This window comes from Amylibacter marinus, assembly GCF_030160015.1.
Taxonomy (GTDB): domain Bacteria; phylum Pseudomonadota; class Alphaproteobacteria; order Rhodobacterales; family Rhodobacteraceae; genus Amylibacter; species Amylibacter marinus.
The window spans coordinates 1-56,847 of sequence record NZ_BSNN01000004.1 but is presented as its reverse complement, the minus strand read 5'-3'; the positions used below and the strand labels follow the sequence as shown (position 1 = coordinate 56,847).

General features: G+C 52.4%; 58 protein-coding genes, 1 pseudogene and 1 riboswitch (1 of these 60 only partly in view). Of the genes and pseudogenes, 23 read left to right on the top strand and 36 right to left on the bottom strand.

What is annotated here, in order from left to right; translation table 11 throughout:
* Nucleotides 1-745, top strand: partial view of a DMT family transporter gene (locus tag QQL62_RS07480; RefSeq protein WP_284377346.1) — the 3' portion only. The gene continues 218 nt to the left of window position 1, outside the view; only the last 745 of its 963 coding nucleotides appear in the window; its start codon lies off the left edge, out of view; the stop codon is at nt 743-745.
* Between the two features lie 9 nt (nt 746-754).
* On the opposite strand, the gene egtD is transcribed toward QQL62_RS07480, so the two are convergent.
* The 7 genes from egtD to QQL62_RS07445 all read right to left on the bottom strand — a co-directional run bounded on the left by egtD (nt 755) and on the right by QQL62_RS07445 (nt 8,410).
* On the bottom strand, nt 755-1,696 hold the full coding sequence (egtD, locus tag QQL62_RS07475; RefSeq protein WP_284377344.1) for an L-histidine N(alpha)-methyltransferase: 942 nt from the start codon (nt 1,694-1,696) through the stop codon (nt 755-757).
* Nucleotide 1,697: 1 nt separating this feature from the next.
* The gene (gene egtB, locus QQL62_RS07470; RefSeq protein WP_284377342.1) at nt 1,698-2,951 is read right to left on the bottom strand and encodes an ergothioneine biosynthesis protein EgtB; all 1,254 of its coding nucleotides are present in this window, start codon (nt 2,949-2,951) and stop codon (nt 1,698-1,700) included.
* Between the two features lie 133 nt (nt 2,952-3,084).
* On the bottom strand, nt 3,085-4,143 hold the full coding sequence (locus QQL62_RS07465) for a Gfo/Idh/MocA family protein (RefSeq protein ID WP_284377341.1): 1,059 nt from the start codon (nt 4,141-4,143) through the stop codon (nt 3,085-3,087).
* Nucleotides 4,140-5,153: a Gfo/Idh/MocA family protein gene (locus tag QQL62_RS07460; protein WP_284377339.1), complete on the bottom strand. Its 1,014-nt coding sequence runs from the start codon at nt 5,151-5,153 to the stop codon at nt 4,140-4,142. The genes QQL62_RS07465 and QQL62_RS07460 overlap by 4 nt, the downstream gene beginning before the upstream one ends.
* Nucleotides 5,150-6,208, bottom strand: a complete 1,059-nt coding sequence (locus tag QQL62_RS07455) for a Gfo/Idh/MocA family protein (RefSeq protein WP_284377335.1) — start codon at nt 6,206-6,208, stop codon at nt 5,150-5,152. Before QQL62_RS07455 ends, QQL62_RS07460 begins: the two co-directional genes overlap by 4 nt.
* 106 nt (nt 6,209-6,314) lie before the next feature.
* Complete coding sequence (locus QQL62_RS07450) at nt 6,315-7,268, bottom strand: GDP-mannose 4,6-dehydratase (RefSeq protein ID WP_284377333.1); 954 nt, start codon at nt 7,266-7,268, stop codon at nt 6,315-6,317.
* Nucleotides 7,265-8,410 carry a glycosyltransferase family 4 protein gene (locus QQL62_RS07445; RefSeq protein WP_284377331.1) on the bottom strand — a complete coding sequence of 382 codons (1,146 nt, stop codon included), beginning with the start codon at nt 8,408-8,410 and terminating at the stop codon, nt 7,265-7,267. Before QQL62_RS07445 ends, QQL62_RS07450 begins: the two co-directional genes overlap by 4 nt.
* A gap of 141 nt (nt 8,411-8,551) precedes the next feature.
* Here QQL62_RS07445 and QQL62_RS07440 point away from each other — a divergent pair, with 141 nt between their 5' ends.
* Complete coding sequence (locus QQL62_RS07440; protein ID WP_284377329.1) at nt 8,552-9,454, top strand: class I SAM-dependent methyltransferase; 903 nt, start codon at nt 8,552-8,554, stop codon at nt 9,452-9,454.
* A gap of 169 nt (nt 9,455-9,623) precedes the next feature.
* On the opposite strand, the gene QQL62_RS07435 is transcribed toward QQL62_RS07440, so the two are convergent.
* Nucleotides 9,624-10,004, bottom strand: a complete 381-nt coding sequence (locus tag QQL62_RS07435) for a GntR family transcriptional regulator (RefSeq protein ID WP_284377327.1) — start codon at nt 10,002-10,004, stop codon at nt 9,624-9,626.
* 330 nt (nt 10,005-10,334) lie between these two features.
* Here QQL62_RS07435 and QQL62_RS07430 point away from each other — a divergent pair, with 330 nt between their 5' ends.
* Complete coding sequence (locus QQL62_RS07430; protein ID WP_284377325.1) at nt 10,335-11,390, top strand: AbrB family transcriptional regulator; 1,056 nt, start codon at nt 10,335-10,337, stop codon at nt 11,388-11,390.
* Here the strand turns inward: QQL62_RS07430 and QQL62_RS07425 are convergent.
* Nucleotides 11,387-12,586: an aminotransferase-like domain-containing protein gene (locus tag QQL62_RS07425; RefSeq protein WP_284377323.1), complete on the bottom strand. Its 1,200-nt coding sequence runs from the start codon at nt 12,584-12,586 to the stop codon at nt 11,387-11,389. The two genes, QQL62_RS07430 and QQL62_RS07425, sit on opposite strands and share 4 nt — an antisense overlap.
* 123 nt (nt 12,587-12,709) lie before the next feature.
* On the opposite strand from QQL62_RS07425, the gene QQL62_RS07420 reads away from it, so the two are divergent.
* The gene (locus QQL62_RS07420; protein ID WP_284377321.1) at nt 12,710-13,159 is read left to right on the top strand and encodes an Lrp/AsnC family transcriptional regulator; all 450 of its coding nucleotides are present in this window, start codon (nt 12,710-12,712) and stop codon (nt 13,157-13,159) included.
* Nucleotides 13,160-13,163: 4 nt separating this feature from the next.
* On the opposite strand, the gene QQL62_RS07415 is transcribed toward QQL62_RS07420, so the two are convergent.
* The 9 genes from QQL62_RS07415 to QQL62_RS07375 form a co-directional block, all read right to left on the bottom strand.
* Nucleotides 13,164-13,274, bottom strand: a complete 111-nt coding sequence (locus QQL62_RS07415) for a DUF2474 domain-containing protein (protein WP_284377319.1) — start codon at nt 13,272-13,274, stop codon at nt 13,164-13,166.
* Nucleotides 13,274-14,275, bottom strand: a complete 1,002-nt coding sequence (gene cydB, locus QQL62_RS07410) for a cytochrome d ubiquinol oxidase subunit II (protein ID WP_284377317.1) — start codon at nt 14,273-14,275, stop codon at nt 13,274-13,276. The genes QQL62_RS07415 and cydB overlap by 1 nt, the downstream gene beginning before the upstream one ends.
* Nucleotides 14,265-15,671 (bottom strand): cytochrome ubiquinol oxidase subunit I, encoded by a 1,407-nt coding sequence (locus QQL62_RS07405; protein WP_284377315.1) that lies wholly within the window; start codon nt 15,669-15,671, stop codon nt 14,265-14,267. Before QQL62_RS07405 ends, cydB begins: the two co-directional genes overlap by 11 nt.
* 217 nt (nt 15,672-15,888) lie before the next feature.
* On the bottom strand, nt 15,889-16,689 hold the full coding sequence (gene hpaH / locus QQL62_RS07400; RefSeq protein ID WP_284377313.1) for a 2-oxo-hept-4-ene-1,7-dioate hydratase: 801 nt from the start codon (nt 16,687-16,689) through the stop codon (nt 15,889-15,891).
* Nucleotides 16,686-17,540 (bottom strand): fumarylacetoacetate hydrolase family protein, encoded by an 855-nt coding sequence (locus tag QQL62_RS07395; RefSeq protein ID WP_284377311.1) that lies wholly within the window; start codon nt 17,538-17,540, stop codon nt 16,686-16,688. Before QQL62_RS07395 ends, hpaH begins: the two co-directional genes overlap by 4 nt.
* Nucleotides 17,537-18,934: a pyridoxal phosphate-dependent decarboxylase family protein gene (locus QQL62_RS07390; protein WP_284377309.1), complete on the bottom strand. Its 1,398-nt coding sequence runs from the start codon at nt 18,932-18,934 to the stop codon at nt 17,537-17,539. Before QQL62_RS07390 ends, QQL62_RS07395 begins: the two co-directional genes overlap by 4 nt.
* A gap of 95 nt (nt 18,935-19,029) precedes the next feature.
* Nucleotides 19,030-20,013 carry a 3,4-dihydroxyphenylacetate 2,3-dioxygenase gene (hpaD, locus tag QQL62_RS07385; protein WP_284377306.1) on the bottom strand — a complete coding sequence of 328 codons (984 nt, stop codon included), beginning with the start codon at nt 20,011-20,013 and terminating at the stop codon, nt 19,030-19,032.
* On the bottom strand, nt 20,013-21,524 hold the full coding sequence (gene hpaE / locus QQL62_RS07380; protein ID WP_284377304.1) for a 5-carboxymethyl-2-hydroxymuconate semialdehyde dehydrogenase: 1,512 nt from the start codon (nt 21,522-21,524) through the stop codon (nt 20,013-20,015). The genes hpaD and hpaE overlap by 1 nt, the downstream gene beginning before the upstream one ends.
* Entirely contained in the window at nt 21,521-21,910 is a 390-nt protein-coding gene (locus QQL62_RS07375) for a 5-carboxymethyl-2-hydroxymuconate isomerase (protein ID WP_284377302.1), read from the bottom strand. Before QQL62_RS07375 ends, hpaE begins: the two co-directional genes overlap by 4 nt.
* Before the next feature lie 310 nt (nt 21,911-22,220).
* On the opposite strand from QQL62_RS07375, the gene QQL62_RS07370 reads away from it, so the two are divergent.
* Entirely contained in the window at nt 22,221-23,009 is a 789-nt protein-coding gene (locus tag QQL62_RS07370) for an HpcH/HpaI aldolase/citrate lyase family protein (protein WP_284377300.1), read from the top strand.
* Between the two features lie 129 nt (nt 23,010-23,138).
* Here QQL62_RS07370 and QQL62_RS07365 read toward each other — a convergent pair whose 3' ends face one another.
* From QQL62_RS07365 to QQL62_RS07330, 8 genes are all read right to left on the bottom strand, one after another.
* Nucleotides 23,139-23,516: a hypothetical protein gene (locus QQL62_RS07365; RefSeq protein ID WP_284377298.1), complete on the bottom strand. Its 378-nt coding sequence runs from the start codon at nt 23,514-23,516 to the stop codon at nt 23,139-23,141.
* A gap of 83 nt (nt 23,517-23,599) precedes the next feature.
* Nucleotides 23,600-24,604, bottom strand: a complete 1,005-nt coding sequence (locus QQL62_RS07360) for a FecCD family ABC transporter permease (RefSeq protein ID WP_284377296.1) — start codon at nt 24,602-24,604, stop codon at nt 23,600-23,602.
* Nucleotides 24,605-25,555 carry an ABC transporter substrate-binding protein gene (locus QQL62_RS07355; RefSeq protein WP_284377294.1) on the bottom strand — a complete coding sequence of 317 codons (951 nt, stop codon included), beginning with the start codon at nt 25,553-25,555 and terminating at the stop codon, nt 24,605-24,607.
* Nucleotides 25,552-26,355 (bottom strand): ABC transporter ATP-binding protein, encoded by an 804-nt coding sequence (locus tag QQL62_RS07350; protein ID WP_284377291.1) that lies wholly within the window; start codon nt 26,353-26,355, stop codon nt 25,552-25,554. Before QQL62_RS07350 ends, QQL62_RS07355 begins: the two co-directional genes overlap by 4 nt.
* Nucleotides 26,352-26,705, bottom strand: a complete 354-nt coding sequence (locus QQL62_RS07345) for a DUF1636 domain-containing protein (protein ID WP_284377289.1) — start codon at nt 26,703-26,705, stop codon at nt 26,352-26,354. The genes QQL62_RS07350 and QQL62_RS07345 overlap by 4 nt, the downstream gene beginning before the upstream one ends.
* 102 nt (nt 26,706-26,807) lie before the next feature.
* Nucleotides 26,808-27,026: riboswitch (cobalamin riboswitch) on the bottom strand.
* A gap of 96 nt (nt 27,027-27,122) precedes the next feature.
* Nucleotides 27,123-27,980, bottom strand: a complete 858-nt coding sequence (locus QQL62_RS07340; protein WP_284377287.1) for an MBL fold metallo-hydrolase — start codon at nt 27,978-27,980, stop codon at nt 27,123-27,125.
* Nucleotides 27,970-28,134: a hypothetical protein gene (locus QQL62_RS07335; RefSeq protein WP_284377285.1), complete on the bottom strand. Its 165-nt coding sequence runs from the start codon at nt 28,132-28,134 to the stop codon at nt 27,970-27,972. Before QQL62_RS07335 ends, QQL62_RS07340 begins: the two co-directional genes overlap by 11 nt.
* A gap of 175 nt (nt 28,135-28,309) precedes the next feature.
* A complete protein-coding gene (locus tag QQL62_RS07330; RefSeq protein ID WP_431355761.1) occupies nt 28,310-29,980 on the bottom strand; it encodes a GMC family oxidoreductase in 1,671 nt (556 codons plus the stop codon).
* Nucleotides 29,981-30,155: 175 nt separating this feature from the next.
* On the opposite strand from QQL62_RS07330, the gene QQL62_RS07325 reads away from it, so the two are divergent.
* From QQL62_RS07325 to QQL62_RS07300, 6 genes are all read left to right on the top strand, one after another.
* A complete protein-coding gene (locus QQL62_RS07325; protein WP_348520665.1) occupies nt 30,156-30,386 on the top strand; it encodes a helix-turn-helix domain-containing protein in 231 nt (76 codons plus the stop codon).
* Between the two features lie 416 nt (nt 30,387-30,802).
* Nucleotides 30,803-31,423, top strand: a complete 621-nt coding sequence (locus tag QQL62_RS07320; protein WP_284377282.1) for a glutathione S-transferase family protein — start codon at nt 30,803-30,805, stop codon at nt 31,421-31,423.
* Between the two features lie 34 nt (nt 31,424-31,457).
* Entirely contained in the window at nt 31,458-32,126 is a 669-nt protein-coding gene (locus tag QQL62_RS07315; protein ID WP_284377281.1) for a cupin domain-containing protein, read from the top strand.
* Nucleotides 32,126-32,809 (top strand): SDR family NAD(P)-dependent oxidoreductase, encoded by a 684-nt coding sequence (locus QQL62_RS07310; RefSeq protein ID WP_284377280.1) that lies wholly within the window; start codon nt 32,126-32,128, stop codon nt 32,807-32,809. The genes QQL62_RS07315 and QQL62_RS07310 overlap by 1 nt, the downstream gene beginning before the upstream one ends.
* A gap of 3 nt (nt 32,810-32,812) precedes the next feature.
* Nucleotides 32,813-33,859, top strand: coding sequence for a flavin monoamine oxidase family protein (locus QQL62_RS07305; RefSeq protein WP_284377278.1), 1,047 nt, complete (start codon nt 32,813-32,815; stop codon nt 33,857-33,859).
* Between the two features lie 14 nt (nt 33,860-33,873).
* Nucleotides 33,874-34,443, top strand: a complete 570-nt coding sequence (locus QQL62_RS07300; protein ID WP_284377277.1) for a TetR/AcrR family transcriptional regulator — start codon at nt 33,874-33,876, stop codon at nt 34,441-34,443.
* Nucleotides 34,444-34,532: 89 nt separating this feature from the next.
* On the opposite strand, the gene QQL62_RS07295 is transcribed toward QQL62_RS07300, so the two are convergent.
* From QQL62_RS07295 to paaA, 5 genes are read right to left on the bottom strand one after another with little or no spacing between them, the layout of a single operon-like run.
* Nucleotides 34,533-35,606 (bottom strand): 2Fe-2S iron-sulfur cluster-binding protein, encoded by a 1,074-nt coding sequence (locus QQL62_RS07295; protein ID WP_284377276.1) that lies wholly within the window; start codon nt 35,604-35,606, stop codon nt 34,533-34,535.
* A 9-nt stretch (nt 35,607-35,615) separates the two neighbouring features.
* Nucleotides 35,616-36,104, bottom strand: a complete 489-nt coding sequence (gene paaD / locus QQL62_RS07290) for a 1,2-phenylacetyl-CoA epoxidase subunit PaaD (protein WP_284377275.1) — start codon at nt 36,102-36,104, stop codon at nt 35,616-35,618.
* A complete protein-coding gene (gene paaC / locus QQL62_RS07285) occupies nt 36,098-36,853 on the bottom strand; it encodes a 1,2-phenylacetyl-CoA epoxidase subunit PaaC (RefSeq protein WP_284377274.1) in 756 nt (251 codons plus the stop codon). Before paaC ends, paaD begins: the two co-directional genes overlap by 7 nt.
* A complete protein-coding gene (paaB, locus tag QQL62_RS07280) occupies nt 36,853-37,143 on the bottom strand; it encodes a 1,2-phenylacetyl-CoA epoxidase subunit PaaB (RefSeq protein ID WP_284377273.1) in 291 nt (96 codons plus the stop codon). Before paaB ends, paaC begins: the two co-directional genes overlap by 1 nt.
* Before the next feature lie 4 nt (nt 37,144-37,147).
* On the bottom strand, nt 37,148-38,155 hold the full coding sequence (gene paaA, locus QQL62_RS07275; RefSeq protein ID WP_284377272.1) for a 1,2-phenylacetyl-CoA epoxidase subunit PaaA: 1,008 nt from the start codon (nt 38,153-38,155) through the stop codon (nt 37,148-37,150).
* Between the two features lie 87 nt (nt 38,156-38,242).
* Between paaA and QQL62_RS07270 the strand changes: the two genes are divergently transcribed.
* The gene (locus tag QQL62_RS07270; protein ID WP_284377271.1) at nt 38,243-38,677 is read left to right on the top strand and encodes a PaaI family thioesterase; all 435 of its coding nucleotides are present in this window, start codon (nt 38,243-38,245) and stop codon (nt 38,675-38,677) included.
* Between the two features lie 9 nt (nt 38,678-38,686).
* On the opposite strand, the gene QQL62_RS07265 is transcribed toward QQL62_RS07270, so the two are convergent.
* Genes QQL62_RS07265 through QQL62_RS07255 form a run of 3 tightly spaced genes read right to left on the bottom strand, consistent with a single transcriptional unit; the run spans nt 38,687 to nt 43,625 of the window.
* The gene (locus QQL62_RS07265) at nt 38,687-39,514 is read right to left on the bottom strand and encodes a PaaX family transcriptional regulator C-terminal domain-containing protein (RefSeq protein ID WP_284377270.1); all 828 of its coding nucleotides are present in this window, start codon (nt 39,512-39,514) and stop codon (nt 38,687-38,689) included.
* 14 nt (nt 39,515-39,528) lie between these two features.
* Nucleotides 39,529-41,577 (bottom strand): phenylacetic acid degradation bifunctional protein PaaZ, encoded by a 2,049-nt coding sequence (gene paaZ / locus QQL62_RS07260; RefSeq protein ID WP_284377269.1) that lies wholly within the window; start codon nt 41,575-41,577, stop codon nt 39,529-39,531.
* Nucleotides 41,578-41,600: 23 nt separating this feature from the next.
* Nucleotides 41,601-43,625, bottom strand: coding sequence for a 3-hydroxyacyl-CoA dehydrogenase NAD-binding domain-containing protein (locus tag QQL62_RS07255; RefSeq protein WP_284377268.1), 2,025 nt, complete (start codon nt 43,623-43,625; stop codon nt 41,601-41,603).
* 88 nt (nt 43,626-43,713) lie between these two features.
* Between QQL62_RS07255 and paaG the strand changes: the two genes are divergently transcribed.
* Genes paaG through QQL62_RS07215 form a run of 8 tightly spaced genes read left to right on the top strand, consistent with a single transcriptional unit; the run spans nt 43,714 to nt 51,012 of the window.
* Complete coding sequence (paaG, locus tag QQL62_RS07250; RefSeq protein ID WP_284377267.1) at nt 43,714-44,511, top strand: 2-(1,2-epoxy-1,2-dihydrophenyl)acetyl-CoA isomerase PaaG; 798 nt, start codon at nt 43,714-43,716, stop codon at nt 44,509-44,511.
* Entirely contained in the window at nt 44,508-44,942 is a 435-nt protein-coding gene (gene paaI / locus QQL62_RS07245; RefSeq protein ID WP_284377266.1) for a hydroxyphenylacetyl-CoA thioesterase PaaI, read from the top strand. Before paaG ends, paaI begins: the two co-directional genes overlap by 4 nt.
* Nucleotides 44,939-46,141: a 3-oxoadipyl-CoA thiolase gene (pcaF, locus tag QQL62_RS07240; protein WP_284377265.1), complete on the top strand. Its 1,203-nt coding sequence runs from the start codon at nt 44,939-44,941 to the stop codon at nt 46,139-46,141. Before paaI ends, pcaF begins: the two co-directional genes overlap by 4 nt.
* A gap of 9 nt (nt 46,142-46,150) precedes the next feature.
* Complete coding sequence (paaK, locus tag QQL62_RS07235; protein WP_284377264.1) at nt 46,151-47,458, top strand: phenylacetate--CoA ligase PaaK; 1,308 nt, start codon at nt 46,151-46,153, stop codon at nt 47,456-47,458.
* Between the two features lie 2 nt (nt 47,459-47,460).
* A complete protein-coding gene (locus QQL62_RS07230; protein ID WP_284377263.1) occupies nt 47,461-48,078 on the top strand; it encodes a TetR/AcrR family transcriptional regulator in 618 nt (205 codons plus the stop codon).
* Between the two features lie 42 nt (nt 48,079-48,120).
* A complete protein-coding gene (locus QQL62_RS07225; protein ID WP_284377262.1) occupies nt 48,121-49,131 on the top strand; it encodes a TRAP transporter substrate-binding protein in 1,011 nt (336 codons plus the stop codon).
* A gap of 53 nt (nt 49,132-49,184) precedes the next feature.
* The gene (locus tag QQL62_RS07220) at nt 49,185-49,691 is read left to right on the top strand and encodes a TRAP transporter small permease (RefSeq protein WP_284377261.1); all 507 of its coding nucleotides are present in this window, start codon (nt 49,185-49,187) and stop codon (nt 49,689-49,691) included.
* On the top strand, nt 49,684-51,012 hold the full coding sequence (locus tag QQL62_RS07215; RefSeq protein WP_284378688.1) for a TRAP transporter large permease: 1,329 nt from the start codon (nt 49,684-49,686) through the stop codon (nt 51,010-51,012). The genes QQL62_RS07220 and QQL62_RS07215 overlap by 8 nt, the downstream gene beginning before the upstream one ends.
* A gap of 230 nt (nt 51,013-51,242) precedes the next feature.
* Here QQL62_RS07215 and QQL62_RS07210 read toward each other — a convergent pair whose 3' ends face one another.
* On the bottom strand, nt 51,243-51,827 hold the full coding sequence (locus QQL62_RS07210) for a TetR/AcrR family transcriptional regulator (RefSeq protein ID WP_284377260.1): 585 nt from the start codon (nt 51,825-51,827) through the stop codon (nt 51,243-51,245).
* Between the two features lie 103 nt (nt 51,828-51,930).
* Here QQL62_RS07210 and QQL62_RS07205 point away from each other — a divergent pair, with 103 nt between their 5' ends.
* The 3 genes from QQL62_RS07205 (at nt 51,931) to QQL62_RS07195 (ending at nt 56,021) form a co-directional block, all read left to right on the top strand.
* The gene (locus tag QQL62_RS07205; protein WP_284377259.1) at nt 51,931-52,521 is read left to right on the top strand and encodes an NAD(P)H-dependent oxidoreductase; all 591 of its coding nucleotides are present in this window, start codon (nt 51,931-51,933) and stop codon (nt 52,519-52,521) included.
* A 559-nt stretch (nt 52,522-53,080) separates the two neighbouring features.
* Entirely contained in the window at nt 53,081-54,688 is a 1,608-nt protein-coding gene (locus QQL62_RS07200) for a BCCT family transporter (RefSeq protein ID WP_284377258.1), read from the top strand.
* Between the two features lie 298 nt (nt 54,689-54,986).
* A complete protein-coding gene (locus QQL62_RS07195; RefSeq protein WP_284377257.1) occupies nt 54,987-56,021 on the top strand; it encodes a hypothetical protein in 1,035 nt (344 codons plus the stop codon).
* A gap of 87 nt (nt 56,022-56,108) precedes the next feature.
* Here QQL62_RS07195 and QQL62_RS07190 read toward each other — a convergent pair.
* Nucleotides 56,109-56,237, bottom strand: a pseudogene (locus QQL62_RS07190) (transposase); the annotation flags it as partial.
* Between the last annotated feature and the right edge of the window lie 610 nt (nt 56,238-56,847).

Sequence of the window (56,847 nt, the reverse complement as noted above, 5' to 3'; positions counted from 1 at the left end):
CACCGTCTCTGTTTTGATCAGTGGTGTGTGCATTTTTTATGCCTTCTCGGTACTGCCGTTGGCGCAGGTTTATGTGATGCTGTTCTCGATGCCTCTGTTGATCACGCTGTTGTCGGTGCCGATTTTGGGCGAACAGGTTGGGCTGCATCGGGGGGGGGCTGTTTTGGCGGGGCTTGTTGGGGTGCTGATTGTTCTGCAGCCGGGAACAACGGCGCTCACGCTTGCACATTTTAGTGCATTGTTTGGTGCATTTTTTGGGGCCTTGGCCTCGGTGATTGTACGCCGCATTGGCCGAGACGAACGAGATTTGGTTTTGTTGATGTATCCGATGTTGGGCAATTTCGTGGTGATGGGTGCGGTTTTGCCCCTGTACTATGTGCCTATGCCGATACTAGATTTGGGGGCCGTGGCGCTGATGGCTGTACTGGCCGTGGTTGCGATGCGCTTGATGATCGGCGCCTATAAAGCCGGCGATGCTGCCGTAGTTGCGCCAATGCAGTATTCACAAATCCTATGGGCCTCTTTGTATGGGGCATGGTTTTTTAACGAGAGCCTTGAGAAATTCACATGGATCGGGGCGGCGGTGATCGTGGCCAGTGGTCTGTATATTGTAATTCGAGAAAGCGGCCATAACCCCGATGGGAACATGCCTGTTTTGCGCTCGCGTTCGCGGATCGCCGCGGGGGCCTATTTCCGCATTGGCCCCCTGATGCGGAAGGCCCGCATTCGGGCTAGTAAAAAATAACAGCGTGGACTAGGGGGCGGCGCTAAACACCACCACTGAGAACAGGGCCGCCGGATCTTGGATCATTTGTTCAATCTGCCAACCAGAAGATCTGGCCATTTCTGCAAGCGACTCTGTGGTGTATTTATGGCTGTTTTCGGTGTGGATGCTTTCTCCCTTATCAAAGGAGATGACGGCCCCGCCTAACTCTACTTGCTGATCTTTTGTGCTGACAAGATGCATTTCAATACAGGACATATCCGTATCCCAGCGCGCCTCGTGGCGGAATTGCTCTGGTATGAAATTGGCACCTGTTTCGCGGTTTAGGCGCACCAATAGATTGCGATTAAATGCGGCGGTGACACCGCTGGCATCTGCATATGCTGGGATTAAAATATCAGTGGGCTTCACCATATCAGCCCCCAAAATCAGCCCCGAAACATGAGGCAGAGAACGCAACCGCGTTAGCAGATCGATCGCTTCGGCGCGGCTGAGGTTGCCAATCGTTGACCCAGGAAAGAACACAAGCTTGGGGCGCGAAACCAGCGCCTCTGGCAAGGTGATATCGGTCATGAAATCAGCAGTAATGGGCACCACGTTCAGCTGGGGGTACTCTGTGCGCAGTTGCTCGGCATTTTGTTCTAGGAAATCCTTGGAAATATCCAGCGGACAATAGGTTCTCAAGGAGACCATGGCATCCAGCAATATTCGGGTTTTTATGCTAGCACCGCTGCCCAATTCCAGAAAAACCCCATCGGGCGGTAGCTCTGATGCGATTTGATTTGCATGATCACGTAAAATACCAATTTCGGTACGTGTTGGGTAATATTCGGGCAGGGATGTAATCTCTTCGAATAGGGCGCTGCCCTTGGCATCGTAAAAATACTTTGCCTCTAATGTTTTTTGTGTTTGAGATAGGCCCTGTAGGGCATCGTGCAATAGGGTGGTATTGGTAACGATCGGTTTGTCCATGTTAGGCGTCCTTGGCTAGACGTAATCCCAGCATTTGCCAGCGCTGGTGTGGGTAGAAGAAGGTACGATAGCTGGCGCGCATTTGCTCTTTGGGGGTAGCACAGGAACCGCCACGCAGGACGAATTGGTTCACCATGAATTTGCCATTATATTCGCCAATCGCACCCTCGGGCGGGCGAAATCCGGGGTAGGGGGTGAAGGGGGAGGCAGTCCATTCCCAGACATCCCCCCACAGGCCAGGGCCCGCGGTTGGGCACAGCGGGCCATCATCTAGAAAATTACCCTCGATCGGGCTTTGACCAAAGGCCAGCTCATGCTCGGCCTCGGTCGGCAGGCGCGCACCTGCCCAGCGGGCAAAGGCCTCGGCCTCGTAATAGCTAACATGCACTACTGGGGCGTCTAGGTTCACAGGCTGTGCACCGCGCAGGGTATATGTCCACCAAGCATCGTCTTGCTTCCACCAATATAGCGGGTGCGCCCAGTCCTCGCGCTGGGCACAGGCGAACCCATCCATCAACCACAAGGGCGCGGAACCATAGCCACCATCCTCGATGAAGGCGATCCATTCGCCATTGGTCACGGGGCGGTTGGCGATTTTATAGGGGGCCACATATGTTTTATGGCGCGGGCCTTCGCAATCGTAACTGAACCCGTTTCCTGCATAACCGATTTTTTGCAACCCCCCTTCTTGGGGGATGAATTGCAAGTCGGGCGCAGGGGATATGGGTGTTGGCTCTGGTGTGCGATAGGCGGGCATCAAGGGGTTATAAGACAGCCCATGCAATAGGTCGGTTACCAGCAATTCTTGGTGTTGCATTTCGTGATGACAGCCCAGCTCGACAAGATCGGAAATCTGTTGATGATCATCGCGTTCCTGCGCCAGCAAGGCGCTGATGGCATCGCCTACATATGCGCGGTAATCCTGAACTGCGCCGATGTCTGGGCGCGAAATTAGGCCACGTTTATCCCGCGCATGTCGTGGGCCGGCCTGTACATAATAAGAGTTGAACAAAAATGCGAATCGATCGTCTGGGGATTGATAATCTGACAGTCGCTTTCGCAGGATGAATTCTTCGAAAAACCAGGTGGTATGGGCCAAATGCCATTTTACGGGGCTGGCATCTGACATGGATTGTAGCATCATATCTTCTGGATTTAACGGGGCGGTCAGGTCCATGCTGCGCTGTCGTGTGCGCGTGAATAGATCGGGTATAGTCTGCATAGATACCTGCGCCTCGCTTGAATGTACCGTCATGATCTAGCCTCTCGTTGCACCTATGATTGCGCAAATAATCGTTGGTTACTAGGGAAAGATTTCACATAAATTCATTTTTACAAATGTTACATTCGCCTATGTAAATCGCATGCGCGATAATGGAGAGGGTGGCCTATTGCGGCAGCCACCCCTGATATAGCTCGGCTCGCTGATCCAAGGGCAGGGTGACTGATCGCCCGCTGCGGGCGGATTGATAGATGGCTGTGACCAGCTCGATTGATCGACGGCCATCAGCCAGTGAAACGCCTTGGCTCTCGCCCACCAGAAGGGATTGAGCGATGGAATCGAAAAACCCAGCATAGCTGATGTAGGAACTTTCGATTTCTCGTATCGTCTGATCCACCAGTGGTTGATGGGCGGGGTCGCGGGCGATAAAGCGCCACCCAGATACAGCGGGGCGATAGGCGGTGCCGTCGCTTTCTACGGTTAGATCGCTGAACACCATACGCAACCGCGATATTTCCTCGGCACAGCCCAATGTGATCGAGCTGCTGACCAATGCGCCAGATTTCATACGCATTGCGATCACGCCGCAATCTTCGACCTCTATGTCATTTACACGGGTGTCCAGCAGGGCCGTTAGGGTATCGATTTCGCCCATGAAATGGCACAGCAGATCGTGGTTATGTATGGCATGACCCAGCACCGCCCCGCCGCTTTCACCAGCCCATGTGCCCCGCCAGCTGACATCGTAATAATCCGCTGCGCGGTTCCAATGTGTTTCCAGCGTTGCAACCAATGGCGTGCCCGCCAGTCCGCGATCAAGTAGGGCCTGTAGTTGTTTGGCCGCCGTGCCAAAACGATACTGAAACACAGGGAATATCCGTTTGTCGGTGCTGTGGGCTAATGCGATTAGCTGATCACATTGTGCCAAAGAGGCGACCAAGGGTTTTTCACAGATAACATGCTTACCCGCCTGTAGCGCGCGCTGGGTGATCGGGAAATGCAGATGTGGGGGCAGACAGACATCGATCACATCGATTTCATCATCGGCCAAAATGCGATCCAAATCATCAGTGATGATAATCTGCTCATCGGGCACAAGGCAGGCGGCGGCGCGATCTTGATCCAGATCGCACAGGTAGCGGATGTCGAACAAATGCGCCACCTCGCGAAATCCATCTAGGTGCTCGCTGCCGATACCTGCGCCAATGATTGCAACCTTGATCATGTGGCCTGCTCGCGGATATTTTCATCGGCCAATATTTGCGCCTTGATTGCCAGCTCCATCACCTTGAAGCAATGTTTTTGGGGCATCGCGGTTTCGGTACGCTGTGCTACATCTTGGATCAGGTTGCTAAAATACGGCAGACCTGCGTTTGACGCATCGATTTTCTGACAGCTGGTGCCATTCACCAACAGCAACGTATCGGTGCGCTTCTCGCCAGCCTCAAAATATTTGCGCAATTCGATATAGCCCTCGGTTCCCAGAATAGTTAGGCGACCATCCCCCCAAGTGGGCAAAGCATCAGGGGTATACCAATCTACTCGCACAAACCCATGCCCATTGGGGCTTTGGATTGATAGCTCGCCGTAATCTTGCATGTTGGGGGTCTTAGGGTTGGCATAGTTGGCAACTGAGGCGTGCTTAATCTCGGCATCCTGTGAGCCAGTGAAAAACAAAAACTGATCAATTTGATGACTGCCGATATCTGTTAGAATACCGCCAAAGGCCTCGGGCTGATAAAACCATGGGTCGCGCATATGCGGGTTATGGCGATGTGGGCCGATGCCCAGCGTCTGTACCACCCGCCCGATCGCGCCCTCTGCCACCAGCGCCGCCGCCTTGGTCACACAGGGCACTTCGAAACGTTCAGAATAATTTACGCTCCAAATGCGACCGGTGCGCGCCGCCACCTCTTTGATCTGTGCAAGCTCTGCTAGGGTGGTACAACCGGGTTTATCCACCATCACATCTTTGCCTGCCTCCATGGCGCGAATGGCCCATGATGCGCGGTCCTTGGGGATGCAGGCAATCAGGATCATTTCGATATCGGGGTCATTCAATACGTCCCCAGCATGATCTTTGCGGGGGACATCAGGAAACCTCTTTAGAAATCCCGCCAGCGGGTTTGGGGTTCCTTTGCTCCACCAAGAGGTGAATTTCCCGCCAGCATTTATCAGATGCTGGGACATGCCGTAGATATGTAGATGGTCTATGCCGATTGCGCCAAACTTCATTGGGGTACCATTGTCGTTGTGCCTGTCTTTCCAGATGTTTCAATTGCTTGGATCAATTTATGCACCGCCAGGGCGGTTTGGCCAGATACGGTCGCAGGTGTTGATCTGCGAATGGTGTCGGCAAAATCTTCGATCACGGATTGATGCCACGCATGGGTAAAGGCCATGGGATCAGCGCCGCCGCCTGTGCTGGCCACGGCGCCATAGGTCTCAATGCGTCCATCGCGCCAGTTCAGCGTCAGAACCCCTGCCTCTAGATGCAGGCTGGCATTCTCATACTGCAATGTGATCGCCTCGGCCCCACCGGGGAAGGCCGCGGTGCTGGCCGTGATCGCGCCCACCGCACCGTTGGTAAATGTCACGCCGGCCGATACGAAATCCTCTGATTCCATGGTATGAAAACGGGTGGTGGCGGTCATGGCCTGAACGCGCTCTACCGGCCCAGTAAGAGCCAACATCAAATCCATGGTGTGTATGGCCTGCGATATCATGACACCGCCACCATCGCGGGCATATGTCCCACGGCCCAGCGCGTCGTAGTAGCCCTGATCCCGCCAATAGGGCACGTTCACCTGTACCATACCAAGGTGCCCCAATGTGCCCCCAGCCACCAGTTTCAAGGCCTGCTGAGATGCGGCACGAAAGCGGTGCTGAAACACAATCCCCAAGGACACTTCGGCCGCCGCACAGATTTCCACTACTTCCTGAGCCTCGGGCACAGTGCGCGCAATGGGCTTTTCCAACAGGATGTGTTTTCCCGCCTTGGCAAGGGGGGCGATGATTTGTGCGCGGGCATTGGGCGGGGTTACAACAATCGCGATATCCACATCGGGGTCGGTGGCGATTTCGGATAGATCCTCATAGACCTTCGCGTGACTGGCGGCAGGGTGCTGGGCGATTAAATTGGCGGCTTTTGCGCTGTTACGCGCATAAACCCCGCAGAGTTTCACCGACTTCGCGGCATCCAATATCGCCGCCATATGCGTGCCAGCCACCATGCCTGCACCTATCAGTGCAACCCCCAAGGGGCCGCCGTTTGATTGCGTTTTTTCCAAAACCATCCTCCAGATAATACAGTGATATGTACCCATTGGATTTTGGCAAGGGGGAATGATGAATTTCAGCCAATCAACCCAAGTCTGGCAGGGCCTTGCGCTGGCGCTAGGTGCAGGCGGCGGTCATTTTGCGCACCACATCGGGCATCTTGCTTGTGGCCTGCCACCCCAAGGCCGCCTTAATTGCGCTGGGGTTTGCGGCGGAATGGGCGATGTCACTGGGGCGGCTGAAACTGTCTGAGGTTTCCACATAGTCGCGCCAATCCAAATCATGAGCGGCAAACGCCAGTTCCACAAAAGATTGCAAACTATTGGTTTCGCCAGTGGCGATTATGAAATCTTGCGGTGTATCGCATTGCAACATCAGCCACATGGCTTCGACATATTCTGGCGCCCACCCCCAATCTCGCGCGATATCCAGCCGCCCGAGCGTTAGGCGATCCTGCCTCCCCTTGGCAATTGCATGTGCGCCTTGGATGATTTTTTGGGTAACGAAGCGTTGCGGGCGCAGGGGGCTTTCGTGGTTAAACAGAATACCGGAACAGGCAAACAGCCCATAGGCCTCGCGGTAATTCGCCGTTAGCATGGTTGCCGCTGATTTAGATACCGCATAGGGGCTACGTGGATGGGGCAGGGTGGTTTCGGCGGCGGGTTCCGCGCCAACATCGCCAAATGTTTCGCTGGATCCCGCATGGAACACCCGCAAGGATCTGTTTTGAAATCGGATGGCCTCTAGTAAATTCAACATGCCCTGAGAGTTTGACAGCATGGTTTCAGCGGGGGTTTGAAATGACAGGCCGACCGAGGTTTGCCCGGCTAAAAAGTATACCTCTTGGGCGCTGGATTGATCCAAACCTACCAGAACCGAGCGGAAATCCTCGGGGGAAATAGAGATGAGGTTGATCCGGTCCTTGATACCCAAACGATCCAGATTGCCAAATCGCGCACCTTCGGCATCGCGTGAGCTGCCCCAAACTGTATAGCCCTTGGTCAATAAAAACTGGGCTAAATATGCGCCGTCTTGTCCGCTGACGCCAATAATCAATGCTGTTTTCGTCATGCTGGTGCCCTTTGATCTAATATGGCGTCGATGCAGACCTTAAGGCGCTGTTCGAAAATTTGCTCGCTGTAGGTGTCGAATACGAATTGTCGCGCGGTGATGGCGCGCTGGGCGCTTTCGTGGGGATTTTCGATGTTGGCCTGAAATGCGCGTGCGAACTCTGCGGGTGTTTCAGCAAGGGCAAAGTGGGTGTTTGGGATCAGGTCAATGCCCTCTACTGCTTTGGCGCTGGCAACGAGGCAAACCCCTGCGGCCATGGCCTCTAAAACCTTTAGGCGCGTACCACCACCTGATGCGATGGGCATCAGGGTTTGGCCAAAATCGGCAAGGTAGTCCAGAATGCTGGGGACATCGCTGTGGATATCAATACGCGCATTTTCCTGTAGGTTTTTGGGCAATGTATTCGCGTGGCGCCCCACCAGCGATGCGCGGACATCGGGTGCTAGCTTGGGTAGGATACTGTTGCCGATCACCTCTGCGGCGCGGGCGTTTGGCGAATAACTCATCATGCCCACAAACAGAAAACCGCTCTTGCGGTAGCGCTCTGGGGTGATGGGAATATCAAAAGCGCGCTGATCGGGGATGGGGTTTTCCAATACATTGGCTGATTTCCCCGTCAGGTTTTCGAAAATCTTGGCGTCCCGATCAGAGCAAGAAATCAGCATATCGGTGTTGTTGATCGCCGCGATCTCTTGTGCCTTTGCGGCCTCTAACGTTTTGCTATCGCTGACCCCTCGTTCACGCAAAAGCTGAAAATCAACGTTTTGAGAATTCAGAACGGTCTTCGCACCGCCCATGCGCAGCTGATCAATGAATCCAGTTGTGATGGTTTCTTCGAAAAAGATCACATCAGGGGTGAATTCTTCTATGTGGCGGTTGATCCGCGCGATGCTCATGGGTGCCACCACCGGGGCCAAAGGGGTTTGTTGCGACAGAAGCCGCCAAATATAAGAGCCGCAATCTGGACGGATCACCACCTCTTCTATCCCTTTAGGTGTTTCTAGTGGTGTTTCTTGTGACAGGCTTAGAATGCGCACAGGCCCATGTTTCCTTAGTGCCTGGGCGATCAGGCTAGAGCGCAATCGTCCGCCAGAGTTACTGGGCCAGATAGAGGAGGGTGTGATCATCATGAATTTTGGCATGGCCAATCATAACCTTTGGTTGAATTTGTCTGCGGGGCAATGGTGGATTGCTCTGGCTACCCTAAAGGTTTAATTCAATCACATGAAGCCTATCGAAAAGCAAGTTTTCCATCGGCAACCAAAGCACCGCGGGGCGAAAATATGCTAGTAAGTGATCAAATTGTAGAGCAAGACGGGACCGGTCAACATGAGCAGGGTGCGTTCGCGGATGCTGTTTTGGCACGTATAGAGAGAGTTTTGCCAAAGAACTGCGAGAATACCGTTGAAACGGGATGTGGGAAATCTACCATTCTTTTTTCAAATATTGCGCAACACCATACGGTCTTTGCCTTGGATGATCGCGATTCCGGGGCAGGGTCTAGTGTACAGTTTTTTCAAAATACCGCGCTGACCAAGATGGATCGCATCGAGCTGATTTTTGGCCCAACCCAACAGACCCTACCAGCATATAAATCGTTTCGACCCTATGATGTGATTTTGCTGGATGGCCCGCATGGGTTTCCATTTGTACAGATGGAATATTACCATCTCATCCCGCATTTGCGCGCTGGTGGGTTTTTGATCATTGATGATGTGCATATCGCCTCTATTGGCCAAATGGCCGATGTGTTGAAAGAGGATGCCATGTTCGAGGTGCATGCCCTGATCGAAACGACGTTGATACTGCGCCGCACCGATGCAAAGACAGTTGATCCCCTGTCTTGCGGCTGGGAGCAGCAAAACTTTAATCGCCGCAGGTTTAATGCACCTCACTCTATTTGGAGAGAGTTGAGCCTTAAGGATGGCGGACGTATGCGGCCCATGGCCGAGATTATTGCTCAGAAAATACCGATCGAGGGTTTCTTAGAGACCGTACAAGAACGTGACTACCAAGATCGAGAGGGCCGCCGACGTGGCGCGGCTTTGCGCTTTTCCACGAAGGTGCCTTACGCCAATTGGCTTATGGGGGTATATAATTTTCAGATCCGCTTGGGCCTTGGGAAGCGTAATTTTACGCTATCGCTGTCTAATATCGGAAAGAAATTCGCGCGCTTGCTGAAATAGGGCTGATTAGCCAAATCGCTTGGGCCGCGCGCATCCGCCGGTCGTTGCAAAAATTAAACCCGTGAAAGCCCGATGGAGCTAGGGTTTTCGCGGGCGGCTAGAGTGAAGACTAGCACCGCCTGTACTGATGGCGACCAAAGGGATACCGCAGGCACAAAAGTCACCAACATCAAGGCCACGAAGATCGCCAGATTGAAGGGCCAGATCCAGAATTATCCCAAGGATCGACAGCATCAAATTGATCATCCACAAGATCAAGATCGGATTGTCCGAAATCGATCCCTGCAATCAATGATGTAACGGTTACATTGAGCGCCAAATCAGGGCGATATCCGCGCTCTTTCATCATCGGAGCCAACAGCGATCCGAGCGCCAAATGGGTATACGCCTCGCGCACTGGTTGCCGCGAAACGTTAAACTGCTTGGCGATATTTGCTTCTGATATACGCGTGCCAAATAACAGCCGCATAGAGGTGTTCTCGCGATATAGGAAAACGACGATGCGCTCTATGCTACTTGGGGGCGTGGTGACGGTTGGTGTGTTGGTCATGCTGGCTCATTTCCAGCCCACATGAGCCTAAGCGTGTTACTAGATTAGCATAATTTCGCCCTGTGCTAACTTGCATCCAAGAATTTGAGCCAAGCGATTTTCCGGCGGAGACCACCACAAGTGTCGAAGATGTATGGCCGCACTGTATTTCGAACAGGCCACGGGTAGGGTCAGAGGCGAGCAGGCGACCGGGTTCACTCGATCAGCGGAAATATTTTCCTGCCCACCGCAGGCCAGTACAGCTTGTGAGGGAAATTGGGTTGGTGCTATTGATCGTGTATCGCAGTCACTGTGCGCAGAGCCTCCAATAGAGGGCAGATGGGATCTACCATGAGAAATCGCCAGATATCCAACAAGACTATTCAACGGTTCAATACGCTGGGGATTGCGCTGTTCGGCAGCCTAGGGTTTACGCTTTTGGGATTGCCGTTGCCGTTCTTGTTGGGGCCGATGTGCGCCTGCTTGATTGCGGCCCTTGCGGGGGGTGCGCTTAGGGGTACCGATCAGCTGGGCATATTTATGCGTACATTTTTGGGGGTCGCGGTTGGCGCATCGATTACGCCTGATATCGTTTCACAACTTCCCCATATGGCTGGCTCTTTGGCTTTGGTGCCACTGTTTTTGATGGTTATCGCCGTCATCGGCTATCCGCTGTTGCGCTATGGGTTTGGATTTGATCCAGCCACCTCTTGGTACAGTGCGATGCCCGGTGGATTGCAGGATATGTTGGTTTTTGGTGAAGAGGCAGGCGGGGATGCACGGGCTTTGTCCCTGATACATGCAACGCGCGTTTTGATTTTAGTAGTCTGTGCGCCCTTCATGATTCAGTTGGTCTGGGGACTTGATCTTAGCGTCGCACCGGGACTTCCCATTGCCAGCGCCGACCCTGCGCAAATTGTGCTAATGATTGTAATTGGATTTGTGGGTTGGAAGTTTTTTGAACGCATCGGGTTGTTTGGTGCCTCGATTCTGGGCCCGATGATTGTGGCAACTTGCCTGTCATTGACCGGAGTGTTACAGGCGCGCCCTCCCGCCGAAATCATCCAAGCGGCGCAGTTTTTTATCGGTATCGCGGTCGGGGTGAAATATGTTGGCATCACCCGCCATGAATTGCGCATCAGCGTGGTCGCAGGGCTGGTGTATTCGCTGGTATTGGGGGTGGTTTCACTTGGATTTTATGCGGCTATCCTAGCGCTGGAATTGGCACCACCTCTCGAGGCGCTTTTGGCGTTTCTACCGGGTGGGCAGGCAGAGATGGTGGTGATCGCCATTATCGCGGGTGCCGATCTGAGTTACGTGGTGACCCACCACATATTACGCATTGTTCTGGTTGTGCTTCTCGCACCGATCGTCGGGCGGCTTCTTCCGAACAATCGGCGTGATTAGGGTTGCGTGTCGAGAACTGCCCGCGTGGCCGCTGCCAATCTTTGGATACCTTCGGCCAAATCTTGTGCAGTGTTTAAGGTGAAGTTTATGCGAATGGCGCTGTGGTTTAGCCCCAGTGGGTCAAAGGCGGAAGAGGGGCTGATGCATACACCATGCTCAATTGCCACACGAAGCAATCGATCGGTATTCAGTTGCGGATTGCGCGCAGTGGCCCAGACGAACATCCCCCCCTGTGGCACACGCCATTGAAACAGATCTGATAAGTAGGCGTCCATAGCTGCGCATAGAGCATCTCTTCGTGTTTTGTTCAGCTCTAGAATTTTGGGTAGAATGCGCTCTACTAATCCGCTGGTGATCGCGGTGTTGGCGATCACTTGGGTTAGGCCGGCTGTGCACATATCGCCACCTTGTTTTCCTGTGACAAGGGCCGAAATAACCTCGGGCGCGGCAATGACCCAGCCGATGCGCAACCCAGGAGCCAGCTGTTTTGACAGGGTGCCTAGATAGATCACCGGCCCTGTATAGGGTCCCTTATACATGGATGCGGATATCTCGAGCATGGATGGCAGGACATCGCCTTCGTAGTAGAGCGTGCCATAGGGGTCATCCTCTACCAGATAGGTACCTGTTTCATAGGCAGCCTGTACCAGCGCGTGCCGCTGGGCCAGCAGCACTAATCGTCCCGTTGGATTTGAAAAATTTGGTACCGTGTAGGCAAACTTTGCGCCCCCAAGGGCCGGTGCCGGATCAAAATCTTGTGCCTCTAGGTCCAGTGCGCGATATTTGGGCCCGCGCGGGCGCCAAGCATCGATCGCGCCAAGGTAGGCGGGGCTTTGAGCGGCAATAATATCGTCTTGATCCAACAGTACCTTGCCAATCAGGTCTAGCGCCTGCATGCCACCAGACACGATCATAACATTGTCGCGGGTTAGGGTTAGCCCATCTTTGGAAAAGCGCCGAGCAACCGTATCGCGCAGATCAGACAGCCCGGGAATAGGGGAATAGGACAGGGATTTATCAGGATGATCCATCATAGCCGTTGTGGCCAATGACGCCAGTTCCGCCACAGGCCAGACTGAGGGATCAGGCAGGCCGCCCGCCAGATTGATTAGGTTAGGATCCTCGCTGGCGCCCAAAAAGATCTGCGTAACGTCGTTCGTCTGTGATAGCCAATTGGCGAAAATCGGTGCTGTCATTCTTATCTCCCTTGGTGGGAAAATATCATTGATTTATGGCTGTTTCTCGCTAAATATCTGCATTAGTGATAGTTTTTTGGCGAAAAGTCACTATGAAATGGCGATATAATAGAGAGTGTGTGCATGATTGAGGTTGACGCAATAGATCACAAGATACTGGATGTGATACGCGCAGACGGGCGCATATCAATTCTAGAGCTGTCCGATAAGGTTGGCCTCTCTCCTACGCCCTGTGGCCGGCGGGTAAAGCGGTTGGAGAATAGCGGGGTCATCATGGGCTATGGCGCGCGGATCAATCCAAAGGCGCTTGGATTAAATATCAGCGTGCTGATCTCTGTGCGTCTGGCGCGCCAGGGGCCCAATGCCAGCCGGCAATTTTTGGATGCCATCAAGCTGCGCCCAGAGATCACCGAATGCATGCTGATGGCGGGGAACATTGATTATATGTTGCGCATTTGGGTGCGCGATATAGATGCGCTGGCGGTCTTCGTACGTGATGAGTTGCAAAGCATCCCCGCGGTTGCCGAAACCAACACAATGGTGATCCTTAAACAGGATCTACAAACGCCCTAATGCACTAAAAAATCACAGCACGGATCGCAAAGGCTACAACGCCCAGCACCGCCACCCCAGCACCCCACAGGCCAATAAACCATAAGAACCGCCGCGCAGACCCCGAAACCGCCATCAGTGATACCCCTCTGTTGGATCCATTTTGCCGCGAAACACCCAATAGGCATAGGCTGTATACCCCAGAATGATCGGGATCAAAACCAACGCCCCAACAAGTGCAAATGCAAGGCTACTGTGCGGTGCGGCGACATCCCAGATCGTAAGGTGCGGGGGCACCATCATCGGATAAAAGCTGATGCCAATCCCAACAAAGCTAACCACAAAGAACCCCAGCGCCGCCAAGAAGGGCTGCGCATCGCGCGGGCCCTGCAACCCGCGAAAGAAAAACCAGCTGAGCAGCAGCATCAACAGCGGCACAATCATTGTCCATAGGCTTCCCGGCAGGTTGAACCAGCGCTCAAAATAGACCGGATCTTGGAACGGGGTTAGAATACTGATCACCCCGATCAGTGCCAGCGTTGCCGTGCCCAAACGCCCTGCGTACCCGCGCATTTGATTACGTAATGTGCCTTCGGTTTTTAATATCAGCCAACTGGCTCCCAGCAATGCATAGCCAACCACCACCGCCAGCCCAGTCAGGATAGAAAACGGTGTCAGCCAATCAAACCAGCCGCCCACATATGCCCGGGCTTCGACCTCTATGCCCTGTACCAACGCCCCAAGAGCAATCCCCTGACAAAATGCAGCGATAAAGGATCCTGCGAAAAAGGCGAGGTCCCACAAACGCTTATTCTTGACCCTCCAGCGGTATTCAAAAGAGACACCGCGAAAAACCAATGCCAGCAACATCACCGTGATCGGCATATAAAGCGCCGGCATAATCACTGCATAGGCCAAAGGGAAAACCGCAAACAATCCCCCACCCCCCAGCACCAGCCAAGTTTCGTTTCCATCCCACACGGGTGCAACCGAGTTCATCATCAAATCGCGATCTTGCTCGGATCTACCAAGGGGGAATAGTATCCCAAGGCCCAGATCAAACCCATCCAATATCACATAGGTTAAAACCGAAAAGGCAATCAAGCCTGCCCAAATAAATGCAAGATCAAATTCCATTCTCGTGCTCCTGTCTCTGTGTAGCGGCGGGTCGAGAGGCGGTGCGCATTGGCCCATCTGTCAGCCCCAGCTTAGCGGTGGTGGCGGGTTTGTTCATCATGCGTAGAATGTACAACGTACCCGCGCCAAATACCGCAAAGTACACGATCACAAAGGCAATCAACGATGCCGCCACCGCGGGGGCATCTACGGGGGCGATGCTGTCGGATGTGCGTAACACACCATAGACGGTAAAGGGTTGGCGCCCGACCTCTGTTGTGATCCATCCTGCCAGTACGGCGATAAATCCAGTTGGGGCCATTAGGATCGATGCGCGCCATAATGCGGGGGCCTCGAATAGCCGCCGGCGCATACGGGCAAACAGGCTCCATATCCCAAGGCCCAGCATCGCAAAGCCCAGCCCAACCATTACCCGAAAGCTGAAGAACACAATCGCCACCGGCGGCTCGTCTTCTTCTGGGATGGTATCCAATCCGGCCAATGGCGCGTTCAGATCATGCTTTAGGATTAATGAGCTGAGCTTGGGGATTTCCAGCGCATAGTCGATCCGCCGCTCGCTGGGATTTGGGATGCCAAACAGGATCAGGGGCGCACCGTTTGGGTGGCTGTCATAGTGGCCCTCCATGGCCATGACCTTGGCGGGCTGGTATTCTAGCGTATTCAGGCCATGGGCATCCCCTGCCAATATCTGCAATGGGGTGACCAGAACCAGCATCCACATGGCCATGGAAAACATGCGTCGCGCGGATGCATCGGCCCTATCGCGCAACAGATGCAATCCGCCCACGCCGCCTACAACCAGCGCGGTGGTCAAAAATGCTGCCAGTACCATATGCACCAAACGATAGGGGAAGGATGGATTGAAAACGATTTGCCACCAATCCTCGGGATGGAATTGACCGTTGTCGGCAATGAAATACCCAGCAGGCGTCTGCATCCAGCTGTTTACGCTTAGGATCCATGTGGCAGACATCAGCGTGCCGAAGGCTACCATGGCGGTTGCAAACATATGCAGTTTTTCGCCAACGCGGCTACGGCCAAACAGCATGATACCCAGAAATCCAGCCTCTAGGAAAAACGCCGATAACACCTCGTAGGCCATCAATGGCCCGATGACTGGCCCCGCCTTGTCCGAAAAGACCGACCAATTGGTGCCGAATTGATAGGACATAACAATCCCCGACACGACGCCCATGCCAAAGGCCACAGCGAAAATCTTCTTCCAGTAATTGAAAAGCGTCAGATAGGTGGTGTCGCGGCTACGCAACCACCTGGCATTTAAAACCGCCAGAAAGCTGGCTAATCCGATGGAAAACGCCGGAAAGATAATGTGAAAGGATACCGTAAAGGCAAATTGCGCACGTGCCAGAGATTCGGCTGAGAAACTCTCTAACATTGGGTGCCGCCTTGCATATTTCCCCAATTTCTTGGGGTGTTTGCTGCGGGCGCGATGCGGAGATTTAGGGCCATGACGGATAATCCTTGTGACTAGAAACGATCCTGCCAAAAACATATGCCGCATTGAAATGGCCTTCGACGTGACAAAATGAAGCTGATGGATTTACGCAGTATTTCAGACCTCGATGCGGCACCCATGACCAGCTATCAACCGCTTAGGCGAAGGCAATTTCTACAGATCCAAATGCCCCAAAATCGGCCTCGATTTGCGTGCCCGAGGGGCATTCAACTGGTCGAATAAAACTGCCTGATAGGATGATTTGCCCCGGGGTGATGCTTTGGCCATATTGGGCCATGCGCTGCGCCAGCCACACGACGCTTTCAACTGGATCATTTAGAACGCCGGCCCCTAGGCCCGTTTCCTCGACTGTGCCATTGCGCGCCGTGATCGCCCCAACCCAGCGCAGGTCTGATGCATCAACTCTGTGGCGCGCCGCGCCCAGAACAACACCGGCATTGGCCGCATTGTCGCTGATGGTGTCAAAAACGGTGCGGGCCTTGCCTGTCTCTGCATCGATGCGCGCAATGCGGGTGTCCAGAATTTCAATCGAAGGGGCGACATAATCGGTGGCAGCAATTACATCTGCACGCGTTACATTCGCCCCGCCTATGGCGTCTTTCATTACAAAGGCGATTTCTGTCTCTATCCGCGGTTGGATAAAGCGCCCCTTTGGAACCGTAGCGCCATTTTCAAAAACCATATTATCAAACAAAATCCCGCTATCGGGGATGTCGATGTTCAGCGCATATTGCATCGCCTTGGACGTAAGGCCAATTTTCCATCCCACCACCTTGCGGCCCTGATCCAATTTTGCGCGGTAAATGGCCTGTTGAATGGCATAGGCATCATCCATGCCGATTTCGGGATAGCGCTTGCTTAGCAGGCCGATTTGCTGGCCGCTGTTCTCGGCGGCCAACAGGTCTGCGGCGGCTTGGGCATGATCTTGGGGGGTCATACCGCCTCATCCTCGATGGTGTTGCGCAAAGTGCCAATGCCGTTGACTTCGATTTCTACCACGTCACCAGGCTTTAGGTATTGTGGCGGGTCTAGGCGTGCGCCGGATCCCGTGGGGGTGCCGGTTACAATAATGTCGCCGGGCCTAAGCGTCATAAATGTCGAAATATACTCGATCTCGCGACGGATTGGATGCATCATACGTGACAAAACATCGTCCTGCCGGATCTCTCCATTTACGCGGGTAATGATCCGGGCATCATCGATCTGGCTGGCATCCGTAAAGGGCACCAACCATGGGCCAATTGATCCAGATCTATCCCAATTTTTACCCTGTGTTACATTGAATTTTGCATGGCGCACCCAATCGCGGATTGTGCCTTCATTACACAGGGTCAGAGCGGCGATGTGATCATAGGCATCCTCTTGTGAAATTCTGCGCCCTGCCTTGCCGATGACAACAGCAACCTCGCCTTCATAATCCAGCTGTGAGCTTTCTGGTGGGCGGATCAGGGGGCGATTGTGGCCAGTGAACCCAGATGCAAACCGCGGGAACAGCGACATGTACTTAGGTTGATCCGAGCCGTCTTTGTATTCTGCATTCCGATCGGGGAAATTAACGCCAACACATAGGATGCGCTGCGCATTGGGCAAGACCATATCGTATTCAAACACGCTGTGCGATACCGGCAGCTCTTGGGCGGCGCGTTCTAGGGTGTTCAAACCATCTGCCTGTACGGCATCAAACAGGGTTGGCCACTGTGGACAGGCATCGTTCAGGGCGATCATCCCGTCATCGGTCACTGCGCCATAATAGGTGCTGCCCTTGCTGGTGTAGGTCGCGAATTTCATTGTAGTGTCTCCCAGATTTCTTGGACAACCGTTTTAACGGCCATCACATCTTGTTGTGTTGTTTCGAATTGCCCGACTTGAACGCGGATCACCTTGCGCCCCTGGAAAGAGCCCTGTGTTAGATAGATGCGCCCATCGTCATTGATGGCATCTACTAGGCGCTGTTGGGTATCGTCATCCCCCGTACAACGAAAGGAAAAGAGGCTTAGGATAGGCTCGGTGGTGATCTCGAAGCCCTCCAATGCGCGCAATGCTTCGCAAAGCTCTTGGGCCCATTCCACGTGATTGCGAATGCGCGCCCTTAGACCCTCTAGCCCATAGGATCGTACCAGAAACCACAGCTTTAGTGCGCGGAATCTACGGCCCAGCGGGATTGTCCATTCGGAGTAATTGATTATGTCCTCACCAGTGGTTTTCAAATATTCCGGCTCGATCTTCAGGGTGTTTAGTTGCGGGGTCGCATCGCGCAGAAACTGGATCGAGCAATCAAATTGTGCCCCAAGCCATTTGTGCGGGTTGAAAACGATGCTGTCAAAGCCATCAACACCGTTCCAAAACGCATTGTGAAATTCTGGACAAATCATCGCAGATCCGGCCCAAGCGGCATCCAGATGCGTATACAAATCAAATGCCTTGGCCACCTCGATAATAGGCGCAAGCTGATCTGATCCGCCCACGCCGGTGCCACCGGTTATGGCCACAATACCCGCAGGTGTGTGCCCCGCAGCAATATCTGACCTGATAGCGGCATCCAGCGCCTGAGCATCCATGCCGTAACGTGGGCCTGAGGCGGGAATTTTAATCAGGTTTTCCTGTCCGATACCCGCAACCCAACAGGCGCGATCAATGGATGAATGCACCTGATCTGAACAATAAATTCGCAAGGCACCCTTGCCGTTCAAGCCGTCTCGATTTCCCGTATAGCCGGTTGCGCGCTCTCGCATTGTTAGGATCGCGGATAATGTCGCAGAAGAGGCGCTATCTTGAATCACACCGCTAAATCCCTCGGCCAGCCCCAGAGCTTGGCGTAACCAATCCACAACCAAGCCCTCCACCTCGGTTGCGGCCGGTGATGTTTGCCACAGCATGCATTGGGCCGCGACGGTATTCACCAATTGCTCGGCCAGCATCGAGGGTGGGGTGGCGTTTGCGGGAAAATATGCGAAGAATCTGGGATGTTGCCAATGGGTCATACCGGGCATGATGATATCTTCGAAATCCTTCAGAATTACATCCATCTGCTCTGGATTCTGGGGGGGGTGCGCGGGCAGTTGCGCCGCGATCTCGCCCTGTTTGGTTTGGGCGCGCACGGGTCGATCTCGCAGAGTTTTGTGATACTCTGCGCCCCAGTCCGCAATGTGCTTGCTCCATTCGGCAAAATCATCCCAGTTCATTTTAACACCCTTGTGTCCTGTGCGGTTTTATCTGCGAACACCCGTTGCTACTGGCAAGAGTGTACGCGCGATGGCCTAGTATGATTGCAATACCCCTAGGGGGCAATAATTGGGCTGGCGGTTATCTCAGACGGTCTTGTCTCTACACCCACAAATTTTGTTCCGTGGGTAAACCAGCTGTGGGGGGCGGCTGCCCCCCAAAGGGTCTGACGTTGGGGGTCTGTTAAATCCCATTTGATCGGTTCCAGATCGGGATCAACGGTCTGGTAATCGGAGCAATAGATTTCAATGCGATGCCCATCTGGATCAAGGATATACAGGAAAAACGCATTGGAAATACCATGGCGGCCGGGGCCGCGCTCGATGTTATCCACATAACCGCTGGTGGCCATTAAATCCAACAGATCAATAATGTTTAGCGGCGTTGGCACCCAGAAGGCGATGTGATGCATGCGCGGCCCGGTGCCATTGGTAAAGGCCATATCATGCACACCGCCCTTGCGATGCATCCACGCGGCCCATAGCTTTTTACTCTCGTTGTCCTCGGTGTATTCCGTCACACGGAACCCGATGTCGGAATAAAAGTCCACCGAGGCATCCACATCATGGGAGAAACAGTTGAAGTGATCAATGCGCAGCGGCTTTACCCCACGGTACAATGCATATTTCTGATGAATTGGCTCTAAGCGATCCATCTTGTGATAAAATTCCAGCGGGATGCCCATGTTGTCTGATGTTAATAGGGTTCTGCCTTGGTAGGGGCGGGTTACCCATTCTGTTGGGCGGCCCTTGGCCTTGAAATAGGCCTCGGCGCGGTCCAAATCTTGCTCGTCGAATGTCTTAAATCCCATGACTTCTACGGTTCCGGGTTGGTCGGATTTTTGCAAGATCACACAGTGATGTCCACGCTCTTCCATAGCGCGCAGATAGACATGGTTGTCGCTCTCATCGCTAACCTGTAGGCCCAGTATCTCCGAGTAGAACGTTTTCGATGCGGCCAGATCTTTGACATTTAGGCAGGCATGGCTAAGGCGGATTGTGTTAAAGTCTGGGTATAGGTTTGGTGCGGGTACAGGCATCAAGGGGCTCCTAATTTTGTGATTTTGTGATTCCCAGTGGCAAAGCCAATATGCTTTTGCTCCATGTAAAACTCAAACGACCAATCACCGCCATCGCGCCCAATGCCCGATGCCTTTACCCCGCCAAATGGTGTGGGCAGGTGGCGAACGTTCTCGGAGTTCACCCAGATCATCCCCGCCTCTAGCTTTTCAGTAACGCGTAATGCGCGCGCCAGATCATTTGTCCAGACATAGCCGGTTAGCCCATAAAGAGTGTCATTGGCCATTGCCAGCGCCTCTTCTTCGCTGCCAAAGGGGATCGAGGTCAGCACAGGGCCGAAAATTTCCTCTTGGGCGATGCGCATTTTGTTAGTGGCCTGCGTAAATAGGGTAGGGCGTATAAAATACCCAACATCCCCAAGGGTTACGCCTCCAGCGGCAATCTTGGCGCCGTCTTCTTTGGCGATATCAAAATAGCTGGTCACCTTGTTAAAATGCTCTAGGGAAACCAATGGGCCGATTTCGGTTTTGGGATCTAGCGGGTGCCCGACGGTAATGTTGTTGACACGCTCAATCAGCTTGGCCTCGAAATCTTCGCGAATGGTATCTTGTATCAACAAGCGCGAGGATGATGTGCACCGCTCGCCATTAATCGAGTAGATCATAAATATCACGGCATCTAACGCGCGCTCTAGATCCGCATCCTCAAAGACAATGACAGGGTTTTTTCCGCCCAGCTCTAGGTGGTTGCGCTTTAGGGTGTCTGCCCCCTGCTTGGTGATCAAACTACCGGTGCGGGATTCACCAACAAAGGCAATGGCCTTTATCTTTGGGTTCTCGCAGAGCGCCTTGCCCGCATCTTCACCAAATCCGTTTACGGTGTTTAAAACACCCGGCGGCAGGCCTGCTTCTTCGGCGATTTCCACCAGTAGGCGCGCGCTTAGGGGCGATGCCTCGGCGGGTTTGTGCACCACGGTACATCCAGCCGCTAGTGCCGGTGCGATTTTCCAAGTAGAGAGCATAAAGGGCGTGTTCCACGGGGTGATTACCCCTACTGGCCCAATCGGTGTACGGGAAGTAACATTCATCAACGTGGGGGATTTTAGGTGCTGGCCATCACGCGCCTGAATCACTTGGTCTGCGAAATAACGAAAATTTTCAGCACCCCTCAAGGCGGCCTTGGACATGAATTTCAAAGCTTGTCCAGTATCCCAACATTCACAAAGCGCAATTTCCTCGGCGCGTGCCTCGATGCCATCTGCAATGCGCAACAATATGTTGCGGCGTTCTAATGCAGGCATATCGCGCCACATTGCAAAGGCTTCATGGGCCGCATCTGCGGCGGCATTTATATCCTGTGCGGTGCCATGGGCCACATCGCAGATGGTGGATTTGTCTACTGGCGATGTGGTTTGAAATACCCCACCCGCGCCAAAGGTATCCTTGCCCGCAACGCGGTTTAGGATGCCGGTTTTACGAAAGCGATCTAAGAAGCGGTCTAGCTTGCCAATATTGTCGTCAAGAACGCTCATAGGTTATCCTCCATATGATCCCGAATGTTTCCAAATTTCGGGGAAAGGGCGGCGTTGATGTCGCGCATTTCTGCGGACAATGCGATGGATTGGGATTGCATTGCGGGTGCCATGAAATTTTTTAGGGTGGCAAAGATGCGGGTCATCGCTTCTTCTTTAATGTCTTGGGGGCGACCTTCGCGCAGGCGAACTGACAGATCGATAAACCCGTGCTTAGCTGCCCCATCTGCGATGGCCACATGATCACAGCATGTTGCGCGGACACGAATGCCTGCGGTTGGGAATGTTTCGATTTCCGCGGCCGCTGCGCGAATTGCTTCGCATAATGCGCCGATATCCACGTTTGGCTCTAGGTTGGCAGAGTATTCAATATGAAAATGTGGCATGCATAATCCTTAACATGTTAATTGTTGTCTAATTAACTATCAAACCCATAACTTGTCAACTCTCACCATGCTAGACAGTGCGGATAATGCATTTTTCTGGCATTGTTTTTCTACCAGTTTTGCCGCCTTGCATAAGTTACTGCATTCGTTTGATGAATGTGCAACTTGATTAACATGTTAATAAAAATATGGACATCGAGATATTTAACCAGTACCTTTGTCAAAGAATGACACCCGACAATATCAAACCCAGGCCTCTGGAGGGGTGAGCAATTAACACTCTGAACGTGGCACAACAGGTAAGAACATCATGCAAATCCCCAAAAACCCCTTTAAGGCAGCAATTCATGCAGGCGAAATGCAGACAGGTTGTTGGCTCGGGCTAGCCGAACCCTATCTCGCGGAAATCAGCGGATCGGCTGGCTTCGACTGGGTTGTTGTTGATGCTGAACATGCGCCTAATGATCTGCGTAGTATTGTCACGCATTTGCAGATATTAGACGGCCTGCCTAGCCATGCGGTAGTGCGCCCCCCGATTGGCGAAACGTGGATGATCAAACAATACCTAGAGGCAGGGGCGCAGACGGTGTTGGTCCCGATGGTCGAGAGCGCAGAACAGGCACGTCAACTGGTGCGGGCAATCAGTTATCCGCCCCATGGTACACGGGGTGTTGGTTCGGCACTTGGCCGCTCTTCTCGCTTTACCGCAATTCCTGATTATCTCAACACTGCTCACGCGGAACTTTGCTTGCTGGTTCAAATTGAAACCCGTGCAGGGGTTGCGGCCCTTGATGATATTTTGGCGGTTGATGGGATAGACGGGGTTTTTATCGGGCCTGCGGATCTGGCGGCGGATATGGGCCATATTGGCAACCCCGGCGCCCCAGAGGTACATGCGACCATAATAACTTGTATGCGCAAGATTATAGCGGCGGGCACCGCGGCAGGTATTTTGACCACGGATGCAAAACTGCAATCGGAATGCGCAGAGATTGGGGCACGTTTTATCGCCACAAGCATCGATGTAACCCTGTTTGCCAATGCCATGCGCGGCGCGGCGACACAGACCAATGCCCATCTAAAAGGATCGGGTAAATAACTTCCGCCACACCCTAGGTGCCCTAGGCTCGTACCAGCGAATTTTAATCGCTTCATTGAAACCCTTGTCGCTGTTGCAAAAAACGCCTCCCCCGGCTGAAATTGCGCGATACAGGTTCTCAGAGGTTTCTTAGGGCAATTGGGATACATCCAAGCGAAAAGCAGTTTTCTGGTGTTGCGTTTTGCCCAAAAAGAACGACCGCTCGGCCAGATCTAAGGTGTACAAAATTGCCGAAATATCAGTGCCTCCATCACCGGTCTCTTCGCTGATAATTTTGGTGGCCAGCATATCCTCTAGGTTGGAAGGCGGATTCCAATAGGCGCTCTTGGGGGTGATGGCCTCTGACTTTAGATCCTTGGTAAATAGGGTCTTTAGGGTATCTGCGGTTGGGATTCCATGGAACCTAGCCCAAGAGAAGCGTTTCCCCTCGTCAAAGGCAAATTGGATCACCTGTGCAAAGGGCGCGGGGATGTTTGCGATATCTTTGAAATATTCTGGCGAGTGCATAAAATCCCGCATCGAAGATTGAAGGCCCTCGGCGTCTGATCACAGCATGGCCATAGGCAACCCCAAAGCGCTAAAGGCGTGAACTAGGACGCCCTAGCCGTTTTGAACAACAGGATGAATACAAAAACCGCGCCGATTGATGTGGTGACGATACCAACAGGCAGTTCCTGTGGTGCCAATAGTAATCGGCTAAGGATATCTGAAGTGGTTAATAAAATAGCGCCACACATAGCCGAGGCAGGAATTAAATGACGATGCAATGGCCCCACAATACCACGGGCAATGTGGGGTACCATCAACCCGACAAACCCAATAACCCCTGCCACAGAAACAAACACCGCCGATGCCAGCGCCGCCACAAAGAATAACCGAAATCTCAGCCCGCGCACGGGTATACCAAGGGTTGATGCGGTCAAATCACCGGTTAACAGGGCATCAAGCCAGCGATTGCGATAGAGCGCGAAGCCCAAGATCAGAATAAGCCCTGCGGATACCAAGGGAAATGTTTCCCAACGCGCCAGCCCAAGCCCACCCAACATCCAAAAAATCACAGTATGTGCCGCGCGGTTGTCTCCGGAAAAAATCAAATAATTGGTGATGGCTGAAAACAGAAATGATACAGCCAGCCCCGCCAGTATCAGCTTTTCTGGGGTGCCACTGCGCAGCCCATGTACCAGCGCCAGCACAATGCCCGAGGCGACCAATCCCCCGCAAAATGCCGCCAGTGGTAATGTCCAAAACCCCAATATGTCACCGGTGACGGTAATTACAAAAACTGCCCCAGCCGCCGCCCCAGATGACAGGCCAAACAAAAAGGGATCGGCCAGATCATTTCGGGTGGCGGTTTGCAAAACCACCCCAACCACGCCCAAACCAGCGCCGATCACCGCGGCAAACAACGCACGTGGCAATCTCAGATCATAGACAATCCGATGCACGGGCGACATCTCACCCTGCGAAAGCCCAAGAAAAACCGCGTCTAGGGCATCAGCTAATGGTATCTGGGTCGCGCCGTAGATCGTAGATAGGGCCAAGAGGGCGATCAGAATGATCGCCGCCAATAGCATGGTGAGATTCAGACGCCGCATTTAGCTTTGCTTATCGTGCATAGCCTGCGCCATTTTTGAAATGGCCTTGATATTTGCGGGCCCAGGTGTCAGCTCTTCGTAACGCAAGCCAATCCAGCGGGCATTTTTCACCGCATCAATTTGGGACATCACAGGATGATTTTGCAGGAACTTGAAGGTATCTGCGGCACCATTCCCTGTCTGATAGTCCAGTAGTACCAGAAACTCGGGGTTGGCGGCGGCCACAGCCTCCCATGAGCTACGCCCCCAGCTGGTTTCCATATCATGGGTTACATTGATACCACCCGCGGCGGCAATCATCGCATCGGGTATTGCGAATTTCCCCGCCGTAAAGGGCGCATCAGCAGGCCCATCCAATAAAAAAACCCGCGGTTTTTCAAGATTGGCGGTGGTGGCCTCGATGGCGGCCAGTTCTTGTTTCCATGTGGCGACCAGCGCCTCTGCCTTGCCTTCTACCTGCATCACTTTGCCAAGGCGTAGAATATCATTGAACAGCAGATCCATGCTGGCCTCTGGGCGGTTCTTATCCAAATGCACGCAGCTTTCGGTTAGGATCATCGTCTTGATGCCAAAGGGGGCCAGGGTATCTGGGGTAACATCCCCGCCCGGTTTCATGCCATAATACCAACCGGCGAAGAACATATCGGCCTCGGCCGCCACCAGGTTTTCAACGGTCGGATATTTCGCCGCCAGCTCTGGAATGTCCCCGCGCAGCGCATCAAAATCGGGGCTGGTTTTATACCACCCCGTGATACCAGTAAGGCCAACAATGCGATCCTGTAGGCCCAATGCAAAGGCCATATCGGTCATGTTCATATCGTGCACCACAATTTTCTCTGGCGTGCGATCAAAGTCTAGAGGCGTGCCGCAGTTATCAACAACCACTTCATCGGCCAGTGCGCCTGAGGATAGAGTGGCTGCAAAGACAGCACATAATAGGGTTTGTTTCATAGAATTTCCTTTTGAGTTGAAATGTTGGATTTTCGAATGTCGAGTGCGGGAATGATCCGGTTCTTATGCGATAGGCACAGGTAATCTACGCCAAAAACATCCCGCACGTTTTGCGGGGTTAGAACCTGATCAACTGGCCCAAAGGCCATCAGACGTGATGCCTTCAACAATGCGATATGAGTGGCAAATGTGGGGATCATCACCAGATCATGCAAAACCATCACAGACGTAATGCCTAGATCCGCAACCAAGGATAGAACGCGCCCCTTTGCATCAGGATCTAGGTGATTGGTTGGCTCGTCCAGAAACAGCAGGCTGGGTTTCTGTGTCAGGGCGCGGGCAATATGCGCGCGCTGTCGTTCGCCGCCCGAAAGGCGCGCCATCGAGTTATTTGCCAAGGGTAATAGCCCCGTTAACGCCAGCACCCGATCCAGATCGCGCTGATGATCTTGGTGGGATTGATCCGCCAGAATTGGAATTTGACCCAAGGCGACATAATCCCGCAACAATAAACGCCCATCGGGCGATTCATGCTGGCTGACGGTTGCAATTTGTCGGGCGCGTTGCATGGACGAATATGAACTTAGGCTGCGCCCCGCCAATAAAATATCCCCCCGCTTCACGGGTTCTACACCGCAAAGCAGGTTTAGTAATGTGGTTTTACCCGCGCCATTAGGCCCAGCTATAGCCAACACCGCACCCGGTTCTAGTTCAAAGGATACGTCCTGTATCAAGGGGCTGCCGTTGGGGGCAGTATGGCCCAGACCTTGGGCGATCAGCAGAGATGTATCGCCCATCATCTGTGTTCCTTGTGCAGTGCAGGCAAACGCGCCAAGGTCTTTTTGAATAGCGGGCGGGGTCTTTCCCCGGCCTTCGTCCAGCCATCGTCGCTTTGATGATATTGCCGTGCAAATTCTGCAAGGGCTGCGATTTCGGTGTCCGTTTCTATTGCGCCAAACAAATAGCCCGCCTTGCCCGCCGCCTGAAAGCCAACGGTCGTGGGGAACCCGCATCCTGCCATGCACTCAACCATTTGAATTGCGAAGGCGCTGGGCAGGTGGCGCACCAATTTATCCCGTAGTTCACAGGCAGATTGCACACCGCGACAGGTCGTGCAGATCATCAATTCATGATCGGGGAAATTTGGCATAGCCTGCTCCGCATGACGGTCGGTGCGTACAGAAGGTGCAGATCATGTAAACACGCAATATGACGTGCCATCAAAGCCTCTTTCCAGGACGCCCCGCCCTAGTTGATTACATCTCAGATGGCAGGTCTCCTGACTTACGGATCAGCGTTTTCCCGAACCTTCCCAAGCCAATTTGGCTCAGTGGTATCACTCGGGAGCACTCACCGCTTACAGTTGCGGGGGCAGTTACGGATTAGGCGCGTTTTCGCTCTTCCTCACCGTATTCCCTTTTCATTCCAGCCGTATGTTCGACGGCTGGAAACCATCTGCGGAATATGTGAAAGTTTATCTAGGCTGCGTCAAGACCAGAAATACCTTGGCCATATATTAGGCGTCCAAGACACCGTTACTGGCTTTGATTTCAGGCTAAACGATGGATCAAAAAAATATTCTGATACCGTCAAATCCTATATGCAGCGGCCCATCCCAATGATCCTTTACGGCATTTTCCCAATCTTTCTTGGTGTAATCTGGATCATCCGAAGGGACAAGATGCGACAGCGCCAATTGCTTGACGCCAGCGGATTCTGCGATTTTGGCGGCATCATGGGCACAGGTATGTGAGCGTAACAAGTGCGCCATTAATTTTTCACTGCCATTCCCAACGCGCGCCATCAGCGCAGGAAGCGCGGCCTTTAACATCGCCTCGTGAATCAAAATGTCGGCGCCCTTGGCAAAATCGACCATCTCGGCGATCGGGGCAGTGTCCCCAGAAAACACCACTGTTTTTTGCGTGGATCGAAATGCCAGTGCAAAGCTATCTAGCAATGGTGGATGTGCATTGCGCAGGGTGGATACACTGATGCCGCCCTTTAGAACAATGCGATCGGTGCCTAGCACATGAAACGTAACCAGATCACCCAAATCGGGGCGCCCTTCGTCATCAATGCGTGTATCAATATCAAATTGCATGGACGCCACAAAGTTCTGCCAATATTGTTCCAGCCCCGCGGGCCCCCAGATTTGGACTGGAGTTTTTAGGCCGGCGGTCCATGCTGTGTGCAGTAATCCCCCTAGCTCTAGATAGTGATCAGAATGCAAATGCGTGATGAAAATCGTATCCAGATCCCTTAGCTGCATACCTTGGTCGACCAAGCCGCGGGTCACGCCTAAACCGCAATCCACTACAATCTGTTGGCCATCAAGGCACAACAGGTTAGAGGTGGGCATGCTAGATCCCGGGCGAATGGCGGGACCACCTTTGGTGCCGGTTAGCGCTACGAAATTATTCTCCATGGGATCCTCCTGTCGCGATCAGGCTAGCCTCTAATGCCGATAGAATTCTCTCGATATCCGCGCTACCCACAATCAGTGGCGAAGACATGATTAGATTTGGGACAGATACACCTGCCATCGCATCCGCCGTATAGGCCGTTTCCTGAATAGTCACAGTAATATTTCCGTCAAGCTATTTCTGAATTGCACGCTCGCAGATCAACGCAATTGCCGCCATCAATGCCTTGTCGCCCCGCACATCGCCAATGGTCCGCGCCTGTGGTAGCAATGGGATCGTCATGATCAGTTTGTTGCCGGCGTGGGATATTTCATTTGTTGTGTTCGCCCTGTTACCCTGCGCCATGGTCCTCGCCCGCTAAAATCCAGCGCGCAGCTTTTTCTGCGATCATAATGGTGGGAGAGTTGGTGTTGCCCGAGGTGATCTCGGGCATAACAGATGCATCAACAACCCGTAACTGCCCAACACCTTTGACACGTAAATGGGGATCTAAAACTGCGGTGGGATCATCGGTGCGTCCCATTTTCACGGTTCCGACCGGATGGAAAATCGTATTGGCAATATCCCCTGCTAGTTTGGCAAGCTCTTCATCAGTTTGATATTCTAGTCCGGGTTTGAACTCTTCTGGTTCATAGCGGGCCATAGACGATTGCGACATGATTTTTCGCACTTGGCGCAGGCTGTCCGCGGCGATTTTGCGGTCTTCTTCGGTATCCAAATAATTGGGCGAAATTTTGGGCGCATCGCGGTAATCACTGGATGCGATCTGAACCGACCCGCGACTGCTGGGATTCAAATTACATACCGATACGGTTATGGCAGGGAAATTGTGTAAGTCTTCGCCAAAGGCCTCTAGGCTAAGGGGTTGTACGTGATATTCAAGATTTGCATATGGCTGTGAAGGATCAGAGCGTGTAAATGCCCCCAGTTGGCTGGGCGCCATCGACATCGGCCCAGAACGTTTTAACATGTATTCCAGCCCGATCTTCACTTTTCCCAGCATTGAGTTGACCAGCGTGTTCATCGTGCGCGTGCCCTTTACCTTGTACACCGCGCGGATTTGCAAATGATCTTGCAGGTTCTGGCCCACATAGGGGCTGTCGACGATGGTTTCGATCCCCAAGCCAGACAAGAGTTCACGCGGGCCAACACCAGACAGTTGCAAAATCTGTGGCGAGTTAATCGCCCCTGCGGATAGGATGGTTTCCTTGGTCGTGCGCAGGGTTTTGGATGTGCCTTGGTGGTTCACAACGGCCCCAACGCACTGTGCACGACCCTGGGCATCTGCTGTAATATCCAGCCGCTCGACCATCGCCTCTGTCCAGATTGTTAGGTTTTTCCGGCCCTTGGCTGGGCGTAGAAATGCCTTGGATGTATTCCAACGCCAACCAGAGCGTTGGTTGACGTCAAAATATCCCACACCTGCGTTGTCGCCGCAGTTAAAGTCGTCGGTTTTTTCGATGCCAATTTGGTTTGCGGCATCGGAAAAGCTGTCCAAAACATCCCAGCGTAGGCGCTGTTTTTCTACGCGCCATTCACCACCATGGCCGTGATGGTCGGAAAATATGCTGTTATCTCCGGTTTTGGGATCGGCACCATTATCCAGGCGATAGTGGTTTTCATGGGCCTTGAAATCCTTGATAGACTGATGCCAACTCCAGTCCTCTTCTCCTGTCAACTTGGCCCAATTGTTGTAATCACGTGCTTGGCCACGCATATAAATCATCCCGTTGATCGACGAACACCCCCCCAACGTTTTCCCACGAGGATAGCGCAAGCTACGTCCATTCAGGCCAGCGTCGGGCTGGGTGTTATACATCCAATCGGTACGGGGATTTCCGATGCAATAGAGATAGCCAACCGGCACATGAATCCAAGCATAAGTGTCAGGTTTCCCTGCCTCAAGCAATAAGACATGGTTGCTGGGGTCGGCGCTTAGCCGATTTGCCAATAGGCACCCCGCAGACCCTGCGCCAATCACAATGTAATCGAATTGATCCATCTGGTTTGTCACTTTGCTCATGCTTGCTCCATTCATTGTACGACGCACTAGCGGCAGGGGCATTTGAGATGAACAAAGGCGAACAACAAATGTCTCCCAGAGCGCGCTTTTGGCGAGGTTATGAAAAATGAGGCGACAAAGCTAATGGCAAATGTAAGTTTCTGAATACTAGTGTATTTCCAATGTAGAGGCATGGCTCGCTTTTATAACTGTGGTTAATAAAGGCAGTCTATCCGCAGCGGCGGATACCAAAATCCTAGCCCAACCTGCCGTTAGCCATCAATTGAAACGCCTATGCATCGAACCCGATGGTGATCTCTCCACGCAGCCCTATCGTCTGCAATATATCACGGTTGGGGCTGGTATGGTGGCCAAGACCGAACAGGTTATTGAGGCCACGATCTAATTGCGCCAGCACCAGTATAAACAAGCAGGGCGCATAAGTGGCAACTTGCGCATCGCCACTATTGTCGTCCCGGCCTGTGTAGAGCGGGGAAAAATGCTATTGATGAAACGGAAAGCCACCCTGATACCCAAACACTGCTGGTGCATGGCATTAGCGCTGAAACATTCTCTGATCAGTTACAGTTGCGAATAGTCGTCTCAATAGAAAGAGCGGCACCAGAGCGTGATGCTTGCCAAATAGCCGCCGGCCATTTGTCCCACCCCGATCGCTCACTTCTACAAAGCGAAACCTGACAATGCCTACTGGGATGAGAATGGGAACCGGTTCACAACCATGTGAACGCAGAGCGTCAGATTTGGCTTGATGAATTTGCCTACCAACTAGTAGGTTGATATTTCAACTTATGGAGAGAAAGCATGAAAATTTACGACACAGAGGGATTTCCAAATCCAGCACGCATCCGCATTGCCCTTGCAGAGAAAGGCGCAACAGACGAGGTGTCTTTCGTGCCCGTTGATGTTATGGGCGGAGAGCACCGCGAGGATGCATTTAAATCGATGAACCCCGATGCGACTGTGCCGTGCCTAGAATTGGCGGATGGCACCCATATTTCACAGTGCAACGCAATCACAGAATTTATTGATGGCCATTTCGAGGGGCCGTCACTTACTGGCACATCACCAAAGCAGCGCGCGCAAATCGCGATGATGAACCTGCGCGCAGAAAATGGGCTTCTTAACGCGGTTGGTGCCTATTTCCATCATGCGACAGAAGGCCTAGGCCCAAAACTAGAGATTGATCAATGTGCAGAATGGGGCAATAAACAGAAAGATGTTGCCGCGCAGACAATGGCCTACCTTGATACTGTCTTGGCCAACCAAGAATACCTTGCAGGGGATGCGTTCTCCGTGGCGGATATCACAGCCTTTGCTGGTCTTGCTTTTGCAGATTTTGCCAAGGTCGAAGTGCCCGAACAACTCTCCAACCTGACAGCGTGGCGCGCCAAGGTTGCCGCCCGCCCAAGCATCTCTGGCTAATTTTCCGATCTGCTTCACTTGAAAGGACGATACAATGGAATTAAACGCAGACTTTTCGCAACGCGTGGTGGTTCACTCGGAACACCTCGAATGGGCCGCGTCGCCGATGCCAGGTGTGGATCGGCGTATGCTGGATAGGATCGGGGGGGAGGTTGCACGCGCGACTACGATCGTACGCTATGCACCAGGCAGTAAATTCTCGGAACATACCCATACAGGTGGCGAAGAATTTATCGTGCTAGACGGTGTATTTCAGGACGAACATGGCGATTTTCCCGAAGGCAGCTATGTTCGCAATCCCCCAACAACGGCTCATACTCCAAGCTCTGAACAAGGGTGCACGATTTTCGTAAAACTTTGGCAGTTCGATATGGAGGATCGCATCCAGTTCCACAAAACCATGTCTGATGAGTTGTGCGCACCGGTAAACGGTGTAGCCACCGCTCTATTACATCGCGACGCACGCGAAACCGTAACCTTTAGCCATCTGGAGGCCGGTGCAAAACTTGAAAACAGTGATGCAGGCGGCATTGAAATGCTGGTTATCTCTGGCGCGGTTTCAGAGGGTGGCGAAACCCTTAATAGGGGCGCATGGCTTCGTTTGCCCGAAGGGGCGACCCTATCCGCTACTGCGGGCCCAGAGGGTGCAAAGATTTGGATGAAAACTGGCCATCTGCCATTTGCGAAACCACCGGTGGTTTAATGGATAAGCAAAACCCAATGATCCTTGTCGCGGGCGCTGGGGCTGGTCTCGGGCAATCGTTGCTGGCACGGTTTGAACGCGGCGGGTTTAATCCGGTGGGGTTGGGGCGAACACGCCCCAACAAACCTGTGGGGCACTTTCACACACTGGATTTAACCGATGAAGGCGCTGTTAAATCGGTGATTACCCAGATTATTGCCGAGCATGGCCCGCCAAGAGTTGTCATCCATAATACCTCGGAACTCGTGATCGCCCCATTCAAAGATACATCGCTCATGGATTATCGCCAAACCTGGGCATCAATGGTGCAATCCGCCGTATTGCTTGCCAAATCCACGATGCATCCCATGGTCGAGGCCGGTGGCGGAACCTTCATTGTTTCCGGGGCTACAGCCTCCCTACGCGGCGGTGCTCGTTTCTCAGCCTTTGCCAGCGCTAAATTTGCATTGCGGGGTCTGACACAATCGCTTGCGCGTGAATATCAGCCTATGGGTGTGCACGTTTGCCACGCTATTCTCGATGGCATCATCGATACACAAAATTCGCGCGATTTACACGGCTTGGACCCGATCAAGATGATGAACCCAGACCATATCGCCGAAACATACTGGCAACTTTCTCATCAGCCTACATCAACTTGGACGCATGAACTAGATTTGCGCCCAGCGTCGGAAGGGTTCTAGAATATGAGAACACTCATCATCGGGGGGGGGCTGTCCGGACTTGCTCTGGCCGAAGCGCTCGAGAGCCAAGGTAGGGATTACATCCTGCTAGAGGCGCGCCTACGCCTTGGTGGGCGGATTTTGACGCAGCATCAACAGGATGGCTATTTCGATATGGGCCCTGCATGGTTTTGGCCGGGGCAACCACGCATTGATACAATGATTGATCGTTTGGGATTGCAAAAATTTGACCAGTATTGCGATGGTGCGCTGGTCTTTGAGGATGAGCGGGGGCAGGTTCATCGTGGTCGGGGATTTTCATCCATGGAAGGTTCGTGGCGGCTTGTAGGTGGGTTTGGAGCATTGATCACGGCGCTGGCAGAACGCATTCCAGATCACCGCAAACTCTTTAACGCTAACGTGACGGAGATCACGAAATCAGATGATATGTGTATCGCAACACTCTCAAATGGCCAGAAAGTTAGCGGCGATCAGGTGGTGCTGTCTTTACCGCCACGCATTGCCGCTCTGATTAATTTCACACCGGCACTGCCGAACCAAACCATGCAAATGATGCAGGCTATCCCGACGTGGATGGCCGGTCAGGCTAAGGCCATGGCAATTTATGACAGGCCCTTCTGGCGCGAAGAAGGGCTATCGGGTGATGCGATGAGTCATAAAGGCCCGGCCGCCGAAATTCATGACGCCTCGCCGAAAACAGGTGGCCCATATGCGTTGTTTGGCTTTGTCGGTGTCTCACCTGACGGGCGCGCTGATGATCGAAAACTGCGCCAAGAGTTGCGCGCACAACTGGCCCGCCTGTTTGGGCCACAGGCCGCTGATCCACGTCAGCTGTATATCAAGGATTGGGCCTTTGATCCCTATACGGCTACGCAGGCAGATAAGACCCCAATGTATGCGCATCCAACCTATGGGTTGCCCCGTGCCATGACAGAGCTGTGGAATGGGGCACTGCATTTTTCAGGCACAGAAGTTGCCGCAAATTTTGGGGGATATATTGAAGGCGCTTTAGAAGCTGCGGAAAATGTTCTAGACACATTGGGTATCTAAAATAGGCTTAGTAAATGGTCACCGACACCAAAACCAACCTTCTAAACTCAGCAGAGCACGCGGCAAGAACGCGTGGCTTTGATGGTTTCAGCTATGCGGATCTAGCCGCAGAGGTGAAGATCACCAAGGCCAGCATCCACCACCATTTTGCCAACAAGGCAACATTGGCCGTGGCCCTCATGCAGCGATACCATACCGATCTAAAGGCGGCCTGCGCGGAAATCGACCTAGAACATGCCACAGGTGCCGCATGCCTAAGTGCATTGATCTCAAGGTATCATGGGGCACTTGAAGGCGGGCAAAGCCTGTGCCTCTGCGTGTCTTTTTCAACCAGCATAGAGAGCCTGTCTGCGCAAACCATTGCCGAAATGAACAGTTTTAGATCAATGATGATCGAGTGGATTTCACAGAAATTTAGGCAAGGTAAAGAAGATGGATCAATCCAGCATGTTCTAGATCCAGAAGCCGAAGCCGCTGCCCTGCTTCCTTTGCTGGAGGGCGCGCAGTTGGCCGCGCGCGTGGCTCAGGATACCCAGCGCTTCGAGGCCGCGCTTCGGCTGGTATCACAGCGATTTCAGACCTAGGTTGGATTGTGACTTCACCCAAATAGATGGTTGACCACCAGCCCTACGCAGCCTTTGCTATAGGGTATAGCAAAGGCCAAATACTCTTCCTATAGGGCGTCGAAATCCAACAGCACATCATCTGATTTAGGTTGTACTTGGCAGGCCAAAACAAACCCTGCCTCCATCTCCCATGGTTCAAGGCTGAAGTTTTGTACCATTTCTACATCCCCCCTAACCACCTTACAGCGGCAGGTAGCGCACATCCCATTGTCACAAGAATAGGGGAATTCGACACCTGCCTTGGCGGCGGCCTCTACCGTTTTCTCACCGGGGCGAAGCGGGAAACTGCGGGTTGATCCATCAACTGTTACGCTGATCTTTAGGGCATCAGCATTTGGATCAACCTGAGATGCATTTGCGCTGGCAATTGGGGTCCCGCCATTTGGGGTGAACAATTCGAATTTGATTTTATCCTTGTCTACCCCCATGGATTCAAGTGCTACAGAGGCACCCTCGATCATCGGTTGGGGGCCACAAATATAAATCGCGTCATATGCCTTGGGGGTGATCAATCCGCGTGTTGCCATTGTATCCAACTTTTCGCCATCAAGGCGGCCATTGAACAATTCGATGTCCTGAATTTCTTGATCCATCACATGGGTCAGCATGAAACGGGTTAGATATTGGTCTTTTAGATCATCGAAGGCGGTGCGAAACATAACGCTCTCCGTTGAACGGTTTGCATAGCACAATGTTACGGTGCTGTTGGGTTCGTTTTCTAAAACGGAACGCGCAATAGATACCATTGGTGTGATCCCAGAACCGGCCGCCAACAAAAGATAATCATGCTCTCCGCCGATCGGGGCTAAAAACCGACCTTGGGGAGTCATGACCTGTAAGGATTTTCCCGCATTCAACGCCATGGCATGGCTGGAAAATACGCCCCCATCAATGCGTTTTACGCCAACGGATAGGGTATCCGAACCCAGTGGGGAACAAATAGAATAAGACCGACGCACATCCTGCCCATCGATCGTATCGCGCAGTGTCAAATATTGACCCGGTGTAAAGGCATATTCATCGCGCAATTCGGCAGGGATGTCGAAGCTGAGTATAACCGCATCGGCGGTTTCCGCGACGACAGAGTTCAGAGTTAATTCGTTAAAACGTGCAGCAGCCATAGATGCCTCCTAAATACACTTAAAATAGTCAAAGGGTTCATGGCAGGCATCGCATTTATACAGTGCTTTGCAGGCCGTTGACCCAAATTCAGAAACACGCGTGGTGTCGGTAGATGCGCAACGCGGGCAGGCGACCACCGTATCGCCAAACAAGGCGCGTAGCGAATTTGATGCCTGAACGGGGGGGGCTATGCCATAGGCGCGTAGCTTTTCACGACCCTCGGTGGTCACCCAATCGGTGGTCCATGGGGGGGACATTACCCGCTCTATTGTCGGATCAAACCCTGCCTCGCGCAGGGCAACATCAATGGCTATTTCTATCGCGGATACCGCAGGGCATCCGGAATAGGTCGGGGTTACCTTTGCCAATACTGATCGACCGCCGGTCATTTCAACAGACCTTAGGATACCCAAATCCGCTACCGTAACGGCAGGAACCTCGGGGTCTAGAACCGCCGCGGCGGCATCCCATGCGGACTGTTGCTCGCTCGTTACCATGTCATGTTCGGGTAGGTGCGCTGTACATATTGCAATTGCGCCAGCAAGAACCCCATATCTTCGGTATGTTGACCAATACGCCCGCCGGTTTGGGCCTGATGATCTAGAATGGGTTCTAATGTCGCCTCGGCATAAACTGAACGAACCTGTGTTTCCCATGCACCGCGCAGATCGCTTGCACGTGGAATAATACCAGCAGAAATTGCACTCTGATCCACGGCATCTGCCTCAAACAGCTCGCCAATATATGGGGCAAGTGCCGCAGTGGCTGCTGTCATTCGCTTGTGGCTCTCTTCGGTGCCATCGCCTAGGCGGATGATCCACTCAGCGGTATGGCGTACATGGTATTGCGATTCCTTAAACGCCTTTCCAGCAATGCCAGACAGCACCTTATCGGTGCTATTTTGCGCGCGCTCCCAAAACAGAACCATGAACGACGAGAACAGAAACTGTCGCAACATTGTGTGCCCGAAATCACCATTGGGACGCTCGACCATTAGAATGTTGTGATAGTCTTTTTCAAGGCGCAGAAATGCAAGATCGTCTTCGCTTCTACCTTGATTTTCAATCTCTGCGGCATAGGCATACAACGCACGCGACTGACCAATCAAATCCAATGCTATATTGGGCATGGCTAAGTCTTCTTCTAGCATTGGCGCATGCCCGCACCATTCGGACAAGCGGTGCCCAAGGATAAGATGATTATCCGCTAAACGCAGCAGAGTTTCAAATAACACATCGTTGCCCATTACATATGGCCCACTTCTTCTGGAACTTCATAGAACGTGGGGTGGCGATAAATTTTGCTCTCGGATGGCTCAAAATTTGCATCTTTTTCTTGTGGATCGGATGCGGTGATATCGGCGGATGGTACGATCCAAATGGATTGGCCTTCTCCACGTCGCGTGTAAACATCACGCGCTGCATTCAGCGCCATTGTCGCATCAACCGCATGCAATGACCCACAGTGGCGATGCGATAGACCGTTGCGCGGACGAATGAAAACTTCCCACAGAGGTATTTCGTTTTGATCTGACATGTTCTTACTCCGCGGCCAGTGTTGCGCTGGCCTTTTTTGCTGTTTGTTTCTTGGCATGGGCTAGGGCGGCGTCGCGCACCCACTCGCCATCATCCCATGCCTTTTGGCGGGCGGTGATGCGGTCAACATTCATCTTGCCGCCACCTTTGACTACGGTCCAAAATTCATCCCAGTCGATGGCACCGAAATCATAGCCACCCTTGCCGTCGTTTTTCTCAGGATTCCATTTTAAATCTGGATCAGGCACCGTTAGGCCCAAGTATTCCGCCTGAGGGATGGTTGCATCAATGAATTTCTGGCGCAGCTCATCATTGCTAAAACGCTTGATTTTCCATGCCATAGATTGGTCGGAATTGGTGCTGTCGCTATCATGCGGGCCAAACATCATTATCGATGGCCACCACCAGCGGTTTAGCGCATCTTGAGCCATTTCCTTTTGCTCTGGCGAACCATGTGCAAGGGAAATCATAATCTCGTAGCCCTGACGTTGATGGAAGCTTTCCTCTTTGCACACGCGCACCATAGCGCGGGCATAGGGGCCGTAGGAACAGCGACATAGGGGGATTTGATTCATGATCGCCGCGCCATCAACCAACCAACCAATAGCACCCATATCGGCCCATGTCGGGGTGGGATAATTGAAGATCGACGAATACTTTGCCTTCCCTGACAGCAATTCCTCGGTCATCTGTTTGCGCGAAACGCCCAATGTTTCTGCTGCGGAATAAAGGTACAGACCATGCCCTCCCTCATCTTGCACCTTGGCCAGCAAGGCGATCTTGCGGCGCAGAGTGGGCGCGCGGGTGATCCAATTGCCCTCGGGCAGCATACCAACGATTTCGGAATGCGCATGTTGGCCAATTTGGCGCACCAGCGTTTTGCGATACCCAGAGGGCATTGGATCGTTGGGCTCTATTTTCTCTTCTCGGTCGATGCGTTTTTGAAACTCGGCCAAAAATTCAGGCGTTTCCTCAGAGCTGCTGTCCGCGCCGATCAGTCCCTGTGAGTACATGATTGATTCCCTCTTGATTGCAGGGTCTTTTTATATTACAAAAAATATGAAATCAAGAAATAATCGTAATATATCGAAGGCCGAAAAATGTCACAGCACCTGACCATCCCACAGATACAACAGATCAAAGATGAGGTTTGCGCAGATTGGATCAACCGCCTGCAGATCAATATGCAGTCCTTTGATACTGGTGGTGCGCTGTTCCATTGGGTCGCCACACCCGAATTGCTACGTAACATTCACGGCAGCGAATTGCTTATGTCCGGACAGGCGATGATGGCAGTTGCCGATACCGCATCCTTCATGACTATTTGTGCGGTAAACGGGCGTATGCGGCACTGCGTGACAGTTGATATGCATACCAATTTCCTGCGCCCGATGCAGGATGGCACGATCGAAGTAACCATCCAAATCATTGCAAACGGACGTAAAACGGTAACAACACGAACAGACTTTCGTATGCAGGGGAAAGAGCGTATTTGTGCGACTGCAACAGGCGTTTTCATGTACCTAGATAGCTAGGTGATCAGGCTAAAACCGTGCGTCCAAAATTGCCCGTGCCTTCAATGAAATCGGCCCGCTCTCCGATTGAGACAATAGACCCTTGTAAACCTTAACAACCAAGGCATGTGCTGCGGTCATTGTCCACACATCTGGTTGCAGGGCCGCCGGTACCGCCGGATAGCGTAAAACCATACGGCGCCAATCATGTAGGATCAATATCCGTGCAACCATCGCATCCAGCGCGGGCAAGGGGGTGTCCGAATTTCCTATCTCTTGGTATTTTGCGATAAATCTCTTTGCCAGTAGTTCTGCCTCTGGAGGGGGGAATTCGGCCTTAGCCCAGCTTGGCACCCTATCTAAATCACCAACAAAGCTCAGGCATCCCAGCTGTTCCAAATAACCCATTTTTGGCGCAAGTGTAGCAGGCCATAAGGCAACGCCTGATTGTGATTGCAGAGCATTGGTTTCTGCCAGCGTCTTCTGCATGGCCTGACGATCTTTGGCGCGTTGGGGGGGAAGAACAGCTATGACCCAAGCATCAGACTCTGGTGCATACCGCGGTGCATAGACCTGTGCAGAGGCAGATTCAAATGCCGCGCGTCCGCCATGAGAAAACGCATAGGCAGATGTGCGCCCGGTTTTTTTGGCGATCACCCACTCTTCCTTTGATAGGCGCGAGAGAGCTGTGCGAATGGCGCCTTGGTCGATGTCCATATGATCCGTTAATGTCAGCAAATCCGACATAGACATTGTGCCACCATGGGGATGTGCAACATCGCCCAAGATTGTAATAATCAATGACCACACACGCAAACGACCTGCATCATGCAGGTCGCGTACAAGAGGTGTAATCATTTGGTGCTGTTTGCTCATTCCTCAGTGATAGGCGCGTATTCGTTCATAGTCAAAAGCGTATATTCTGCTACCTGTTCATCATCTTGGTTTGACAATAAAACATTCCAGCGTACTTCGCCATATGTATCGGTGCGTTTGGTTTTCTTTTGAACGGTTAAGGTTACGCTGATGGCATCCCCCGCAGAAACAGGCTTTTGAAATGATAGGCCCTCTAGGCCGGTGTTGGCCAATACCGGGCCTGGATTTGGCTCCACAAACATTCCAGCAGCAAAGGACAACAATAGATAGCCATGCGCAACGCGACCAGGGAAAAACGGGTTCGCCGCGGCGGCGTCTTCATCCATATGTGCATAGAATGTATCGCCGGTAAAATGTGCGAAATGCTCAATGTCCTCAAGCGTAATCGTACGCGGCCCTGCCATAATGGATTCACCAATGGATAGCTGATCAAAGTTGCGGGTAAAGGGATGTGCAGCTTCGGTTTTGCGCGTGGCTCCCTTTATCCAAGTTCCCCCAACAGCTGATAGAATATCGGGGCTACCTTGGATTGCGGTACGTTGCATGTAATGCATAACGCCGCGCACCCCACCCATTTCTTCGCCACCGCCTGCTCGTCCAGGGCCGCCATGCACCATGTGAGGTAACGGCGAACCATGCCCAGTGGATTCCCCCATAGAATCGCGGTTGTTGAAATATAGGCGGCCATGAAACGCGGCCGATGTCTCTACCATCTTGCGCGCGACACTTGGGTCATGCGTGATGACGGATGCAACCAATGACCCGCCACCGCGGTTTAACAATTCGCCAGCGTGGGCCAAATCGCGATAAGGCATGACGGTCGCCACCGGCCCAAAGGCCTCGGTCGCATGCACCTGCTCTGCGCTATCTGGATCTGCACAATGGAACAACATTGGCGCAACAAATGCCCCGCCTTCTAATCCTTCGCCAACCACATCACAGGCATTTGGATCACCGTAAACACGGGTTGCCTCGGTTTCGATAATTGCAGCCTTTTCCAAAACATCCGCCGCTTGTGCCGCAGAGGCTAGGGCCCCCATGCGGGTGGCACTATTCGCTGGATCACCAATCGTGTTTTTATCCAGCTTTGCGGAAATTGCGGCAATGATCGGATCGACCAAGTTGGCAGGGGCCATGATGCGGCGAATGGCGGTGCATTTTTGACCTGCCTTGGTGGTAATCTCACGCACGGCCTCTTTGACGAATAGATCGAATTCGGGTGCATCGGGCGTTACATCAGGGCCTAAAACGGATGCATTTAGGCTGTCTTGTTCCGCAACGAAACGTATCGAGTTACGCAAAATATTCGGATTTGACCGTAGGCTCAATGCCGTGTGCGCCGATCCAGTAAAGCTGACGACGTCTTGGCATCCCAAACGATCCAACAAATCACCAGTGCCCCCCATGATCAGCTGAAATGAACCCTCGGGGAAAATGCCACTTTCTACCATGATCCTTACACAGGCCTCGGTTACATAAGAGGTATCGGTCGCAGGTTTTATAATGGCTGGTACACCGGCCAAAAGCGTGGGCGCCAATTTTTCTAACATGCCCCAAACGGGGAAATTAAAGGCATTAATATGTACCGCCGCCCCGTGTAGAGGCGTGCAAACATGTTGCCCAAGAAAAGTGCCATTTCGAGATAAAACCTCGGTGTTACCATCGCTATAAACACGGTCATCAGGCATTTCACGTCGCCCCTTAGAGGCAAAAACCAGCATTGTGCCAATGCCACCATCGATGTCGATTTTGCTATCGGCCAGCGTAGCGCCGGTTTGATACGACAGCTGGTATAACTCATCGCGATGGTTGTTTAAATGTAGTGCCAAGGCCTTGAGCAGGCGCGCACGCCCATGAAACGTCATCTCTCGCAACGCTGGGCCACCGGTATTTCTGGCAAAATCCAACATGTCTTGAAAATCCAACGCATCCGACCCCGCCTGCGCGATTGTTTCACCAGTAATGGCCGATTTGATCAGGCGTGTTTGGCCCGATGGCGCAATCCATTTTCCGCCTGCAAAACTGTTCAGTTGCATCAATCCCATGTCGTAATTCCTTTGTTGTAATATCAGGCCAGCATCTTGGATATGATCCAAGAATTCGGGCTTTGTGCGGCCACATCGGCCATATGTTCGCGGATCTGATCGATCCCTTTTTCACGGGCATAGGCCATTGGCCCACCGCGCCAGCGCGGAAACCCATACCCATGGATCATCACCATATCGACGTCTAACGGTCTCTCTGCGATGCCTTCCTCAACGATACGCGCGCCCTCGTTTATGATGGCAGCAAGAATGCGATTAACGATGTCTTCGGCGCTGAAACGGGCTGTCCCTGCGCCTTGGCTAGTTAGCAAATCTTCCACATATGGGTCGGGTATGGGCGTCCTGGCGCCATCCTCGTATCGGTACCAACCAGCGCCTGCACGCTGACCTGTGCGTCCGGCCTCGCACAGCTTGTCGCCAATAGAAACATATCGTTCCGAGGGCGGGCGGTTTGGGGCCTGTCGTTTGCGGTTGGCCCATGCGATTTGTAACCCCGTCAGATCTTGTAACTCATAGGGGCCCATGGGCATTCCAAACGCACGCATTGCAACATCGATCTCTGAAGGCTTGGCCCCATCCATCAATAGATAATCAGCTTCCCGACGATAGGCTGCCAATATACGATTACCAATAAACCCATCGCAAACACCTGATAACGCCGCAACTTTGCGCAACCGTTTCCCAAGATCGAACCCTGTAGCAAGGGTGGTGGCGCTGGTCTCAGGTAGGTGCACAATTTCCAACAATTTCATAATATGCGCAGGGCTAAAGAAATGCAGGCCAATGCACCGAGAAGGATTTTCAATACCCGCCATAATAAGCTCAGGATCAAGATAGGATGTATTGGTGGCCAAGATCGCATCGGTGCGCATGTGCTGTGCGAGCTTGTGAAAAACAGCCTGTTTCACGGCCAGATCTTCAAATACGGCCTCAATAGCAAGATCTGCCGGCGCGGCCTTTGCATAATCTGTGCTAGCTGATAGCGCATCTCTCATTTTTTGGGCGCGATCAGCACTTACTTTACCGCGCTCTACACCTCCAGAAATTAATTTGTCTATGCGTGTAACACCAGCCTTGGTCGCTTCATTCGTTTGCTCCAGTAAGATAACTGAAAACCCTGCATTTAAGCAGGCAAAGGCTATGCCCGCACCCATCAATCCGCCGCCGACAACGGCAACTTTATGAATGTCCATTGGGGTTGCATCTTGCAAAAGTGCAGGGCGCGATACTGCGCGTTCCGCAAAAAATACGTGGCGTAATGCGCGGCTTTCGGCGCTGTCGCGCAGATTTAGATGCAAGGCACGCTCTGCGGGCTGACCCACCGCAAAAGGCTCGCGTTCAGCCCTGAGCGTAATCTCTAAACAGTGCAATGGAGATTGTTGGCCCTTGGCGCGCTTTTCAAGCGTGCTGCGCATCGCTTCCAGTTCCTTGGCATCGATGGTCGGGCAGGGGCGCTGACTAATGGCTGTGGGGCGTGATGGTAGGTCGGATGCGAATTCCAATCCCGCCGCTAAGGGCCCTTCGGCAGTGCTAATCTGATCAATCCCACCCAGCGCTAACATCTCTTCGGCGGTTTTTAGGCCACCCGATGTGATCATGCCAAGCGCAGGGCCCAAGCCGATCAGCCGTGGTAGGCGTTGCGTACCACCAGCACCGGGAACCAATCCAACATGCACCTCGGGCAGGCCGAATCGCGTCTTGCCCAGGGCAACCCGAAAGGCACAACCCATAGCAATCTCGAAACCACCCCCTAGAACAGTGCCGTGCAATGCCGCGATAAACGGGACGGGGCTGTCTTCGATTGCCTGCACCACATCGGGCAGATGGGGTTCAACGGGCGGGGCATTAAATTCCGACATGTCGCCACCCGCAACAAATGTTTTTCCTACGCAATATAATATAGCCACGCGCACATTCATCTCGCCTATTTTCTCAACTGCATCCAGCAGTCCAGCACGCAGCTTCGTTGATGTCGCGTTGACGGGCGGATTGTCCAAACGGACAATAGCGATGTCGCCTTGTACAATAAGGGTAACGGGTTCGGTCATTTGGAAATCTTCCTCAAGCTTGCATTTATTATTGACCGACCGGTCGGTTTATGCAAGTATTTTCTCATCACTGCTGTGGGAGGCTTCATTGAGCGAGCAAACTATCCTTGTTTCGGGGCACGCGGACTGGGTTGAAATCACCCTTAATCGTCCAGACAAACTGAATTCTTTTAATGATGAGATGCATCTAGCTTTGGCTCAGGCCCTAAGGGATGCCGCCGAAAACCCCAAGATTCGGGCCATCCTCTTAACAGGGGCAGGTCGCGGCTTCTGTGCCGGTCAGGATCTAGATGGGCGCGACCCCCGCAAGATGAGCGGCCCACCAGATTTGGGGAAGACATTGCGAACATTTTATAACCCCCTTGTTCGATTGATTCGAGGGGTCGAGAAGCCTGTGATCTGTGCTGTGAACGGGGTGGCGGCCGGTGCGGGCGCAAATATCGCGATCGCCTGCGATATTGTGATCGCCAGCGATAAGGCCAAGTTTGTGCAGTCTTTCGTAAATGTCGGGCTGGTGCCGGATGCCGGTGGCACGTGGTCCTTGACCAAATTGATTGGCCCTGCGCGCGCCAAGGCATGGGCGATGACAGGTCAACCGATCAGCGCAGAGCAAGCCCTCGATTGGGGCCTGATCTGGCAGGTAGCCCCAGCCGAGAAGCTGTTAGAGGATGCGCGTGCATTGGCTAAAAAACTGGCCGCCGCACCAACATTTGGCTTGGCAATGACCAAACATGCTATTCACGAGGCTGATGGAAATTCCTTTGAGGAGCAATTGGAGCTAGAGGCCGATTTGCAGGCGAAATGCGGTTGTTCACCCGATTACAAAGAAGGTGTCTCGGCATTCTTGGAAAAACGCGCACCAGAATTCAAGGGAACGCAATCATGACCCCCCAAGAGCGCGCCGATAAATCTGCCGAGGCAATGTGGGCCGCGGACGGCGCATCGAAATTCATCGGTATTTCACTCGATAGCGTTGCTCCAGGCAAGGCGATCGGGCACATCACCGTAGAAAAGCATCATGTAAATGGGTTGGATATCTGCCATGGTGGTACAATCTTTCACTTGGCCGATACGATTTTTGCCTTTGCATGCAATTCGTATAACACCCGCGTGGTTGCCCAGCAGTGCTCCATCAATTTCATGGCTGCTGGAATGTTGGGCGATACCCTAACCGCCACCGCACAAGAGGTCTTGGCGCAAGGGCGTAGCGGCATCTACGACGTTACGGTTGCCAACCAAAACGGCGACATCGTTGCCCTGTTTCGCGGTAATTCCCGCCAAATTCGTGGAACCAATTTTCCGGAGGATGGAATATGACCGAGGCATACCTATGCGAGGGACTGCGCACACCAATTGGCCGCTATGGCGGTGCCTTGTCATCCGTGCGACCCGATGATCTGTTGGCGGGCGTCATGCAGGATGTTGTGGCAAAGGTGCCCAGTCTGGATCCTGCTGCAATTGAAGATGCGATCATTGGCTGTGCTAATCAGGCCGGCGAGGATAATCGGGATGTGGCGCGCATGTCCGTGCTGTTGGCCGGTTTGCCAGTTGCCATCGGCGGGGTCACGGTGAATCGCTTGTGTGGGTCTGGTCTTGATGCCATCGGCATGGCGGCGCGCGCTATTCGTGCAGGCGAAGCTGACCTGATCATGGCGGGTGGTGTAGAAAGCATGAGCCGAGCGCCATTGGTAATGCCTAAGGCTGATGCGGCCTTTTCGCGCCGCGCAGAAATCTATGACACGACCATCGGTTGGCGTTTTGTGAACAAGGCATTGCACAAGCAATTTGGCACAGACAGCATGCCCGAGACCGCAGAAAATGTCGCGGCGGATTTTAATATATCTCGCGCAGACCAAGACGCCTTTGCGCATCGCTCGCAGATGCGCGCCGCGGCGGCTATAGCCTCTGGGCGGATGGCCCAAGAGATTACACCAGTTTCCGTGCCGCAACGCCGCAAAGATCCAATTATTTTTGACACCGATGAACACCCGCGGTTATCCCCCCTGGATAAACTTGCCGCATTGCCAACCCCATTTCGCGAGGATGGCTCGGTCACGGCGGGTAATGCCAGTGGCGTGAATGATGGTGCGGCCGCCGTTCTGGTGGCGTCAGCACAGGCTGTCAAATCCCATGGCCTTACACCGATCGCACGCATTTCGGGTAGCGCAGTCGCGGGTGTTTCGCCACGGATTATGGGTATAGGCCCCGCTCCAGCCAGCCAAAAGCTGATGGCACGATTGGGGGTGTCAATTGGTGAAATCGATTTGATCGAACTGAACGAGGCCTTTGCAGCCCAAGGTTTGGCCGTAATGCGTGAGCTGGGGTTGCCTGATGATGCGGGTCACGTGAACCCTAACGGGGGGGCAATCGCCCTGGGGCATCCGCTTGGTATGTCGGGGACACGCCTTGCCCTTACTGCGGCAATAGAAATGAATAACCAGCAAATGAAACGCGCCATGTGCACCATGTGCATCGGCGTTGGGCAGGGCATCGCTATGATGCTAGAAAGTATATAGGCTATTGATATGAAAGACCTTTCTCCAAAATCAGGTGACCTAGAAGCGATCGAAACCGCATCACGGGATGAAATTTCAGATCTTCAACTACACCGTATGAAAAAATCACTGGCGCATGCCTATAACAACGTCAAACACTATAAAGAGGCGTTTGATGCCGCTGGTGTACACCCAGATGATCTGACGGATTTGGCAGATTTGTCCAAATTCCCATTTACCGTCAAACAAGACCTGCGGAATAACTACCCCTTTGGAATGTTCGCAGTGCCGCGCGATCAGATAAATCGCATTCACGCATCATCGGGTACTACAGGTCAGCCAACGGTTGTTGGATATACCCAAAACGATTTGCGCATGTGGGAACAGGTGGTCGGGCGTTCGCTACGTGCTGCTGGTCTGCGCCGCGGCGATATCTTGCATAATGCATATGGCTATGGCCTGTTTACTGGCGGTTTGGGGGTGCATGGCGGGGCCGAGGCCATGGGCCTGACAGTTGTGCCAATTTCTGGTGGCATGACACAACGTCAAGTGCGCCTGATCGAGGATTTCAAACCAACGGGGATGACAGTAACCCCCTCATACATGTTGTCGGTCCTTGATGAGTTCCATACCCAGGGCATAGACCCCCGCAAATCCAGCCTGAATGTTGGAATCTTTGGCGCCGAGCCGTGGACAAACGCAATGCGTCAAGAAATCGAGCAAGCCTTTGATATGCATGCTGTTGATATCTACGGTCTGTCCGAAATTATTGGGCCGGGTGTTTCAATGGAATGCGTCGAAACAAAAGACGGGTTGCACATATGGGAAGATCACTTCTATCCAGAAATTATCGACCCGAACACAGGCGAGGTTCTGCCCGATGGAGAATTGGGAGAGCTGGTGTTCACGTCGCTGACCAAAGAGGCATTCCCAATTATCCGGTATCGCACACGGGATTTGACACGTATTCTGCCAGGCACAGCACGTTCTATGCGCCGGATGGAAAAAATCACCGGCCGCTCTGACGATATGATTATTCTGCGCGGTGTGAATGTATTTCCCACCCAAATCGAAGAACAGCTAATGACAATCCCATCCCTCGCACCACATTTCCAAATTGTTCTGGAACGTGCGGGCCGAATGGATAGCCTCACCGTAAATGTAGAGGCAACCCCAACTGCCGGCCCCGAGGCCGCATCCGCAGGTGCTACGGAATTAGCGCATAAAATCAAAGCATCGGTTGGCATCACGGCCAAGGTTGCCCTAGGCGCGCCCGAAACCGTCGCGCGCTCGCAAGGTAAAGCCGTGCGTGTCATCGATAACCGACCTAAGGAATAAAAATGGCAAGAAGTCTCGCAAAAGACCACAGCGATAAGCGCCGCGCTATTTTAAAAACCGCGGCGGCGTTCTTTGCCGATACCGGATATGATCGCGCTGCAATGAGCCAGCTGGCCAAGGCCTGTGGCATATCCAAGGCCTCGATTTATCACTACTACACCAACAAAGAAACGCTGCTGTACGATATACTGCACCATCATTTAGATGAATTGCTAACCACAATTCAGGCCCAAGATATTTCTGACAAAGATCCCGAAACCAACCTAGGTACATTGGCGGGTGCATTGCTAGAGGTGTATCGCGGTGCGGATGCAGAACACCGCCTGCAGCTAGAGGCTATGCGCTATCTACCGGCTGAAAGTCAGAAAGAACTGGCTGATATGCAACGCCAGATCGTGGCGATTTTTGGCGATTCTATTCGCGCGGTTGCCCCGGAACTATTCGAAACAGGAGAGGCAGATTTGCGCGCTGTTACGATGTCTATGTTTGGTATGCTGAACTGGTTTTACCTTTGGCATCAACCATCTAAAGGCCTGTCGCGTGCCGAATATGCGAAGCTTGCGACAGATATCTTGGTAGGGGGCTTGATTAAACTCAAAATCCCTGCACATGTTAAGTAAAATTCAAATAACAGAAGAGTCATGTAAACTGGAGGAGTAACCATGAAACATTTTTTAAAACTAACAACCGCCGCAGCCATCGTGCTGGGCACCAGCATTTCCGCGATGGCCGAGGAAATCACCCTAACCATTTCCAGCTGGGCCCCACCAACCCACGGCATCAACGCTGAAATGTGGCCGGGCCTATCTGAAATGATTTCACAGGCCACAGACGGTAAGGTGAAAACAGAATTGAAATTGGGATTGGCACCACCCCCTGCGCAGATGGATTTGGTCATGGATGGCGCTGCCGATATGACAATCATCTTCCATGGGTATCAACCTGGTCGTTTCACAGGCACAAAGTTGGCTGAACTGCCCGGATTTGAGGGTAACGCAGAGGCGGCATCTGTTGCTTACTGGCGCGTACACGAAAAATTCTTGGCGCAATTGGACGAACATAAGGGCGTGAAACTTATGGGTCTGACCACACATGGGCCGGGTCAAATTCATTCCAACAAAGATATCAAAACACTGGCTGACCTAGATGGCCTAAAAACCCGTCTTGGTGGTGGTGTTTCTGGTGATGTTGGTGCGGCTCTTGGCTTGGTCGGTATTCGCGTACCAGCCCCAAAGGTCTACGAAACGCTGGCCTCCGGCGCGGCAGATGCGGTTGCTATGCCAATGGAAAGCCGCAAAGGCTTTAAGTTGACCGAAGTAGCGGCAAATGTTTTGGAAATGCCCGGTGGCTACTACCGCGGATCATTCGCATTTTTGATGAGCCAAGAGAAGTTCGACAGCCTTCCAGCCGATATCCAAAAGGCACTCGAGGAAAAGGTATTCGGTGAACCGGCATCACGCATGCTGGGTCAAAAATGGGATATGGTTGATGCCATTGGTCGCGACGCCTCTGTTGAGGCAGGCAATACAATCACCATGGCATCAGATGCCGATATTGCTGCCTATAAACCAATAGCCGCTGCGGTCACTGAGAAGGTACTGGGAGAGTTGTCTGCCAAAGGCGTAGATGCGCAAGCGGCTTATGACATGATGAAAGCCGAAACTGCAAAATAATCGATGTAAGGCGGCGTGCAATCAGCACGCCGCCTTTTTCACTCGGGGATGATATGAAAAACCTGTTACATAAAATCATTAGCCTACAAATCGTGCCGATCTATCTGGCTTCTGCCTCGCTGTTCTTTCTGATGTGCTTGACCTTCGCAGATGTTCTTCTGCGATCGATGTTCAATGCCCCCATCGAGGCGGCAACCGAACTCACGCGTATGTCGATGGCTATTATGGTCTTTTCCATTTTACCATCAGTGTCAGGTAGCGGCCAGCATATCGCTGTCGATCTACTGGATGGCCTGTTCTCACATCCGGTGGTGATGCGGATTAAGGCGGCGGTGATCAATCTGGCCTGTGGGGGCATACTGTTGTGGCCTGCACAGCGGGTTTCGGTGCTGGCGGAACGCGCGCGCTCGTATGGGGATGTGACCGAGTATATGAATATCCCCCAATTCTATATCGGATGGTTCATTGCCATTATGACATTTGCCACTGCAGGCGTGTTGATTATTCGCGGCCTGCTGGAAATGTTCGCCCCCCAAATACTGGAGCAAAATGATGCTTGAAGCTTTGATCGGATTTACCTGTGTTCTCGGGTTGGTGCTGTTGCGTATGCCCATCGCCTTTGCCATGGGGTTGGTCGGAATGATCGGCTATATGTACGAAACCAGCTTTCGCGGTGCGATTTCTATGGTGTCCCGCCTGATTATCGATACCTCGCAGGATTATGGTCTGTCGGTGGTGCCCTTGTTTATCCTGATGGGGCTGTTCGTAAACAAAGGCGGCATTAGCCGCGAACTATACGCGGTATCCAATGCCTTTCTGGGGCACATGCGTGGCGGTTTGGCCATGGCCACCATCGTGGCCTGTGGTGGATTTGCCGCGATTTGCGGGTCGTCATTGGCCACTGCGGCTACGATGTCCAAGGTAGCGATGCCCGAAATGCGGAAATATAATTACGCAGACAGTCTGTCTACCGCATCGATTGCCGCTGGGGGGACATTGGGCATTTTGATCCCACCATCGGTGATTTTGGTGATCTATGGTCTGCTCACGGAAACCTCTATCGGCAAGCTGTTCATGGCAGGAATTATCCCCGGATTGTTGGGAATTTTTGGTTATCTGCTGGCTGTGCGTTATACGGTGATGCGCAATCCCGCCGCGGGCCCTGCAGGGCCTCGGATTGGTTGGGCGGGCCGCATGAAGGCCCTGCGCGGTGTCTGGGCGGTGCTGGTTTTGTTCTTCTTGGTGATCGGCGGCCTCTACGGGGTGCTAAACTTTTGGCCAATTAATTTGGCGTTTTCACCAACCGAGGCCGCAGGTATGGGGGCGGCAGGGGCCTTTATTATCGCCCTTTCGCGTGGTGCGCTTAACTTTGCAGCGATCAAAGAAGTACTCCAAGAAACCACTGTAACCACATCATCGCTGTTTTCCGTGCTGATCGGGGCGTGGATATTTTCCAACTTTGTGAATATCGCAGGCCTTCCCGAGGCGCTCTTGGCGATGGTTACGCAATACTCTGTACAACCTTGGTTGGTGATGCTGTTCATTGTATTGATCTATATCGCCTTGGGATGCATCTTCGAGAGCCTCTCGATGTTGCTCCTGACTGTGCCGATCTTTTTCCCACTGGTGCGTGATCTGGGGTATGATCCAGTTTGGTTTGGGATTATCGTTGTTGTTGTTACGGAAATATCGCTGATTACGCCGCCTGTTGGTTTGAATGTATTCATTCTAAAGGGTGTGGTGCCGGATGTATCAACGGGCACCATCTTTCGTGGCGTTACACCATTTTGGGTGGCTGACATCATACGTCTGTTGTTGTTGTTGGGCATTCCCACCTTGGCCTTGTTCCTACCCAATCAAATGGGCGGGCTGGGCCACTAATCAGGGCGCAAATTTTAACTTTCCCGCCCCTGCTGGCGGGAAAGTGGTCATCGGGAAAAACTGATTGGCCGAACTAGGCCAGAACCCACGCATCTGCCATCCATGCCCTTCAGAGATCCGGGTGCCTTTCGACATAGCTACCCCACAGGCATGCCTCCTGCGTCCCTTGTGAATGCTCCAAGGCCCCGACGTACACCAAAGCAACGGGCCACTAGTCGCGATATTGCCAATTAGGACAGGGTGTCAGGGCGCAACCATGGCTCAAGATAGGATCTCAGCCGGGCGTGCATCGGCATTTCACTGTTGATCGCGCAAAAATCTAGGGCCATGCTCTGTATCGCGAATGCCTGCACACCTTCTGCTAATATCAACGCGGGGACATCCTTGCGAAACGGGCCAACAGATATCCATTTCGTCAATACACCGATTTGACGACCAAATGTTTGGGCAATTGGGCCAATCTCTTCTTTGGCCGCAGCGCCGGAATGGCGCAGGATAAGATCAAAAACATATCGCTCACTGGTCATGAATTGCAACAGAGGCATGAATTGGCGAAGCAGTGAATCCAGATTTGTTGGGGGCGGCTGTTTTTCGATCCGATCAAGATGCGCATTGATTTCATCAGAAACAACACGTTCCATCAAGGCATCCTTATCCGGAAAATGCGCAAAGAAAGTCCCCTTCGCAACGCCGGCGTTCAGAACCACCTCTTCTACGCGCAGCGCACCAAAGTCCTTCGAGGTAAGGATCTTCTGCGCAGATGCAATAAGCTTTGCGCGCGTTGCAAGAGAGCGCTTCTGTATCGGTCGTTTCATCCCCCAAGGATACAGAGTTTTTGACTGTGGTCAAAATATTTATTGACCATGGTCATTTTGTGAAATATGACCATGGTCAAATTAGTGTCTTAGGAGAACACCCATGTCACACAAGCGAATCTTTGTCCTTAATGGTCACCCGGCCACCAATTCTGTTTCTGCCTCTCTGGCCGCGGCCTATGTATCATCAGCCCAAGAGGCGGGGCATGAGGTGCGGGTTACGCATATCTCAGAAATTTCTTTTGACTCCGATTTTGGGTTTGGCGGGTATCAAGAACACAAACCCCTCGAACCTTGCCTGAAGCAATTCCAGAATGATCTAGAATGGTGCGAACATTTTGTGATGATGACACCCATGTGGTGGGGCGGTTTGCCCGCAAAGTTAAAAGGGCTGTTTGATCGCACTTTGCTGCCCGGTTGGGCATTTGATACACGACGCATAAAGCGTGGCATGCCAACGCCGCTCCTTACGGATCGAACAGCACGTGTTTTTGTCACGTCCGACACTCCGGAAATATTCTTTCGCTTGCTGTATCATCGTGCGCTATTTCGCCAGATCAAAGGGCAGATACTTGGTTTCATCGGTATAAAACCAACGAAGGTCACTCATTTCTCGCCGACTACGGGCGCACAAGCGGACAAAATAGACCAATGGGTAAAGGTCGTAAAAGGCCTTGGATCGTTGGGACACTGACGGCGATTTGATCGGCACCTCAAAAGGATCAACCGTAGCAGTTGGGGATCTGTTGTGGTGCCGCCAGATGCATTTGAACCCGTTTCAGTTATCAACTGGGCGGGTTTTACGCCGCGCCTAAAGGCTCCACTCAGATATCATTTGGGACGGTAAACTCTCAAACTTTTCCCAACTCCAGCGCAGCAAACCATTTGAATAGCACAAGGGCATCGGTCGAATTTAAGCAGACCCAGTCCAACATACCCCACCTCTAAAACGCAAGTAGCGCCACACGCTAACCCGCGCCTAGCTAATTCAACATCCCCACCGGATCCGCCAAAAACGACCTGATCGCGCCTGTTTTCATCCCAAATACCCTTTGAAACGACGCTGTTTGACGTAAAAACTCTAGAAACCTGCGTTTTTCCGACGTCAAGTCCCCGGTTCGATGCTAACCTTTGTATAGGGAACTTTGCACAACAATGACCCAAAGAGAATTTTATGAGGTCGTTTTTGCAAAGCTGGGGAATTTGTCCGGCGATAACCATCTGACGGATCCCCACAACATAGGAGGACCCTAATGACTGAAAAAAAGAAGAAAATGTTGGATCCTGACCCCAGGATTTACGACTTCGAGACAGAATTCGAGCTGGGCCAAGATAACGTCCGACCCTTTGGTTTGGATATCCACAACCCTGTATTTTTAATCTCTAGCGTGTTGGTGGTTGGCTTTGTGATGTTGTCATTGGCAAACCAAGAGGCATCGGCAGAACTATTCGGCTGGTTGCGTCCATGGCTCACCAGTACATTTGACTGGTTCTTGGTTTTGTCGGTCGATGCAATTACTCTATTTTGCTTGGCGCTGATAGTTTTGCCCGTCGGCAAAGTGCGTATCGGCGGCAAAGACGCCAGCCCTGACTATTCCTATGCAGGTTGGATCGCGATGATGTTCGCCGCCGGTATTGGTATTGGGCTGTTGTTTTTCGGCGTCCTTGAACCCGTCTACTACAATTTCTCCGAGGGTGGAAACGCCAGCCCATTGGGTATTGACGCCTCTGTGCCTGGTAACGAATACATCGGGGTCGTGGGAACAATCCACCATTGGGGACTAGAAGGCTGGTCAATCTACGCCGCCGTCGGTCTTAGCTTGGCAATTTTTTGCTACAACCTTGATCTGCCACTGACCCTGCGCTCTGCATTCTACCCGATTTTGGGGGAACGTATTTGGGGCTGGTGGGGCCACAGCATCGATACGTTGGCGGTTTTTGCCACTCTGTTCGGCCTGACCACATCACTTGGTCTTGGCGCTCAACAGGTCGCCGCTGGCCTGAACGAGGTTTTCGGCATCGCCCCATCACCAACCGTTACCGTGTTGTTGATCATCGGCATTACGGTGATCGCACTTGGCTCTGTTTTGTTGGGTATGGACGCAGGCGTGAAGCGCCTGTCTGAAATCAATATGATCATGGCCGTCGCTTTGTTTATCTTCGTAATCTTGGTCACAGGTGTATGGACAGCAATCACGCGCTACTTCGGTGTGATGGTCGATTACATCGTGATGTTACCGGCGCTTTCGAACCCATTTGGACGCACAGATACCAGCTACTTCCACGGTTGGACAACGTTCTACTGGGCGTGGTGGATTGCTTGGTCACCTTTCGTCGGCATGTTTATCGCGCGTATCTCCAAGGGTCGTACAGTACGTGAATTCGTGATATGTGCGCTATTGGCCCCAACTGCGGTTTGTGCCTTGTGGATGTCAACCTTCGGCGGCGCAGCCATCGATATGTTGAACGCAGGTGGCGCCGAAGGCGTCAAAGCAACGGTGATCGACGCGTACAAACCCGAAGGCGCATTGTTCGGTTTCCTCAAGGAACTACCGCTTTACAATATCATTGCGCCAATCTCGCTGGTTTTGATCGTCATCTTCTTTGTGACATCATCTGACAGCGGATCCTTGGTGATTGATACGATCACTGCGGGCGGTAAAATGGATGCACCCGTTATTCAACGTGTCTTTTGGTGTACGCTTGAGGGCTTGGTTGCAATCGCACTCCTATTGGGTGGCGGACTAAGCGCGCTGCAAGGTGCTGCGGTCTCTACGGGCATTCCGTTCACGATCGTGGTCTTAGTGATGTGTTATTGCTTATGGCTGGCCCTGAAATCAGAGCACGCCAAGATCAAGTAAAGCGCTATTCACTTCCCAAGGCTACATGGCAGAGGCAACTCAATGCCTTATTGCTCGTAGCCTTGGGGGGTGATTTTGCCCAAGCATGCACCGGGAGGTAGGTCTGCCATCGCGCAGGCGCTACGATACCTGGCTTGGCCCTTTTTGTGCTGGATGACCAATTGCTTATTAGTGGATATGCCCTTGATTTACGCCTCGAGGCGATCGAAGACTTTGATCGGATACATTAACCGTAAATCCTGCAAATAGGTAAAACAGTGCTAGCCACTGTTCATGCTAAATAGATTAGGGAAATTTAATGATAAAACGACTACTCCAATTGTGGCATCAATTTCCATCCAGACAACTTGCACTAATTATAGCGGCATTCGTAACTGTCCCGAACACATCTGCCTTATCCAAACCGCTGGATTTTGGTGTTGCCGGCGTTCCTCGGGATCTTGCATCCAAGCGGAATTACGACCAGCTCTTTAGAACCCTGACCCAAAACGGAATCACCGAGTTTTTTCCGACGTTTCAATATCAAGAGGTTCCGCGTCCCAAGACATTTGGATTTGAGAAGGATTTTTCAGCCCCCTGTCGCGCAGATTCAAGCGCGTTTAAGGCTCTGCGAAATACGAGCATGAAATTGATCATCCCAGCAGAGATCGTATACCCAAATCCCAAATCAATAAAAGAAGGGTCAACGACAGACAGCCCCCTTGCAGAAATTATCGCCTGTGCAGGAATTGAAAACATATCTGGCATAACCAATTACGACGAAGCCGCGTTTCACGGAATCAGCATAGACAGTGTACGAAGGTTCTATAACCATGCAAAATCCGTTGCCCCGAAAATTCCGGTTCTTATGGTTCACGGCCCCATTATAACGGATAGGCCCGCATTTAGATCATCACGAAAACGATCCCGCTACTTGGACGACGTCATTGCATTTTCAGCCTATGCTGACATTGTAGGTTTTGATGTTTATCCCATACCGATTGTCGTTTCACGTGTGGCGACCCCGCTCAGCAACGGGAACGACACCACCCCTGACAAGGCTGTTGTTGAATATCTAACTTGGCTAAACAGCGCGATTCCAAATAAACCCAAGCTAATGGTGCTACAGGGGTTTTCATACACAGACATGTACGAGGCCAGCTTTTTAAAGGCGAACGTTTCGAAAGAACTGCGTGATATTGTCAGCCCACCCAACGCCCAAGAAATAAACATGATGGTTAATCAGGCCAAACAAAACGGCGTGTCAAAAATTATCTGGTGGGGCCAGGCCGCATTGAAAACAAGCAAACAAGCGCCATGGCCCGACATCTTGCGGATGGGGCAGAAATACTAATGACCAATTCCAGTTGGTGCTGTCAGACTAATTCGAAACAGTCTCAAATGTCAGTAGAACCAGTTTTCATCCCGCACACAAAATGTTCCAATCATAAAGCGATTTGGTGCTGATACCCAACCTGTTGGCAACATCCTGAACCGAATATCCGCGATCCTTAACTTGCGCAACTGCGTCCCGTTTGAACTCTTCTGTATAGCCTATACGCCCTGACATTTGTAGCTTCCTTTGCTTCCAAAATTACCAAAGAAAGCGTCTACAAATCTAGGGGCACCTCACATAGATTGGTAAGGCGTATTGGGTATAAATTTGTTGGTGGTAGTTATGTTAAATAGGCGGAATTGAAAATGTCATTAAGAATTAAATCATTATTTGGCATAGCCATTTTAGGCGTCTTATTTTTCTTTGGACCTAAGCTGTTTGAGAAGTCTTTAGAAAAGCATGCAAGCATCTGTTTGGATGTGGGTGCTAACTGTCTGACGTCAGCGTCTTTGGAACAAATTTGAGTATTTGAATAATGGAGGGTTTCTGGAAACTAAATGGATCAAAAGTTCACTGTCTAGGATGTCAAATCCATTGGTAACGCCTGCATCGCTGGTGTCTCGTCCCCCTAAAACTGTGCCATTGTTTATTAGAAACTGGAGTAGTGAGACATGGCACGAAAACGGCATTCGGATGAGGACGCACTAAAGATACTGCGCGAGATAGAGGTTCATTTGCATGATGGGATGGATGTGGCTGGCGTGTCTAGCCCCCAATTTCAGTTCCACAAATTTGCGGTTTCTCCAATAAGGTTTCTGGCGCTGGTGGGCGCATACCAAGAGCA

Coding starts and splice junctions, on each gene's coding strand:
- egtD (WP_284377344.1), bottom strand. CDS start 1,696: ATGGACAAACCGATCGTTACCAATACCACCCTATTGCACGATGCCCTA.
- egtB (WP_284377342.1), bottom strand. CDS start 2,951: ATGACGGTACATTCAAGCGAGGCGCAGGTATCTATGCAGACTATACCC.
- QQL62_RS07465 (WP_284377341.1), bottom strand. CDS start 4,143: ATGATCAAGGTTGCAATCATTGGCGCAGGTATCGGCAGCGAGCACCTA.
- QQL62_RS07460 (WP_284377339.1), bottom strand. CDS start 5,153: ATGAAGTTTGGCGCAATCGGCATAGACCATCTACATATCTACGGCATG.
- QQL62_RS07450 (WP_284377333.1), bottom strand. CDS start 7,268: ATGACGAAAACAGCATTGATTATTGGCGTCAGCGGACAAGACGGCGCA.
- QQL62_RS07445 (WP_284377331.1), bottom strand. CDS start 8,410: ATGCCAAAATTCATGATGATCACACCCTCCTCTATCTGGCCCAGTAAC.
- QQL62_RS07440 (WP_284377329.1), top strand. CDS start 8,552: ATGCTAGTAAGTGATCAAATTGTAGAGCAAGACGGGACCGGTCAACAT.
- QQL62_RS07435 (WP_284377327.1), bottom strand. CDS start 10,004: ATGACCAACACACCAACCGTCACCACGCCCCCAAGTAGCATAGAGCGC.
- QQL62_RS07430 (WP_284377325.1), top strand. CDS start 10,335: ATGAGAAATCGCCAGATATCCAACAAGACTATTCAACGGTTCAATACG.
- QQL62_RS07425 (WP_284377323.1), bottom strand. CDS start 12,586: ATGACAGCACCGATTTTCGCCAATTGGCTATCACAGACGAACGACGTT.
- QQL62_RS07420 (WP_284377321.1), top strand. CDS start 12,710: ATGATTGAGGTTGACGCAATAGATCACAAGATACTGGATGTGATACGC.
- QQL62_RS07415 (WP_284377319.1), bottom strand. CDS start 13,274: ATGGCGGTTTCGGGGTCTGCGCGGCGGTTCTTATGGTTTATTGGCCTG.
- cydB (WP_284377317.1), bottom strand. CDS start 14,275: ATGGAATTTGATCTTGCATTTATTTGGGCAGGCTTGATTGCCTTTTCG.
- QQL62_RS07405 (WP_284377315.1), bottom strand. CDS start 15,671: ATGTTAGAGAGTTTCTCAGCCGAATCTCTGGCACGTGCGCAATTTGCC.
- hpaH (WP_284377313.1), bottom strand. CDS start 16,689: ATGACCCCCCAAGATCATGCCCAAGCCGCCGCAGACCTGTTGGCCGCC.
- QQL62_RS07395 (WP_284377311.1), bottom strand. CDS start 17,540: ATGAAATTCGCGACCTACACCAGCAAGGGCAGCACCTATTATGGCGCA.
- QQL62_RS07390 (WP_284377309.1), bottom strand. CDS start 18,934: ATGAACTGGGATGATTTTGCCGAATGGAGCAAGCACATTGCGGACTGG.
- hpaD (WP_284377306.1), bottom strand. CDS start 20,013: ATGCCTGTACCCGCACCAAACCTATACCCAGACTTTAACACAATCCGC.
- hpaE (WP_284377304.1), bottom strand. CDS start 21,524: ATGAGCGTTCTTGACGACAATATTGGCAAGCTAGACCGCTTCTTAGAT.
- QQL62_RS07375 (WP_284377302.1), bottom strand. CDS start 21,910: ATGCCACATTTTCATATTGAATACTCTGCCAACCTAGAGCCAAACGTG.
- QQL62_RS07370 (WP_284377300.1), top strand. CDS start 22,221: ATGCAAATCCCCAAAAACCCCTTTAAGGCAGCAATTCATGCAGGCGAA.
- QQL62_RS07365 (WP_284377298.1), bottom strand. CDS start 23,516: ATGCACTCGCCAGAATATTTCAAAGATATCGCAAACATCCCCGCGCCC.
- QQL62_RS07360 (WP_284377296.1), bottom strand. CDS start 24,604: ATGCGGCGTCTGAATCTCACCATGCTATTGGCGGCGATCATTCTGATC.
- QQL62_RS07355 (WP_284377294.1), bottom strand. CDS start 25,555: ATGAAACAAACCCTATTATGTGCTGTCTTTGCAGCCACTCTATCCTCA.
- QQL62_RS07350 (WP_284377291.1), bottom strand. CDS start 26,355: ATGATGGGCGATACATCTCTGCTGATCGCCCAAGGTCTGGGCCATACT.
- QQL62_RS07345 (WP_284377289.1), bottom strand. CDS start 26,705: ATGCCAAATTTCCCCGATCATGAATTGATGATCTGCACGACCTGTCGC.
- QQL62_RS07340 (WP_284377287.1), bottom strand. CDS start 27,980: ATGGAGAATAATTTCGTAGCGCTAACCGGCACCAAAGGTGGTCCCGCC.
- QQL62_RS07330 (WP_431355761.1), bottom strand. CDS start 29,980: ATGGATCAATTCGATTACATTGTGATTGGCGCAGGGTCTGCGGGGTGC.
- QQL62_RS07320 (WP_284377282.1), top strand. CDS start 30,803: ATGAAAATTTACGACACAGAGGGATTTCCAAATCCAGCACGCATCCGC.
- QQL62_RS07315 (WP_284377281.1), top strand. CDS start 31,458: ATGGAATTAAACGCAGACTTTTCGCAACGCGTGGTGGTTCACTCGGAA.
- QQL62_RS07310 (WP_284377280.1), top strand. CDS start 32,126: ATGGATAAGCAAAACCCAATGATCCTTGTCGCGGGCGCTGGGGCTGGT.
- QQL62_RS07305 (WP_284377278.1), top strand. CDS start 32,813: ATGAGAACACTCATCATCGGGGGGGGGCTGTCCGGACTTGCTCTGGCC.
- QQL62_RS07300 (WP_284377277.1), top strand. CDS start 33,874: ATGGTCACCGACACCAAAACCAACCTTCTAAACTCAGCAGAGCACGCG.
- QQL62_RS07295 (WP_284377276.1), bottom strand. CDS start 35,606: ATGGCTGCTGCACGTTTTAACGAATTAACTCTGAACTCTGTCGTCGCG.
- paaD (WP_284377275.1), bottom strand. CDS start 36,104: ATGGTAACGAGCGAGCAACAGTCCGCATGGGATGCCGCCGCGGCGGTT.
- paaC (WP_284377274.1), bottom strand. CDS start 36,853: ATGGGCAACGATGTGTTATTTGAAACTCTGCTGCGTTTAGCGGATAAT.
- paaB (WP_284377273.1), bottom strand. CDS start 37,143: ATGTCAGATCAAAACGAAATACCTCTGTGGGAAGTTTTCATTCGTCCG.
- paaA (WP_284377272.1), bottom strand. CDS start 38,155: ATGTACTCACAGGGACTGATCGGCGCGGACAGCAGCTCTGAGGAAACG.
- QQL62_RS07270 (WP_284377271.1), top strand. CDS start 38,243: ATGTCACAGCACCTGACCATCCCACAGATACAACAGATCAAAGATGAG.
- QQL62_RS07265 (WP_284377270.1), bottom strand. CDS start 39,514: ATGATTACACCTCTTGTACGCGACCTGCATGATGCAGGTCGTTTGCGT.
- paaZ (WP_284377269.1), bottom strand. CDS start 41,577: ATGGGATTGATGCAACTGAACAGTTTTGCAGGCGGAAAATGGATTGCG.
- QQL62_RS07255 (WP_284377268.1), bottom strand. CDS start 43,625: ATGACCGAACCCGTTACCCTTATTGTACAAGGCGACATCGCTATTGTC.
- paaI (WP_284377266.1), top strand. CDS start 44,508: ATGACCCCCCAAGAGCGCGCCGATAAATCTGCCGAGGCAATGTGGGCC.
- pcaF (WP_284377265.1), top strand. CDS start 44,939: ATGACCGAGGCATACCTATGCGAGGGACTGCGCACACCAATTGGCCGC.
- paaK (WP_284377264.1), top strand. CDS start 46,151: ATGAAAGACCTTTCTCCAAAATCAGGTGACCTAGAAGCGATCGAAACC.
- QQL62_RS07230 (WP_284377263.1), top strand. CDS start 47,461: ATGGCAAGAAGTCTCGCAAAAGACCACAGCGATAAGCGCCGCGCTATT.
- QQL62_RS07225 (WP_284377262.1), top strand. CDS start 48,121: ATGAAACATTTTTTAAAACTAACAACCGCCGCAGCCATCGTGCTGGGC.
- QQL62_RS07220 (WP_284377261.1), top strand. CDS start 49,185: ATGAAAAACCTGTTACATAAAATCATTAGCCTACAAATCGTGCCGATC.
- QQL62_RS07215 (WP_284378688.1), top strand. CDS start 49,684: ATGCTTGAAGCTTTGATCGGATTTACCTGTGTTCTCGGGTTGGTGCTG.
- QQL62_RS07210 (WP_284377260.1), bottom strand. CDS start 51,827: ATGAAACGACCGATACAGAAGCGCTCTCTTGCAACGCGCGCAAAGCTT.
- QQL62_RS07205 (WP_284377259.1), top strand. CDS start 51,931: ATGTCACACAAGCGAATCTTTGTCCTTAATGGTCACCCGGCCACCAAT.
- QQL62_RS07200 (WP_284377258.1), top strand. CDS start 53,081: ATGACTGAAAAAAAGAAGAAAATGTTGGATCCTGACCCCAGGATTTAC.
- QQL62_RS07195 (WP_284377257.1), top strand. CDS start 54,987: ATGATAAAACGACTACTCCAATTGTGGCATCAATTTCCATCCAGACAA.